We start from the raw sequence: 57,671 nt of genomic DNA, 5'->3' as shown, positions 1-57,671 counted from the left end.
GCGCAGAACGCCGGCAATGCGGCCGTCGCTTCGCAAAACGCTCGCGATGAGGCGTTGCAGGCACGGGAAGTGGTGGGTGGGTCTATCCGGCACATCGAAAGCATGTCCGATGAAATCGGCGTTGCCGCCAGCGCCGTGGGCGAACTGGCCAATCAGGTGGCTTCCATCGATCAGGTATTGGCGGTGATTCGCGGCATCTCCGAGCAGACCAATTTGCTGGCGCTGAACGCCGCCATCGAGGCGGCGCGGGCCGGTGACATGGGGCGTGGATTCGCCGTGGTGGCCGATGAAGTGCGGACCCTGGCGCGACGCACGCAAACGTCCACCGACGAGATTCAGCAGATGATCGGCAGCCTCAAGCAAGGCGCGGAGAATGCGGTGTCGTCGATGCATTCCGGGCAGGCCGCGACCGGCACCGGGGTTGAGTCGAGCCAGCGCACCGGGGCGTCGTTGACGGCGATTACCGGGCAGGTCGAGCGTATCAGCGACATGAACCACCAAGTGGCGACGGCGACGGAAGAGCAGTCGGCGGTGACTGAAGAAATCAACCGCAACGTGCAGGGCATCTCCGATCTGGCGCGGGCGACAGCGGGGGAGGTCAGGGCTTGTCGGGAGGACTGCCAGACGCTGCAGCGGCTGGCGGATGATCTGGCGCGGCAGATGGGTGGGTTCAAACTCAGTTGATGTGTTGACTGTGGTGACGCCTTCGCGGGCAAGCCCGCTCCCACAGGGTTTGTGTGTTGAACACAGGTTTTGTGAACAACAGGGATTCCTGTGGGAGCTGGCTTGCCAGCGAATGGATGTCAGCTACAGCACAAGGCCGGGATCAGAACCACTCATCCTGCATGCCCAGGCACACATCATCCTGAGCCTCAAGGATCGTCAGTTCATGATGGCAAGACGGCACTTCCCAGGTCAGGAAGTAGCGCGCCGCCTGAAGCTTGCCTTTATAGAAGCTCACATCCGCCGCGTTGCCCTTGGCCAGTCCTTCCTCGGCGCGGATCGCCTGTTCCAGCCAGCGCCAGCCAATCACCGTATGCCCGAACACTTTCAGGTACAGCGCCGAGTTCGCCAGGCTGCTGTTGACCTTGCCCTGGGCCAGATCGGTCAGCAGGCCGATGGTCACGGCCTGCAGGCGCGCCACCAGTTTCTCCAGTGGCTCGCGCAGAGCGGTCAGGGATTCAAACGCGTGTGCACGTTTGCCGGTGTCGGCGATCAGGCGGATCAGTTGCTTGAGCCCTGCACCGCCGTTCTGCGCCAGTTTGCGCCCCAGCAAGTCCAGTGACTGGATGCCGTGGGTGCCTTCGTGGATCGGGTTCAGGCGGTTGTCGCGGTAGTACTGCTCCACCGGGTATTCGCGGGTGTAGCCGTGGCCGCCGAGGATCTGGATCGCCAGTTCGTTGGCCTTCAGGCAAAACTCCGACGGCCAGGACTTGACGATGGGCGTCAGCAAATCCAGCAGTTCATGGGCTTGCTTGCGCTCGGCTTCGGTCTCCAGTGTGGTGGTGTCGTCGAACAGTCGAGCGGCGTACAGTCCGAGGTCGAACGAGCCTTCGACGTAAGCCTTCTGGGTCAGCAGCATGCGTTTGACATCGGCGTGCTGAATGATCGCCACCGGCGCGGTATTCGGGTCCTTGCTGTCCGGCACCCGACCTTGTGGTCGTTCGCGGGCGTACTCCAGCGAGTACAGGTAGCCGGCGTAACCAAGCATCACCGCGCCCATGCCGACACCGATCCGTGCCTCGTTCATCATCTGGAACATGTAGCTCAAGCCATGGTGCGGCTTGCCCACCAGATAGCCGACACACTCGCCGTTATCACCGAAGTTCAGCGCGGTAGAGGTGGTACCGCGCCAGCCCATCTTGTGGAACAGCCCGGCGAGCAATACGTCGTTACGCTGACCGAGGCTGCCGTCATCGTTGACCAGGAACTTGGGCACGATAAACAGCGAAATGCCTTTCACCCCGGCCGGCGCGTCCGGCAGTTTGGCCAACACCATGTGCACGATGTTTTCCGACAGCGGATGATCGCCGCCGGAGATGAAGATCTTGTTGCCCTTGAGCCGATACGTGCCGTCAGACGCCGGTTCGGCGCGGGTACGAATATCCGACAGCGATGAGCCGGCATGGGGTTCGGTCAGGGCCATGGTGCCGAAGAAGCGGCCGTCGATCATCGGTTGCAGGAAGCGGCGCTTCTGCTCCTCGGTGCCGAAGCTTTCGATCAGGTTCGCCGCGCCCATGGTCAGGAAGGGGTACGAGGTCGACGCCGCGTTGGCCGACTGGAAATGCGCGAAGCAGGCCTGGGACAGCAGTGTCGGAAGCTGCATGCCGCCGGCTTCAAAACTGCGCGCCGCATTGAGGAAGCCGGCTTCAAGAAAGGCATCCACCGCCGGTTTCACTTCCGGAATCAGAATCGCCTTCCCGTCCTCGTAGCGCGGCTCGTTCTCGTCACCCTTGCGGTTATGCGGGGCGAAGAACTTCTCGGCGATGTTGCGGGCGGTGCCAAGTGCGGCATCGAAGGTTTCGCGGTTGTGCTCGGCGAAACGCTCACGCTGGGTCAGGCCCTCGGCATCGAGGACTTCATACAGCTCGAAAGCCAGATTGCGGGAACTGAGCAACGTCTCGGACATGGCGACCTACCTTTTATTGGGATGGGCCGAGTCTAGGCGTGGGAATAAAGACTGAACAGGATGATTGATGAGCGTGATGGTTGAGCCGAGCACTGACTTAGCAGGCCCCAAAAAATAACTGTGGGAGCGAGCCTGCTCGCGAAAGCGGTGGGTCAGGCAACATTGATGTCGACTGACACTCCGTCTTCGCGAGCAGGCTCGCTCCCACAGGGGTATTGCGTACCGGGTAGCCATTGCGGCTGCCCGGTTCATCGGTATTAGCCGATGGTCATCAGGCTGGCGTTACCGCCCGCCGCAGCGGTGTTGACGCTCAATGCCCGCTCAATCACCAAACGCTCCAGCGCAATGTTGGTTTCACCTTGCGACAGACCCTGCACGCCAACGATGGCGCCGGCACGCTTGGCCACTTGTTGGCAGACCGCACGCAACTGATCGGAATGGCCATGATGCAGGACTGCATCAAACACCACTTCATCCTTGTTCCAGTCGGAAACCAGCTTGATGCGCGCCTGAATGTCCTTCGGCAAGCGTGCGAACAAGGCCTTGGTCAGTTCAGCTTCCGGCCATACCGCCGAACCGCCTACCGCCAATACCGCCGCCAGTTGCGTCAGCAGATCGCCTTCGACTTCCGCCAGGCACAGCACGTGTTCACGCGGCAGGATCGCATAGCTGTTGCGCTCGCCGGTCGGGCCGGCCAGTAGGCGGGTGATGCCGCTTTGCGATTGGGCGGCGAACTGCGCGCACAGGGCGCTCAGGTCGGCAAACTTGTTGCTGTCGGCCCAGGCTTTCAGGGCGGTCAGCGGTTTGCTCATGGCTTCACGCAAGCGAGCGTCCGGTGCTGCGATGGCGTCGCCACGGGCGAAGGATTGTTCAATCGCATCGGTAGGACGCGTCGACAACAAGCGGTACAGGTACAGCGGGCCACCGGCTTTCGGACCGGTACCCGACAAGCCTTCGCCGCCGAACGGCTGGACGCCCACCACGGCACCGACGATGTTGCGGTTGACGTAGACGTTACCGGCGTTGACGTTATCGATCACCTTGGCGATGGTCTCGTCGATGCGGGTGTGCACGCCCAGGGTCAGGCCGTAGCCGGAGGCGTTGATCTGAGCGATCAGCTGATCGATGTCTTTGCGCTTGTAGCGAACCACGTGCAGTACCGGGCCGAAGATCTCCCGTTGCAGTTCGTCGAAGCTTTCCAGTTCGATCAGCGTTGGCATCACGAAGGTGCCGCGTTTGATTTCTTCGGCGTCGGCGATGGCCACCTGGTACACGCTGCGACCTTTGTCGCGCATGGCCTGGATGTGCTTCTCGATGCCGGCCTTGGCTTCGGCGTCGATTACCGGGCCGATGTCCACGGACAGGCGCTCGGGGTTGCCGAGGCGGCTTTCAGCCATGGCGCCCTTGAGCATTTCGATGACGCGGTCGGCGGAGTCTTCCTGCAGGCACAGAACCCGCAGGGCCGAGCAACGCTGGCCGGCGCTGTCGAAGGCCGACGAAACCACGTCGATCACCACTTGTTCGGTCAGTGCCGAAGAGTCGACGATCATCGCGTTCTGGCCACCGGTTTCGGCGATCAGCGGAATCGGACGCCCCTGGTTGTCGAGGCGGCCGGCGATGTTGCGTTGCAGCAGGCGAGCGACTTCGGTGGAACCGGTGAACATCACGCCCTTGACGCGATCATCGCCCACCAGGCCGGCACCGACGGTTTCGCCGCGGCCCGGCAGCAGTTGCAGAACGCCTTCCGGAATCCCGGCTTCGAGCAGCAAACGCACGGCTTGAGCGGCGACCAGCGGGGTTTGTTCCGCAGGCTTGGCCAATACCGGGTTGCCGGCCGCCAGTGCAGCGGCGACCTGGCCGCTGAAGATCGCCAGCGGGAAGTTCCACGGGCTGATGCACACAACCGGGCCCAGAGGACGGTGCGCGTCGTTGGTGAAATCGTTACGCGCCTGCACCGCGTAGTAACGCAGGAAATCCACGGCTTCACGCACTTCGGCGATGGCGTTGGCGAAGGTCTTGCCGGCTTCGCGAGCCAGCAGGCCCATCAGCGGCTGAATCTCGCCTTCCATCAAGTCGGCGGCACGTTCCAGGATCGCGGCGCGCTCGGCGGGCGGGGTGGCCTGCCAGATCGGCGCGGCGTTCAGCGCGCACTGGATGGCGTTGTCGACGTCTTCGACGGTGGCTTCCTGTACGTGGCCGACCACGTCACGCAGATCGGACGGGTTCAGCACCGGCGCAGGGGTTTCAGTGCTGGAGGCGCAACCGAGCATTGGCGCGGCTTTCCAGTTGTTATGCGCGGTCGCCAGCAGGGCGCAGGACAGGGAGGCCAGGCGATGTTCGTTGGCCATGTCGATGCCGCTGGAGTTGGCGCGCTCGGAGCCGTACAGGTCGCGTGGCAGCGGAATGCGCGGGTGCGGCAGACCGAAGCCGCCTTCCAGCGTCGCCATCTGCTCGATGCTGGCCACTGGATCGGCCACCAGCTCCTGAATCGAAATCGACTGGTCGGCGATGCGGTTGACGAACGAAGTGTTCGCGCCGTTTTCCAGCAGACGACGTACCAGGTACGCCAGCAGGGTTTCGTGAGTACCAACCGGAGCGTACACGCGGCACGGACGGTTCAGCTTGCCTTCGGAAACCTTGCCCACGACCTGTTCGTACAGCGGTTCACCCATGCCGTGCAGGCACTGGAACTCGTACTGGCCCGGGTAATAGTTCTGACCGGCGATGTGATAAATGGCCGACAGGGTGTGGGCGTTGTGCGTGGCGAACTGCGGGTAGATGACTTCCGGCACCGACAGCAGTTTGCGTGCGCAAGCGATGTAGGACACGTCGGTGTACACCTTGCGGGTGTAGACCGGATAGCCTTCCAGGCCTTCGACCTGGGCGCGCTTGATTTCGCTGTCCCAGTACGCGCCTTTTACCAGGCGGATCATCAGGCGATGACGGCTGCGGCGAGCCAGGTCGATCACGTAGTCGATCACGTACGGGCAACGCTTCTGATAAGCCTGGATCACGAAGCCGATGCCGTTCCAGCCGGTCAGTTGCGGCTCGAAGCACAGGCGCTCGAGCAGATCCAGCGACAGCTCGAGGCGGTCGGCTTCTTCGGCGTCGATGTTCAGGCCGATGTCATATTGCTTGGCCAACAGGGTCAGCGACAGCAGGCGCGGGTACAGCTCGTCCATCACGCGCTCGTATTGCGCGCGGCTGTAGCGTGGGTGCAAGGCCGACAGCTTGATCGAGATGCCCGGGCCTTCATAAATCCCGCGACCGTGGGACGCTTTGCCGATCGAGTGGATGGCTTGTTCGTACGAGGCCAGGTACTTCTGGGCGTCGTGTTCGGTCAGCGCGGCTTCACCGAGCATGTCGTAGGAGTAACGGAAACCCTTGGCTTCGAACTTGCTGGCGTTGGCCAGGGCTTCGGCGATGGTTTCACCGGTGACGAACTGCTCGCCCATCAGGCGCATCGCCATGTCGACGCCCTTGCGGATCATCGGCTCGCCGCTCTTGCCGATGATGCGGCTCAGGGACGAGGTCAGGCCTGTTTCGTTATGGGTAGAGACCAGTTTGCCGGTCAGCAACAGACCCCAGGTCGCGGCGTTGACGAACAGCGAAGGGCTGTTGCCCAGGTGTGGCTGCCAGTTGCCGGTGCTGATCTTGTCGCGGATCAGTGCGTCACGGGTGCCTTTGTCCGGGATGCGCAGCAGCGCTTCGGCCAGGCACATCAGCGCCACGCCTTCCTGGGACGACAGGGAAAATTCCTGCAGCAGGCCTTGAACAATGCCGGCACGACCGCCAGCGCTCTTCTGATTGCGCAGTTTTTCGGCAATCGAGGCGGCGAGTTTGTTGGTGGCTTCGGCCATCGGTGCCGGCAGGCGGGCCTGCTCGATCAGCATCGGCACCACTTCCGGTTCCGGACGACGGTAAGCAGCAGTGATCGAGGCGCGCAGCACCGATTGCGGCAGGATGCTTTCGGCGAACTCGAGGAAGCACTGGTGCGCGTGGTCGACATGGACTTCGCCCGTGTCGTCAGCGTCCTTGCTGGTCAAACCGTTCAGCTCGGTCAGGGTTGCACCACCCTCGAGTTTCTCCAGGTAATTGAAAATTGCCTGCTTGATCAGCCAGTGTGGCGTGCGATCAATCGAGGTCGCGGCAGCCTTGAGGCGTTCGCGGGTCGGGTCATCAAGTTTGACCCCAAGGGTGGTGGTAGCCATGTTTTTATCCTCATGTTTGCCACGACTGCGTGGCATCAGCTGGCGGCAAGATTAGCCGTGCGCCGAGAGAGGTGCAACCGGGTGCAACCCTTTTTTGTCGGAATTTTAAACACCTCGTCAGGAAATCAATTCTGGTACGAGCGTGCTGCGCCTGCTTGGTGCTTTTGCTTCTATCGCGTCGTATCTACTGCGCTAAAAGGGAGCAAAAAGGCCTGCTTTTGCTGAAAATCCGATTAGGTGCAACTAATTCTCCAGAAATGGGTTGCACCTTATTTGCTTTGTTGAATAGCATTCGCGCCCCAAGGTGCAACCAGTCATAAAAGACAGGTGCACCGGCTGATGGCTTTCCTGGGGAAACATCAGTCATAAATGCGCGGGATCCCGGATCGTCTGTCAAACGTCGTCGTTTGCGAGCGGTTCACCAGCCGCCGCTACATAAAAACAAAGCCAGGGCGTAACTTAATGAGCGTAAGCAATCCAACCCTGATCACGTTCGTGATCTACATCGCAGCCATGGTGCTGATCGGCTTCATGGCCTATCGCTCCACCAACAACCTTTCTGACTACATTCTCGGCGGTCGTAGCCTCGGCAGCGTCGTCACTGCATTGTCCGCGGGCGCATCCGACATGAGCGGCTGGTTGTTGATGGGCCTGCCGGGCGCCATCTACATGTCCGGCCTGTCCGAAAGCTGGATCGCCATCGGCCTGATCATCGGTGCCTACCTGAACTGGCTGTTCGTCGCCGGCCGTCTGCGCGTGCAGACCGAGCACAACGGCGATGCCCTGACGCTGCCGGACTACTTCGCCAGCCGTTTCGAAGATAAAAGCGGGCTGCTGCGGATCATCTCGGCGGTCGTGATCCTGGTGTTCTTCACCATCTACTGCGCGTCCGGCATCGTGGCCGGCGCCCGTCTGTTCGAAAGCACCTTCGGCATGTCCTACGAGACTGCGCTGTGGGCCGGTGCTGCGGCGACGATTGCCTACACCTTCGTGGGCGGTTTCCTGGCGGTGAGCTGGACGGACACCGTACAAGCCACCCTGATGATTTTTGCCCTGCTGCTGACGCCGATCATCGTGCTGCTGGCTACCGGCGGCGTCGATACCACGTTCCTGGCCATCGAAGCGCAAGATCCAAGCAACTTCGACATGCTCAAGGGCACGACCTTCATCGGCATCATCTCGCTGATGGGCTGGGGCCTGGGTTACTTCGGTCAGCCGCACATCCTGGCGCGTTTCATGGCCGCGGATTCGGTCAAATCGATTGCCAACGCCCGTCGCATCTCCATGACCTGGATGATCCTGTGCCTGGGCGGCACCGTTGCGGTAGGTTTCTTCGGTATCGCTTACTTCTCGGCTCACCCTGACGTGGCCGGTGCCGTCACCGAAAACCACGAGCGCGTGTTCATCGAACTGGCGAAAATCCTGTTCAACCCTTGGGTGGCCGGTGTCCTGCTGTCGGCGATCCTGGCGGCCGTGATGAGCACCCTGAGCTGCCAGCTGCTGGTGTGCTCCAGCGCCCTGACCGAAGACTTCTACAAGACCTTCCTGCGTAAAAGCGCTTCCCAGGTTGAACTGGTCTGGGTCGGCCGTGCCATGGTGCTGCTGGTTGCCCTGATCGCGATCGGCCTGGCGGCCAACCCGAGCAACCGCGTACTGGGCCTGGTGAGCTATGCCTGGGCCGGTTTCGGTGCTGCATTCGGCCCGGTCGTACTGATCTCGGTGATCTGGAAAGACATGACCCGCAACGGCGCACTGGCCGGTATCCTGGTCGGCGCGATCACCGTGATCGTCTGGAAACACTTCGAACTGCTGGGCCTTTACGAAATCATCCCTGGTTTCATCTTCGCCAGCCTGGCGATCTACATTGTCAGCAAGCTGGGTAACCCGACTAGCGGCATGCTTTCGCGCTTCGCTGCTGCCGAGGCAGATTTCCGTCTGAACAAGTGATAAGCGATGGGGAGCGCGCTTCCCATCTCTGATAAAAGAACGGCTCGCAGCCTAAAGGTGCGAGCCGTTTTTTTTGTTCGGGCATTGTCCCGCACTTCTTTTTTGTCGCCTTTTTCTTTACCGCTCGTGGGATATTTCCTGTTTTGCTCGAGCGTCTTGAATTCTCTCTGTGTGCACGTACTTTGCGTTAGCCCGCCTCATGCCCGAGTCGGGGTAACTCATCCTTGACAGTGGCGGGCTTCCCACGGTTGGGAGGTGATCAGAGAGGGATATCAAGACATGGCTATCGGTCCAGGCGACAAAACCAGTGCACCCGTGAAGAAGTCCATCGCAGAGCAACTGGCCTGGATTGATCGAGCCGCCCAGGCCGAGCGCGCCGCCAAGGCGCAGCCTCACATCGATATCAACTGTACGCTGATGCCGTGCCCCGCCAGCCAGGCGGAGCTTTTCGTCGTGCCCGTGCGTTATGCCCTGGCCGAGGAAAAGGCCGAAAACCCCTGCTGCGCCCCCGGCGTGTCCACCCAGGGCCGGCCCATGGCGGTGCGACGCCTGCGTGCCGGGTTTGTTTATCTGTGGCAGGACCAGGGTCCGCTCAAGCGCTATGGCGTCTCGCGCTCTGGCCAGTTCGCGGAACAGGCACTGGACGAGGATGAAACCCTGCTGCTCAAGGCTCCCCTGTCGGGGTTGGCGTTGGAAAAAATCCATGATGCCTGGATGCTCTACAGCGAATTCCCGTTGAACCCCGAGCACTGCAAGGCGCTGAGTGACAGCAGCGCCAAGCGCCATGAACACATGCGCCATATCGCCCTGCGTACCGTGGCCAACGAACTGCAAGCCAAACATTGCCCGCCGCTGGAACAAGCCGCCGAGGTCATGGCTGAACTGCTCCCCGACACCTTCGCCCGTGCCCTGAAAGCGGACCTGAAGCGGGGCGTCGAGGACACCGACGCGCTGGGCGACGCCGTGCTGAAGGACCCGACCCCAGGCAACATCAAGGCTTACACCGACGCCATGCACCGCGCCCGTGAGCGCAAACGCATCCTCGCTGAGCATCCCGATGCCAGCGACCAGCGGCCCGGCGAGTGGAGCGCCGAGCCGTGGGAGGGGCAGGGCACTCAGGATTGGCTGGACGGCGCCACGGCACAAACCGAGGGGCTGTTCGCCGTCTTCGCCTGTCTCGACGACGACCTGGGTGTGCTGCGTGACATCAATCACGAACAGGAATGGCTGGAGGCGAACCACGAAAAATGGCTGGGCGAGAATAATCTGCGCCTGAGCATCGGCGGGTTCGTGCGCAGCCTGATCAGCGAGGACGGCGCCGAACTGGCCGGGTCCATCAGCTACCGCTACAAGGCGCATGAGATCAACCTCACGCCCGCACAGGGCCAGGTCATGCTCGACACCCAGCATCGGCTGGATGAGGAGCTCAAGGCCGAAACCCAGGCCCGTCGATACGGCGGGCAGCCCACCCGGGCCCAGGCCGCCGAACGCGACGCCCGGATTGCGGGCATCGTCGCCCCGGTGCGGGCCTTTATTCCGGAGGACCTGTACACCGAAGCAGAATTCGTCGTCCGCGAATACCGCGCCGAAAAGCACGCCAACCTCAATAACCATCTCTTCAGTGCCAAGGTCGGCAAATACATCGACCTCGAGGCGATGAACACCTGGTTCACCCAGACCGCCGCGGCGCACTACCAACATCTGGAGCAACGTCACACCGCGCTGTTTGCCGATCGGGGCCTGTACCTCAAGCGCTCACACAGCGGCACCTGGTTTGTGGACTACGACGACCTGGAGACGCGTCGCTGGCTGACCGAACTGGCCACCGGCTGCCTGACCGCCCAGTGCATTCGCGCCCAGGGGGCCGAACAATACGCCGACTACATCCGCGCCCCTGACGGCGGCGCCCTGAAGCAACTGTTCAACGCCTGGACACCCTCCATCGATGCGGCCGTTAACAGCGCTTCCCGCCTGAGCGAGCTGATGGCCGCACTGGCCTCCGACAACCTCAGCGCGACCCATCAGGCACTGGCGCCGTTGAGTGAGCCGACCCTGCGCGACATTGCCTACATGGCGCGGGACGTCGGCAGCCAATGGAGCGTGCTGGTCAACCGGTTGGCGGCGGCGCTGTTGCTGCTCAAGGGTGACAGCGGCCTCGGCCGTTCCTGGATGGGCATTTTTGTCGCCGCGCGCCTGGGCAACGACACGCGCTTGCAGTTTGTCACCGAGGCGGGGCGGCAAGTGGCGAAGCTGATGGGGCAACAGGCCGAAGCGCTGGGCGACTGGGCCAGGGCGACCGGCAAGGCCATTGGCGCGGGGCAGGTGGGGCGGATCATTCAATCGCCGGTGGTGGCCAACAGCGGTGGGGTGGTGCCGTTGGCGGCGTTGTTGTTGAACGTGGTCAATGCGAATAACTATTTGAGTCAGGCCGGGGTGTTGGAGGGGATGGACAGCCGGCGGGTCAATGACACGATTTCGGCGACGTTGTATGCGGGGGCGGCGTTGGTGGCGGTGGTTGATAGTCAAGTACGGAAGGGGTTGGGGCGGGATCGATTTCACTTCTATGGCTCAGCGGCACCCACACTGACTCTGTTTGGTGGGGTGATGGGTCTGTTATCTCTCGGTGCAGCATTCGCAGAGTTCAACTCTCTGAAAATTCAATTGGAGAACGCCCAAAACCGAATTGACCCATGGCTGGATATGCGCCAAACCGTGGTTGGTGGACAAATAGCGACCTTCGGCACCCAGGCGCTGTTAGGGGTTGGTTACACCGCTCGTGCCCTGGCAGGTTCAATTACCGTCGATGTCGCCATCTTGCGTTACACGCTGTACATGGGGCCGTTGAACTGGCTGATTCTCATATTGGGCGTATTGCACCTGATCACCAGCGTCCTGCAGAAAACCCCGCTGCAAAACTTCCTGAACCACTGCTGCTGGTCGAAAGCGCGAGCTAACAATTTGCAGCCTATCCCGCCCAAGGCCCAGCAGGATGAGCTCGACCGGCTGTATTTCATCCTGTATGCGCCGCGGGTCAGCATGCAAAGCAACTTGAAGTCCAACCATGGCAATGGCCCATCCCGCCTCGAGTATTTCAGTTCCATCAATAGCCTGACCCTCGATTTGCCAGGTGCGGAGCCCGACAGTGTCTACCTGGAACTGAGCATGGTCGGTGACCCGGTGGACAGCCTGAACTCCCGTGAACAGATCAAAACCGGCCGGCGCGATCATTTCAAGCCACTGCGTCCCTGGCGCGATCTGACGCCGCACTGGCTGGCCAGCAGCGCCTGCCAGTGGATACCGTTCAAGGAAGGCCAGGGCCTGCGCCTGAGCGGCCCGTTCAACACACTGAGCAATGTCCTGAGCTCCCAACCCGCCACGGTTTCCCTGCGTGTGCGCTATCGCACGCCACTGACCGCCATGCTCGGCGCCCAACACTTCATCGGCGGCGAGCGGGGGCTGGCCTTCACCCTGAATGATTCAACGGGCGTGACGGCCCTGTGGGGGGACCCGACGCCGGAACTGGACCGGGTACCGAACTACCCGCTCGGCGAGGGCCACCCCGGTGCGATTTACCTGCAACCCAAGGGCAAACGATGAGCACGCCCCCGGCAGGTACCACGAAAAAGCGGCTGCTTTCGCGCAATGACTACCTGGCGCCATTGCCCATCCCCACAGGTAGAAAACCCACCGATGTGCTTAACGTCATCTGGCGCAAGAACGAGGTGTTTCTGGATGTAGGCAACTACAGTATCGGCTCGGCGGTGATGGTGATGTGGCCTTCGGTGATGCTGTTTTTAGCCATGTCGTTCTTCACGCGAAATCTCGACCCTGATTTAAGCCAAGGTATTTTGATCCTGGGGGCGGTTATTTTGGGCATTCCGATATTGATCTTGATCCATGGCCTCTTCCGCGAAGTCCCGCTCCCCGTGCGCTTCAATCGCCAACGCCGAGAGGTCTGCGTCCCACGCGACGATGGCGAGTACTGGATCGTCCCGTGGGAATCCGTGACCGCCGCCGCCACCCAGCAGTCGTCGGTCAGTCAGGCTGGTCGAGCCACGATGGGTTTGTTGATCATCGGTTTCGAAAATCCGGACCCGCAGGCCCGGGAAGACAACAAGCACTATTCATTGGGCTTCAACTGCGGCGGCGGGACCACGGCGATGGCGTTGTGGGAGTGCATGCGCAGCTATATGGAAATTGGTCCGGAAGCTGCGCCTGAGGCCGCAGCACTTAACTCTGGTGCCAACCTGCGCTACTACATCGATTACCTGAACGATAAAGCCAAAGAGCGCGGCTGGTTTTTAACACTGCTGTGGGAAGGAGTATTCGGCGTATTTATCTTCAATGCTCCACTCGCCACCTACCTGCAAAGGAAAAAGCTGTACCCGCCGCCAGACCTGCCCTATCCCGACATCATCGAATGGTCAAAACCTTTGCCTCCCGAACAATGGGCCAAACGCTCCCCGGAACTGGAGGCCGCCATCGCCGAACGCGAGGCGGAACTGGTCGCGCAGGCGGAGCGGGAGTTGGCGTGATGGCGCATACCCGAGGCCTGCGTGTGCGTTATCGCACGCCATTGACCGCCATGCTCGGTGCCCAACACTTCATCGGCGGCGAGCGGGGACTGGCCTTCACCCTGAATGACTCAACGGGCGTGACAGCCCTATGGGCGGACCCGACGCCGGAACTGGATCGGGTGCCGAACTACCCGCTCGGCGAGGGCCATCCCGGTGCGATTTACCTGCAACCCAAGGGCAAACGATGAGTACGCCGCCGACAGGTACCACGAAAAAACGGCTGTTTTCGCACAATGACTACCTGGCGCCATTGCCTATACCCACCGGAGAAAAACCGCAGGACGTGCTCAATACCATTTGGCGCAAGAACGAGGTGTTTTTGGATATAGGCAACTACAGCATCGGCTCTGCGGTGATGGTGATGTGGCCGATGGTGATGCTGTTCCTGGGGTTGGCCTATTTCTTCGAGGATCCAGATGCGCTGGTGTTGGGGGCCTGCATCATGGTCATCCCGATTTTTTTGTTGATCCAAGGCCTCTTCCGAGAAGTCCCTCTTCCCGTGCGCTTCAACCGCCAGCGCCGAGAAGTCTGTGTCCCGCGCGACGATGGCGAATACTGGATTGTCCCGTGGGAAACCGTGACCGCCGCCGCCACCCAGCAGTCGTCGGTCAGTCAGGCCGGTCGAGCCACCATGGGTTTGTTGATCATTGGTTTTGAAAACCCGGACCCGCAGGCCAGGGAGGAAAAGAAGCACTATTCATTGGGCTTCAACTGCGGCGGCGGGACTACGGCGATGGCGTTGTGGGAGTGCGTTCGCAGTTACATGGAGGTCGGTCCGCAGGCGGTTCCTGAAAGTCGTGTCGGCATCGCTCCCTACGAAGAAACACAAATTGGTTCGATCATCACCGACTTGCGCAAGGGCAATCTGCTAGGCGTTTTTTGGGGCGTTTTCTGCATCACGATTTTGGGCACTTACTTGGCGGAGAAACTTCAGAACTTGAAACTTTCTTATCCGCCCGACCTGCCCTATCCCGACATCATCGAATGGTCAAAACCCTTGCCTCCCGAACAATGGGCCAAACGCTCCCCGGAACTGGAGGCCGCCATCGCCCAGCGCGAGGCGGAACTGGCCGCGCAGACGGAGCGGGAGTTGGCGTGACGGCGAATATCCAGGGCCTGCGCCTGAACGGCCCGTTCAACACTCTGAACAATGTCCTGAGCTCCCAACCCGCCACGGTTTCCCTGCGTGTGCGCTATCGCACGCCATTGACCGCCATGCTCGGCGCCCAACACTTCATCGGCGGCGAGCGAGGGCTGGCCTTTATCCTGAATCACTCAACGGCCGTGACCGCCCTATGGGCGGACCCGACGCCTGAACTGGATCGGGTACCGAACTACCCGCTCGGCGAAGGCCGCCCCGGCGCAATTTACCTGCAACCCAAGGACAAGCGATGAGTACGCCCCCGGCAGGCAGCACGAAAAAGCGGCTGTTTTCGCGCAATGACTATCTGGCGCCGTTGCCCATCCCCACCGGAGAAAAACCGCTGGACGTGCTCAACATCGTCTGGCGCAAGAACGAGGTGTTTTTGGATGTTGGCAGCTACAGCATCGGCTCTGCGGTGATGGTGATGTGGCCCACGCTGATGGTGTTTTTAGCCATGTCCTTCTTCACGCGAAATCTCGACTCTGATTTCAGCCAGGATGTTTTGATCCTGGGGGCGATCATTTTGGGTATTCCAGTACTGATCTTGATCCAAGGCCTCTTCCGCGAAGTCCCTCTACCCGTGCGCTTCAACCGCCAACGTCGAGAAGTCTGCGTCCCGCGCGACGATGGCGAGTACTGGATCGTCCCGTGGGAAACCGTGACCGCCGCCGCCACCCAGCAGTCGTCGGTCAGTCAGGCCGGTCGAGCCACCATGGGTTTGTTGATCATTGGCTTCGAAAACCCTGACCCGCAGGCCAGGGAGGACAACAAGCACTATTCATTGGGCTTCAACTGCGGCGGCGGGACTACGGCGATGGCGTTGTGGGAGTGCATGCGCAGCTATATGGAGATCGGGCCGGAGGCTGTCGAGGATCAGACGGCACGTTTCGACTGGTCTAAAGGGATATGGGCGACCTATCTGGACGATCTTGTAAAAGCCGCGAAATTGCGAGGCTGGCCTGTAACCCTCTTGTGGGAAGGTTTCTGCGGGATCTTCATTTTCAACACGCTGCTGATCGACGTGCTGGAACGCTGGAAACTGAATCCGCCCCCCGACCTGCCCTATCCCGACATCATCGAATGGTCAAAACCCTTGCCTCCCGAGCAGTGGGCCAAACGCTCCCCGGAACTGGAGGCCGCCATCGTCGAACGCGAGGCGGAACTGGCCGCGCAGACGGAGCGGGAGTTGGCGTGACGGCGCCTGCCCATGGCTGCCGCGACCTGATCAAAAACAGCCCGCTCGGCGTGGACCGCCCCGGCGCAATTGACCTGTAACCCAAGGACAATCGATGGGCACGCCCCCCGGCAGGCGCCACGAACAAACGCATATTTTCGCGCAATGACTACCTGGCAGTCTCACATCTCTTTAGTGGATGGGGGCCGCTGCGAAATTTCCGGGCAAGGTCTTCGGACATTTCCTTCAAAACGTAACGGTTTCCGTGAACTGTTGGCGCGTAGGTTTCATGGGTAGTCTTTGGCGGTCACTGACCATTCAGTGATGGGGTGTAGGAACCCTTCAAGACCAGTTGAAACGCTTTGGCGTCGACACCTGATTTGCGGCCACTAACGTGCGTCCGTAAGATCTGTTGCGGCGGCTGTGCGCGGGCACGCTTCGGCGTGGTCGAGTTCCCTGGTCTCGATATTCCTACCCCGCGTATGGCTGCCACCCAAGCCCGTAGGAAGGCCGATGGTAGCCCCGCTTCTACCAGAGGTTAAAAAATGAAACCCATACATCCCGATCCCCCCTACGAAAAACCGACCGCCCATCCCGACAACCGTTTCATGGCATTGACCAGCAACTGCAGCGACATGCCCACCCTGTTCGTCGACACCCATGCGCCGCTCGATGTCTTGTATGACGCGGCCAACCACCGCATTCGCGCCGTCACCCAGGTGCTTGAAAACCTGTCCATGCGCGGTTCGATCGAGTGCGAGTCTTTCATCCTCAGTGACTTCGCCTTGCTCTGCGCCATTTCGTTGCGCGATGGCTGCGATGTGCTGGATGTGGTTGGGCGGCGGTTGCGGGCTCGGCCATCGCTGTAGCGCAGAGGGCGGTTGGGTTGGCCGCTCTGTCGCCAACCCCTGACTTGCCGGCCGGTAAAAGGTAAACTTCCCGGCCTTCGCAGGAGCAGCCATGAATTATCGTCACGCCTTCCATGCCGGCAATCACGCCGATGTGTTCAAACACCTGACCTTGACCCGCCTCATCGCCCTGATGTCGCGCAAGGAGCAGCCGTTTGCCTATCTCGACACCCACGCCGGCATTGGCCTGTATGACCTCCAGGGCGATCAGGCCAGTCGTACCGGTGAGTACCTGGAGGGCATCGCGCGTTTGTGGGATCAGCCGGATCTGCCGCTCCTGACCGCCGATTACATGCAGGTGCTGCACGAAATGAACCCGGACGGCCAGTTGCGCTATTACCCGGGCTCGCCGGAGTTGGCGCGGCGCCTGACCCGTCCTCAGGATCGCGTGCTGCTCAATGAGAAGCACCCGGAAGACGGTGTGCTGCTCAAGGACAACATGGCCGGCGATCGTCGGGTCAAGGTGCACTTGGGCGAGGGCTGGCATGTGCCGCGTGCCTTGCTGCCGGTGCCGGAGAAGCGCGCGGTGATGTTGATCGACCCGCCGTTCGAAAAGCTCGACGAGATGCAGCGCTGTGCCGCGTCCTTGAAAGAGGCGATTGGCCGGATGCGGCAAACCGTGGCGGCGATCTGGTACCCGGTGAAGGATCAGCGTGCGTTACGCCGCTTCTATCAGGACCTGGCCGGTACGGGCGCGCCGAAGTTGCTGCGGGTGGAGTTGCTGGTGCATCCGCTGGATACGCCGAACAGCCTGAACGGTTCCGGGTTGGCGATTGCCAATCCGCCGTGGGGGCTGGAGGAAGAGTTGCGTGAGCTGCTGCCGTGGTTGTCCGAGAAGCTCGGGCAGACCCAGGGCGGGTGGCGCATGGATTGGCTGATTGCCGAGAGTTGATTCTGTACCTGTAGGAGCGAGCTTGCTCCGGACGGCGTTCCGACGATGGGCGCAAAGGCAACGCGTTAAATCAGAAAGTACGCGTTATCGTTAACGACCATCGCGAGCAGGCTCGCTCCTACAGGTTTGTTGGCCGATTAAATCGGGCAGGTCACGCCGGTACCGCCAATCCCGCAATAGCCTTCAGGGTTTTTCGCCAGGTATTGCTGGTGATACGCCTCGGCGTAGTAGAAGGTCGGGGCTTCATCGATTTCAGTGGTGATGATGCCTTTGCCGGCCTTGGTCAGTTCGGCCTGGAACACTTGCGCGCTTTTCTTCGCCGCTTCCAGTTGCTCGGGTTTGGTGGCGTAGATCACCGAGCGGTACTGGGTGCCGATGTCGTTGCCCTGGCGCATGCCCTGGGTCGGGTTGTGCAGTTCCCAGAACATCTTCAACAGCTCTTCGTAGCTGACTTTTTCCGGCTCGTAGACCACGAGCACGACTTCGCTGTGGCCGGTCAGGCCCGAGCAGACTTCTTCATACGTCGGGTTCGGCGTGAAACCGCCGGCATAGCCCACGGCGGTGCTGTACACGCCTTCGCGCTGCCAGAACCGACGCTCCGCGCCCCAGAAGCAGCCCAGGCCGAAGATGGCGAACTCGACGTTGCCGGGGAACGGACCCAGCAGCGGGTTGTGGTTGACGAAGTGTTCGTCCGGCACCTTGATCGGGGTTTCGCGGCCGGGCAGAGCTTGTTCTTTAGTAGGGAGCACGTTTTTGTTCACCAGGATTTCCGAGCGCAGAACCATTATCAGTCCTCTCAGTCAGGTTGAGATGTAGTCAGACCGCCAGTGTGCCCAATACCGTCCAGTTACGCACTAACCCTGTGGGTGCGAGATTGCTCGCGCCTACAGGTCCATGGGGCCGCAGCTCAGGCGATCGGGCCGCGCGGGTAGCGTTGGAGCTTTTCGATCAGCTCGGAGCCCGGGATCGGTTTGTCGAACAGGTAGCCCTGGCCAACGTCGCAGCGATGGCGACGCAGGAAGGCCAGTTGCTGGGCGGTTTCGATGCCTTCAGCCACGACCTTGAGTTTCAGGTTATGGGCCATGGCGATCACCGCGGAGGTGATTTCCATGTCGTCCTGGTTGTCCGGGATTTCGTGAATGAAGCTTCGATCGATCTTAATGATGTCGATGGGGAATTTTTTCAAGTAACTAAGCGACGAATAACCGGTGCCGAAGTCGTCCATGGCCAGGGTCAGGCCCAGGCGCTTGAGCTGGTCGAGTTGCAGGTGGGTGTCTTCGGTGGCCTCCAGCAACAGGCCTTCGGTCAGTTCCAGTTCCAGCAAGTTGGCGGGCAGCGCTTCTTCCTTGAGGATGTTGGCGATGGAGGCCACCAGGTCCGGGTCGGAGAACTGTTTGGGCGACAGGTTGATCGCCACCTGAAGGTTGCCCATGCCCGCGGCGGTCAGCTCTTTGCTCTTGCGACAGGCCTGGCGCGCGATCCATTTGCCGATGGGAATGATCAGGCCGGTTTCCTCGGCCACGCTGATGAACTGGTCCGGACGGATCATGCCTTTTTCCGGATGATTCCAGCGCAGCAGCGCTTCCATCCCCAGCAGGCGACCGCTGCGCAGGCACAGCTTGGGCTGGTAGAACACGTCGAGTTCGTTCTGGGTCAGGGCGCGGCGCAGGTTGTTTTCAACGAACAGCTTGTAGCTGGCCTCGGCGTTCAGGGCTTCGGTGAACACTTGCACCTGGTGTTTGCCGTTGGCCTTGGCCTTGTGCAGCGCCAGGCCGGCGTTACGCATCAGGGTCTGCGGGTCGCGTCCGTGCAGTGGCGCGCAGGCCAGGCCTACGGAGCCGGTCACGCTGATCAACTGGTTGTCGACGAACATTGGTTTGTCGAGGGTTGCCAGCAGTTGATTGGCCACTTGTTGGCCTGTCGCCAGGTCGCTGTTGTCCAGCAACACGGCGAATTCGTTACTGGCAAAACGCGCCAGGCTGCCACTCGGGATAAGGCTGTTGCGCAGGCGTCGGGCCAGGCTGATCAGCAGTTTGTCGCCGGTCTGGTGACCGAGGCTGTCGTTGATCCGCTTGAAGTTATCGATGTCCACCAGCAACAGGCTGATGGGGGTGTCGGCATCGCGGGCGAAGCGTTCGTCGAGGTTGCGGATGAACGCCGGGCGATTGCCCAGGTTGGTCAGGTTGTCGGTGTAGGCCAGGCGCTCGATGCGTTGCTGGGCGAGCTTGGTCTGGGTGATGTCTTCGTAAATGCCGATGTAATGGGTCAGCTCGCGATTGTCGCCGTAGACCTTGGAAATCGACAGCTGGCCCCAGTACGGTTCGAGGTTTTTGCGCCGGCTCTTGAACTCGCCTTGCCAGCTGTTGCTCTTGGCCAGCGCCGAGGGCGCGTCGAACAGCAGTTCGCTGAGGTTTTCCAGGGCTGGCAGTTCCGACAGTCGCTGGCCATGGACTTCTTCGGTGCTGTACTGGGTGATCGCGGTGAAGCTCGGGTTGACGTACTCCACCACCCCATCGCAATTGACCAGCAAAAAGGCGTTGGCACTTTGCTCGACCGCCCGCTGGAACAGGTGCAGGGCGCTGGTGGCGGTGCGCCGGTTGTGATTGCTGATGACCTGGGCGAACTGATCGGCCAGTTCGCCGGCAAAGGCGATTTCGTCCGACTGCCAGACGCGGGTGGCACCGGATTGCTCCAGGCACAGTACGCCGACCACTTGGCCATCGACCCGAATGCTGGCGTCGAGCATCGCGTTGACATTGCGCGGGAGCAGGCTTTCGGCCATGTCCCGGGTGCGCGGGTCGCGAATGGCGTTGTGGGCGTCGATGGCGCGGCCGGTTTGCAAGGCTTCAAGGTAGTCGGGGAAATGGCTGGCGTCGATGGGCGCCGGCAGCAGGTATTCCCCGCTGGTGCGGTGATAGGCCGAGATGGGCACCAGCATCGAGCCTTCGAGGTTCCACAGGCTGGCGCAGTCGATTTCGTAGACATCACAGGCGCTGCGCGTAATCAGCTCGGCGGCTTCCTGCAGTGAATTGTTGCTGCTGTAGCGCTGGCGGGTCAGCAGCAGGATCAGGTCCTGCTGGGCGCGCGCCCGTTCCAGATGCTGCAGTTGTTCCTGCTGGGCGCGCTGGTTGAGTTCCAGGGCAATTTGCAGGCGCGAGTTCTGGTTTTCCAGATCCAGTGCCGGCAGCAAGGGGTCGTCTTCGAACAGGCCGTCGATCACCAGCAGGTAACCGCGCAGCAGGTGTCGATTGTGTTGCTTGTAGGGTTCGCCCATTTCCAGCAGGTTCAGCGAGCCGGTGGCGGTGTGCAGGGTGTAGCGGATCAGGTAGTGCGAGTGTTCGCTCAGTTGGTGCTGGATCGCATCATGCAATTGATAGCGCGCTTCCGGCTCCATCAGGCTGGCGTAGGGCGAGCCGACCAGAGCGCACAGCTCCATGGCCGGCAGGCCGAACTGGCGTTCGCAATTGGGATCAAGAAACAGCAGCGCCCAGCTTGCTTCATTCAGCCGTTCGAAACGCAGCATGCCGAGCCGCGAGGGCACAGGCAACTGCGTCACTACCTCGGCCACCATACGGCTGGCGGCATCGGGTTGGCTTTTCATGGAGGGAAACTCGCTTCGAATTTGCTGAATGCGCCGGGCTCTCGCCCCTTTACTGTTGCCTGCCGCAAGGTTGCATCATTGCGATACCGACTGACAAGAGACATGAAGGCCAAGTGCTATAAGAATATGTCCTTCGAAGTGAAGATTTCTTCAATCGGCGTCAGGATTAAAGGTGTTGGCAGAAAAGATCGCAACCTTTGGCCGTTTTATATGGAAATGGCGGACCTCTCTGAGAGTGCCACGGACTGCGATCTTTTGCTCCTAACGCAACGAAATACGGGTCGCCTGTAGAAGGTTGCCATCCCGATCGTGATAGCGCACATGAATGTGCTGCGTATCGACGATCACGTGTGCGAAGTTGTCCTGGCTGATCACTTTGCCGGTCAGTTGCTGGCGATAGTCCCCCGCAGCGGTTCGGGCCAAGGGCTGGTCGAGGATGAAGGTTTCGGCTTTGGCGTAGGGCAGCATTTTGCTGTTGCACAGCGGTGAGGAGACGATGGTGTGGAGTTCGAAGTCAGGGTCTTCACTGTGGGTCAGGCGGCTGGTCAGGGAGCCGTGGACGTCACCGGAAACGAAGACGACATTCTTGATGCGGTGAGTACGAATCGTCTCCAGCAGTCGTAGCCGTTGCTCGGGAAAGGCTTTCCAGGTGTCATCGCCCAAGCGCTTGCAGTCAGGGTAGAGCATCACGCTGGTGACCACGAATTTGACCCGCGCCGGGCTGTGGATCAGCCATTTGCACAATGCGTATTCCTGCTCGACATCCAGGATGCGGCGGTCGGCTGCCGAAAGATTGCGCCGTGTTCTGCTGTCGGTGACAAACCATTCGATATCGCCTTCTGTGAACTGATACCAATATTTGTCCAATTTTTTGTTTATTTTCCCGCTCGCGGAAAGTTCGTGCGCAGGGCTGTGGCTGGCTTGATATAACTCGTAGGCCTTTGTTGCGTTGGCATATAAGTGGTCGTCGGATTTGTTCTTGTTGGCTGGCCAGTTGTCCTCGATTTCATGATCATCGAGGATCATATAAGTTGGCAGGCTGGACATTAACTTTGTGATGTTCGGTTGCGAGAATGCCACCCTGTACTTGTGAAGGATTTCCCCGAGTTCCCGGTCGGGGGCGAGGAAGTTCAGATCATCGACGTAAATCTGATCACCTGTCATTAACATGGCGCTGACGGGCGGCTCGGCCTGTTCCACCACATTGGATATCGAGGCAAAAATCCTGTCGCCCACATGAGGCGCGGAGGCAATGCCCGCGGTGATGCGCAGATAGCGGCAAGACCCCACAATGTAGGCTCTGGGCAGGGTCTGCTGGCTGGAGCGAGTGCGAAAGCGGTGGATCTGAAGCGGCCATTGCAGCGGCAGCTCCTGAACCGTCTCCAGGGTGTGCACCGGGTTCATCGGGCTGAACCAGCCGGCCTGGTATTCATGGTCGGTGTCGGCAGCCAGATCGTTGAGCGCGATGACTTCGGACATGTCGCGCAGGCTGTCGAGTTTTGCGAAAGTGCCTTTTGACCAGCGTTCTTCACCGCGTCGCCGATAGCGAATGCCGGCAAATACCAGGGCGCCCTTATGTTTATCTCCGCGCAAGAATATACGGACATCATTAGTTGTCGTATGGCCAATAATCGGGCCCACTGTTGGTTGGAACATATTCGATTCCATTCGGCGTTCTGCCATTCGGTCAGGTGAAGTTATTTCGGGGGTGTGCAATAACGGTGTAACTAAGACTAATTATTGAACCCTGAAAAATATCGAGCCGAAATGGATTTGAGTTGTGGGCGATATCAGCCACAAATGTAGGAAGGCATTCTTTTCGATTAAAAATCGCAGGCAAAAAAAGCCCCGCCAAATTGGCGGGGTTGAGGTACGAGCGTGGCGCTCGGAAAACGGAACGCGACAGGCCCTCCGGTGAAGGAGGGCCGGCCGGTGTTACAGCAGGATGGTGCGGATGTCCGCCAGCAGGTCGCTCAGACGCTTGGTGAAGCGTGCAGCAGCGGCGCCGTTGATCACGCGGTGATCGTAGGACAGCGACAGTGGCAGCATCAGTTTCGGCTGGAAGGCTTTGCCGTCCCAGACTGGCTGGATGGTTGCCTTGGAAACACCGAGGATCGCCACTTCCGGCGCGTTGACGATCGGCGTGAAGCCGGTGCCGCCAATGTGGCCGAGGCTGGAAATGGTGAAGCAGGCGCCTTGCATGTCGTCAGCGGTAAGCTTCTTGTCGCGGGCCTTGGCAGCCAGCGCAGCCGCTTCGGCCGCAAGCTGCAGCAGGCTCTTCTGGTCGACGTTCTTGATGACCGGTACCAGCAGGCCTTCTGGCGTGTCGACCGCGAAGCCGATGTTCACGTACTTCTTGCGGATGATCGCCTTGCCGCTTGGAGCCAGCGAACTGTTGAAGTCCGGCAGTTCCTTGAGCAGGTGGGCGCAGGACTTGAGCAGCAGCGGCAGGATGGTCAGCTTGACGCCAGCCTTCTCTGCAACGGCTTTTTGAGCGATACGGAACGCTTCCAGCTCAGTGATATCAGCCGAATCGAACTGAGTCACGTGCGGGATGTTCAGCCAGCTGCGATGCAGGCTCGACGCGCCGATTTGCATCAGGCGGGTCATCGGCACTTCTTCGGTTTCACCGAAGCGGCTGAAGTCCACGACCGGAATCGGCGGGATGCCCGCGCCACCGGTTGCGCCGGCAGCAGCGGCCGGTGCTTCCTTGGCCTTCTGCATCATGGCTTTGACGTAGACCTGCACGTCTTCCTTGAGGATGCGACCGTGTGGACCGCTGGCACCCACGGCGCTCAGCTCGACACCGAATTCGCGGGCCAGTTGGCGCACGGCAGGGCCGGCGTGAACCTTGGCGCCTGGCTTGGCTGGAGCAGCGGCCGGGGCAGCTACCGGTGCGGCCGCAGCAGGAGCAGCAGCGGCGGCTGGAGCTGGAGCGCTCGGCGCAGCGGCGGCCGGTGCCGGAGCAGCAGCCGGGGCGGCACCTTTGACTTTCAGCTTCAGGATCAGGTCGCCGGTGCCGACTTCGTCGTCCAGCTTGATCGAAACGCTTTCCACCACGCCAGCGGCAGGCGACGGGATTTCCATGCTCGCCTTGTCGGATTCCAGGGTGATCAGCGACTGGTCGGCTTCAACGCTGTCGCCGGCCTTGACCAGGACTTCGATGATCTTGGCCTTGCCCGACGAACCGATGTCCGGAACGTGGATGTCCTGAACGCTGTCGGCCACCGGTGCGGCCGGAGCAGCAGCGGCTGGCGCTGGAGCAGCGGCGGCAGGTGCGGCAGCCTGGGCCGGAGCGGCCGCAGCCGGCGCCGCAGCACCCGCCACTTCCAGGTCCAGAATCAGGTCGCCGGTGCCGACTTCGTCGTTGAGCTTGACGCTGATGGCTTTGACCACGCCAGCGGCAGGCGACGGGATTTCCATGCTGGCCTTGTCGGATTCCAGGGTGATCAGCGACTGATCAGCCTCGACGGTGTCGCCGACCTTGACCTGGATCTCGATGATCTGGGCCTTGCCCGACGAACCGATGTCCGGCACGTGCACTTGCTGAACCGAAGCAGCAGCAGGTGCAGCGGCAGGCGCGGCCGGTGCTGGAGCAGCGGCAGGAGCCGGTGCAGCAGGCGCTTTTGCAGCAGGCGCAGCGGCAGCCGCAGGGGCCGCCGCAGCGGCACCTTCGACTTCCAGCTCCAGCAACTCGTCGCCTTCTTTCAGGCGATCGCCCAGCTTCACTTTCAGGCTCTTGATGATGCCGGCCTTGGGAGCAGGGACTTCCATGCTCGCCTTGTCCGATTCCAGCGTCAGGATGCTCTGATCGGCTTCGATACGATCGCCGACCTTCACAAACAGTTCAATTACTTCACCTTCACCGCTGCCGATGTCAGGTACGCGAATGAGTTCGCTCACAGAATCTCTCCTCAGCAGTCCAGTGGGTTGCGTTTTTCCGGGTTGATACCGAACTTGGCGATAGCCTCGGCCACCACTTTAGGTTCGATGTCACCACGGTCAGCCAGGGCTTCCAGGGCTGCCAACACCACGAAATGACGGTCGACTTCGAAGAAATGACGCAGTTTCTTGCGGCTGTCGCTGCGGCCGAAACCGTCGGTGCCCAGGACTTTGAATTCCTTGGACGGTACCCACTGACGGATCTGCTCGGCGAACAGTTTCATGTAGTCGGTAGAGGCGATGACCGGACCTTTGCGGCCGTTCAGGCACTCTTCCACGTAGCTCAGCTTAGGCTTCTGGCCAGGGTGCAGACGGTTGCTGCGCTCAACGGCCAGGCCGTCGCGACGCAGTTCGTTGAAGCTGGTAACGCTCCACACATCGGCGCCGACGTTGAACTCTTCACGCAGGATCTTCGCGGCTTCGCGGACTTCACGCAGGATGGTGCCGGAGCCCATCAGCTGAACGTGGTGCGCCGCTTCGCGGTTGTCTTCCTCGAGCAGGTACATGCCCTTGACGATGCCTTCCTCGACACCGGCCGGCATGGCTGGCTGCTGGTAGGATTCGTTCATCACGGTGATGTAGTAGAAGATGTCCTGTTGTTCTTCGGTCATCTTCTTCATGCCGTCCTGGATGATCACCGCCAGCTCGTAGCCGTAGGTCGGATCAAAGGTGCGGCAGTTCGGGATGGTGGCAGCCAGGATGTGGCTGTGACCGTCTTCGTGTTGCAGGCCTTCGCCGTTGAGCGTGGTGCGGCCGGCGGTGCCGCCGATCAGGAAGCCACGGGTACGGCTGTCGCCAGCGGCCCAGGCCAGGTCGCCGATGCGCTGGAAGCCGAACATCGAATAGAAGATGTAGAACGGCAGCATTGGCTGGTTGTGGTTGGAGTACGAAGTACCGGCAGCGATGAAGGAGCTCATGGCGCCCGCTTCGTTGATGCCTTCTTCGAGGATCTGGCCCTTCTTGTCTTCCTTGTAGAACATCACCTGGTCTTTATCGACTGGCTCGTAGAGCTGGCCGACGGAGGAGTAGATGCCCAACTGACGGAACATGCCTTCCATACCGAAGGTACGGGCTTCGTCCGGGATGATCGGGACGATGCGCGGGCCGATTTCCTTGTCCTTGACCAGTTGCGCCAGGATGCGCACGAAGGCCATGGTGGTGGAGATTTCACGGTCGCCCGAGCCGTCGAGGATCGCCTTGAGGGTATCGAGGGACGGGGTCGGTACGCTGAAGCTCTGTGCGCGGCGCTGTGGTACGAAACCGCCCAGTGCAGTACGGCGCTCGCTCAGGTAGCGGGCTTCGGCGCTGTTTGGCTCCGGCCGGAAGAACGGCAGGTTTTCCAGTTCTTCGTCCTTGACCGGAATGTCGAAGCGGTCGCGGAACAACTTCAGGCTGTCGACATCGACTTTCTTGGTGTTGTGCGCGGTGTTTTTCGCTTCGCCGGCACCGGTGCCATAACCCTTGATGGTCTTGGCCAGGATGACGGTCGGTTGTTCTTTGTGGTTGACCGCTTCGTGGTATGCCGCGTAGACCTTGTACGGGTCGTGGCCGCCACGGTTGAGCTTCCAGATCTCGTCGTCGGACAGGTCTGCAACCATCGCCTTGAGTTCTGGGGAGTTGAAGAAGTGTTCACGCACGAACGCGCCGTCTTTGGCTTTGTAGTTCTGGTACTCGCCGTCGATGACTTCGTCCATGCGACGTTGCAGGATGCCGTCGACGTCCTTGGCCAGCAGTGGGTCCCAGAAACGGCCCCAGATGACTTTGGTCACGTTCCACTGAGCACCGCGGAACACGCCTTCGAGTTCCTGGATGATCTTGCCGTTGCCGCGAACCGGGCCGTCGAGGCGCTGCAGGTTGCAGTTGATGACAAAGATCAGGTTGTCGAGCTTCTCGCGGCCAGCCAGCGAGATCGCGCCCAGGGATTCCGGCTCGTCGCACTCGCCGTCGCCCAGGAAGCACCAGATTTTTTGCTTGCCGGCAGGAATGAAGCCACGGGCTTCCAGGTACTTCATGAAACGTGCCTGGTAGATCGCCTGGATCGGGCCCAGACCCATGGACACGGTCGGGAACTGCCAGAAGTCAGGCATCAGCCAAGGGTGCGGGTAGGACGACAGGCCCTGACCGTCGACTTCCTGGCGGAAATTGTTCATCTGGTCTTCGGTGATGCGGCCTTCCATGAACGCACGGGCGTAAACGCCTGGGGAAGTGTGGCCCTGGAAGTAGATCAGGTCGCCGCCGTGTTCGTCGGTCGGGGCCTGGAAGAAGTAGTTGAAGCCGATGTCATACAGGGTCGCACTGGAAGCGAAGCTGGAGATGTGACCGCCGAGGTCAGAATCTTTCAGGTTCGTACGCATTACCATCGCCATCGCGTTCCAGCGTACCAGCGAGCGAATGCGGCGTTCCATGAACAGGTCGCCAGGCATGCGTGCTTCGTGGGTAACGGGGATCGTGTTGCGGTAAGGCGTGGTGATGGCGTAAGGCAACTGCGAACCGCTGCGGGTCGCGAGTTCACCCATACGGGTCATCAGATAGTGAGCACGGTCTTCGCCTTCTTTGTCGAGAACCGATTCCAGGGCGTCCAGCCATTCCTGGGTTTCGACGGGATCGAGGTCTTGCATGGCTTGCTCCAGGGCGGAAAGGCTACCAGAATCGGTTGCCTGAGTTAGCGACTGGCCTTGTGGGCAGACGTTATGAATTCTTGGATTGCCGATAGGTTGTTCCGGCGGCGTGTAGTTTTACTACAAATCATCCGGCATTTCAGCCTTGTTAATGTATATACGAGTAGTAAAACTACAGATAAGCGGCTTGTGGCCCCCGGCTGCGTTGTGAGAATAATCGTCAAGGTTGGTCTTTTGCCAACCGAAAAAGGTGAAAGCTTGATGCTGGCTGCCAAGAAAAAAGAATTTTCAGCTATTTCTAACTTTTGTTCGACAGTACTCCAGGTAGTGTGTTTGCCTGACTCACTACATGCAGCCCAATACACGCCGATCAAGGATAGACCATGAGCCTCCCTTCGCTCGCCGAACTGCCCGCCATTCTGCTGCCGTTTGTCACCCGTGCAGAGCAGTCGTTCCGTACCGCCGTCAGTGCTTTGGACGATGACCATGGCCTGTCCACCTGGACGCCTGAACGCTGGGCGCAATTTGCCCGCGTGACCGCCGCCAGCGATTTCGTGATTGAACAGAGTGTTCGTGACCCTTTGATGTTGCTGGACCTGGTGCGCTCCGGCGAACTGGATCGCCGCTTTGCTCCCGGCGAGTTATGTGCGCAGATTGCCGCGGCGGTGAGCGCCGCCGAGACCGATGATCAGCTCGGTCGCGCGTTGCGCCGTCAACGTGCGCGTCATCAGGTACGGATTATCTGGCGTGACCTGACCCGCCAGGCCGATCTGGTGCAGACCTGCCGCGACCTTTCCGACATGGCCGATGCCAGTATCGACCAGGCCTATCAGTGGCTGTACGCGCGTCATTGCCAGCAGTTCGGCGTGCCGACCGGTCGACGCAGTGGCCAGCCGCAGCAAATGGTTGTCCTGGGCATGGGCAAGCTCGGTGCGGTGGAACTCAATCTGTCGTCGGACATCGACCTGATTTTCGCTTACCCCGAGGGCGGCGAAACCGTTGGTGTGAAACGTCCGCTGGATAACCAGGAATTTTTCATCCGTCTTGGCCAGCGCCTGATCAAGGCGCTGGACCCGATGACCGTCGACGGCTTTGTGTTCCGTGTCGACATGCGCCTGCGGCCTTACGGTTCGGCGGGCGCCCTGGTCCTGAGTTTCAACGCGCTGGAGCAGTACTATCAGGATCAGGGCCGCGACTGGGAACGCTACGCGATGATCAAGTCGCGGGTGGTGGCCGGCGATCAAGTGGCCGGTGCGCAACTGCAAGAGCTGCTGCGCCCCTTCGTTTACCGACGCTATCTGGACTTTTCGGCCATCGAAGCGCTGCGTACCATGAAGCAGCTGATCCAGCAGGAAGTGCGGCGCAAGGGCATGGCCGACAACATCAAGCTGGGCTCGGGCGGCATCCGGGAAGTCGAGTTCATCGCCCAGGCTTTCCAGTTGATTCACGGTGGCCGCGACTTGAGCCTGCAGCAGCGTCCACTATTAAAGGTACTGAACACGCTGGAGGGGCAGGGTTATCTGCCGCCGGCGGTGATCAGCGAGCTGCGTGAAGGGTACGAATTCCTCCGTTACACCGAGCATGCGATCCAGACGATTGCCGACCGCCAGACGCAGATGCTGCCCGATGGCGAACAGGATCAGGCGCGCATTGCCTTTATGTTGGGTTTCGCCGATTGGGCGGCTTTTCATGAGCAACTGATGTACTGGCGCGGCCGCATTGCCTGGCACTTCGCCCAGGTGATCGCCGATCCCGACGAAGACGATGCTGAAAGTGAAGTGGTGGTCGGTGGTGAGTGGCTGCCGCTTTGGGAAGAGGCTCAGGATGAAGAGGCGGCCTGTCGCCAGTTGCAGGAGGGCGGTTTCACTGACGCGCCCAAGGCGCTGAAAGCCCTGGCCAGCCTGCGTGGCAGCCCGCAGTTGCGCGCCATGCAGCGTCTGGGGCGCGAGCGCCTCGATGCGTTTATCCCGCGCTTGCTGGCTCAAGCGGTAGAGCACGCCAACCCGGACCTGGTGCTGGAACGGGTGCTGCCACTGGTGGAAGCCGTGGCCCGCCGTTCGGCGTATCTGGTGCTGCTGACCGAAAACCCCGGTGCCTTGCGACGCCTGCTGACCTTATGCGCGGCGAGCCCGTGGATCGCCGAACAGATCACCCGCTTCCCGTTGCTGCTCGACGAACTGCTCAACGAAGGCCGGCTGTTCAAGCCGCCCCTGGCGCCGGAACTGGCCGCCGAATTGCGCGAGCGCCTGACGCGGATTCCCGAGGACGACCTCGAACAGCAAATGGAGGCCTTGCGTCATTTCAAGCTGGCGCACCGCTTGCGGGTTGCCGCGTCGGAAATCGCCGGCAGCCTGCCGCTGATGAAAGTCAGTGATTACCTGACCTGGCTCGCCGAAGCGATTCTGGAGCAAGTGCTGGCCCTGGCCTGGCGCCAGACCGTGGCCAAGTACGGTACGCCGCTGCGCAGCGACGGGACCCTGTGCGATCCTGGCTTCATCATTGTCGGTTATGGAAAGGTCGGCGGCCTGGAATTGGGGCATGGTTCGGACCTGGATCTGGTGTTCATCCACGATGGCGATCCGCAAGCGGAAACCGACGGGCCGAAGCCTATCGATGGCGCGCAATTCTTTACCCGCCTGGGGCAGCGGATCATTCACTTGCTGACGGCCCAGACCAACTCCGGTCAGCTCTATGAAGTGGATATGCGCCTGCGACCGTCCGGTGCGGCAGGGTTGCTGGTGAGTTCGCTGGGGGCCTTTGCCCGCTATCAGGAAAATGAAGCCTGGACCTGGGAGCATCAGGCATTGGTTCGGGCTCGGGTGCTCGTGGGCAGTGAGGATGTTGGTCGGGCGTTTGAACAGGTTCGCGCGTCGATCCTGGGCAAGGCGCGTGATTTGCCGACCTTGCGCCAGGAGGTCAGCGAGATGCGCGCCAAGATGCGCGACAACCTCGGCAGCAAGAGCACTGCCGCCGGCACCGGGGCAAATGCCTTCGAGGCCACGGCGCCGTTCGATCTCAAGCAGGACGCCGGAGGTATCGTCGATATTGAATTTATGGTGCAATACGCGGCCCTGGCGTGGTCTGAAACACATCCACCCTTGCTGCGCTGGACGGACAATATCCGCATTCTGGAAGAGCTGGAGCACGAAGGCCTGATGCCCGCCGAAGATGCCAGCCTGTTGCGTGAAGCCTATAAAGCTTACCGCTCCGCCGCCCACCGGCAGGCCTTGCAGAAGGACCCGGGGGTGATTCCCGGCGACCAGTTCGCGGACGAACGGCGACAGGTCATGCGAATCTGGCATGAGTTGGGGCTAAGCTGAGGCGGGATATTTGATGCACCCGATACCCCTGTGGGAGCGAGCTTGCTCGCGATGAACTTGAGAGCGCCGCGGGGTGCCGACTTGTCGCGTTATCGTTAACGCCCATCGCGAGCAGGCTCGCTCCTACAGTGGATTTGCGTTGTTCTGTAGAATTTTCGAGGCGGGGAGGCATAAGCCTCCCCGGATCGTTTTTGGAAACCACATGAAAATTCTGATCGTTGGGCCCAGTTGGGTCGGTGACATGGTGATGGCGCAGACACTGTTTCAGTGTCTCAAACAGCGCCACCCGCAATGCGAAATCGACGTGCTGGCCCCCGAGTGGAGCCGGCCGATTCTTGAGCGCATGCCCGAAGTCCGCCAGGCCTTGAGCTTTCCGCTCGGTCACGGCGCGCTGGAGCTGGCGACGCGTCGGCGTATCGGGAAGTCCCTGGCCGACCAGTACGACCAGGCGATCCTGTTGCCCAATTCCCTGAAGTCGGCGCTGGTGCCGTTCTTTGCCGGCATTCCCAAGCGCACCGGTTGGCGCGGTGAGTTCCGTTACGGCCTGCTCAATGACGTGCGCACGCTGGATAAGGAACGTTACCCGCTGATGATCGAGCGCTTCATGGCCCTGGCGTACGAGCCGGGTGTTGAATTGCCCAAGCCTTACCCACGGCCGAGCCTGCGGATCGACCCGGTGACCCGCGAAGCGGCACTGGCCAAGTTCGGTCTGGCCCTCGATCGTCCGGTGCTGGCGCTGTGCCCCGGCGCCGAGTTTGGCGAATCCAAACGCTGGCCGTCCGAGCACTATGCCAAGGTCGCCGAAGCGAAGATCCGCGAGGGCTGGCAAGTCTGGCTGTTCGGTTCGAAAAACGATCACGCCGTGGGCGAGGACATTCGTTCGCGCCTGATTCCCGGTTTGCGCGAAGAATCGGTGAACCTCAGTGGTGGCACTTCGCTGGCCGAGGCGATCGATCTGCTGTCCTGCGCCGATTCGGTAGTCTCCAACGACTCCGGCCTGATGCACGTCGCCGCCGCCCTCAATCGTCCCCTGGTGGCGGTCTACGGTTCGACGTCGCCGGGTTTCACGCCGCCGCTGGCCGAGCATGTCGAGATCGTGCGCCTGGGCATCGAATGCAGTCCCTGCTTCGACCGCACCTGCCGTTTCGGTCATTACAACTGCCTGCGCCAGCTCATGCCGCAAGCGGTGAACGAAGCCTTGCAGCGTTTGCAGGGCACTGTGGTCGAGGTCCAATAGCTTGCGGGTACTGCTGATCAAGACTTCATCGCTGGGCGACGTGATTCATGCGTTACCGGCATTGACCGATGCTGCGCGGGCGATTCCCGGCATCAAGTTCGACTGGGTGGTGGAAGAGGGGTTTGCCGAGATCCCGACCTGGCACCCGGCGGTGGGCAAGGTGATTCCGGTGGCGATCCGTCGCTGGCGCAAGAACATCTGGCAAACCATCAAGAGCGGGGAGTGGAAGCGCTTCAAGCAAAGCGTTCGTGCGACTAAATACGATCTGGTCATCGATGCCCAGGGCCTGCTGAAAAGCGCCTGGCTGACCCGTTACGTCAAGGCGCCGGTGGCCGGCCTCGATAAAAGCTCGGCCCGCGAGCCGATCGCTGCGCGTTTCTATGATCGGCGCCTGGCGGTTGCCCGTGGCCAGCACGCGGTGGAGCGGGTCCGTCAGTTATTCGCCATCGCCCTCGGCTACGACCTGCCCAAGGGCCTGGGCGATTATGGTCTGAGCGTCGAGCGCCTGGTGGAATTGCCACGCAAGAATCCCTACGTGCTGTTTCTGCACGGCACCACCTGGGACACCAAGCACTGGCCCGAAGCCTACTGGCGCGAGCTGGCCGAGCGTGTCGGGTATCTGGGTGTCGGGGTGAAGTTGCCGTGGGGCAATGCCGTCGAAAAGGCCCGCGCCGAGCGCATCGCCAAAGACATGAAGCACGTCGAAGTGCTGCCCAGGCTGAATCTGGCCGGCGTTGGCAAAGTGTTGGCCGGCGCGCAAGGCTGCGTGGCAGTGGACACCGGCCTGGGTCATCTGGCCGCTGCACTGGATGTGCCGACGCTGTCGCTGTTCGGCCCGACCAATCCGGGCCTGACCGGGGCCTATGGCAAGTCGCAGATTCACCTGGCCAGCGACTTCCCTTGCGCGCCGTGCCTGCAAAAGAAATGCACCTACCAACCGACGGCCGAAGATGCCCGTCGGTTCGACCTGAAACGCGAGTGGCCGCTGTGCTTCACGCGTCTGAATCCTGAGCGTGTCGCGAGCCGACTGAGCACGTTGTTACTGGCTGAGGAGCTGCGCTGATGCAATTGGCATTTGTCCTGTACAAATATTTCCCCTTTGGCGGCTTGCAGCGTGACTTCATGCGCATTGCCCTGGAGTGCCAGAAGCGCGGCCACCAGATTCGCGTCTACACGCTGATCTGGGAGGGGGACGTGCCGCCGGGCTTTGAAGTGCTGGTCGCACCGGTCAAGGCGTTCTTCAACCACCGGCGCAACGAAAAACTCAGCGCGTGGATGGAGGCGGACCTGGCCAAGCGTCCGGTCGACCGCTTGATCGGCTTCAACAAAATGCCGGGCCTGGACGTCTACTACGCCGCCGATGGCTGCTTCGAAGACAAAGCGCAGAACCTGCGTAATTCGCTGTACCGGCGCTGGGGGCGGTACCGTCACTTCGCCGAGTACGAACGCGCGGTGTTCGCCAGGGATTCCAGGACCGAAATCCTGATGATTTCCGAAGTGCAGCAGCCGTTGTTCATCAAGCATTACGACACGCCGCTCAAGCGTTTCCATCTGCTGCCTCCCGGCATTGCCCAGGACCGTCGTCGCCCGGCGAATGCGGACGAAATCCGCGCCGGCTTCCGCGCCGAATTCAGCTTGAAGGATGATGAGCTGCTGTTGGTCCAGATCGGCTCGGGATTCAAGACCAAAGGCGTGGATCGCAGCCTCAAGGCCCTGGCCGCATTGCCTGCCGATCTGAAGAAACGTACCCGGCTGTTTGTAATTGGCCAGGACGACCCCAAGTTATTCCAGATGCAGAGCGCCACGTTGGGGCTCGGCGATAACGTCACGTTCCTCAAGGGTCGCAGCGATATTCCGCGTTTTCTGCTGGGTGCCGATGTGTTGATCCACCCGGCCTACAACGAAAACACCGGCACTGTGCTGCTTGAAGCGCTGGTGGCCGGGTTGCCGGTGCTGGTGAGTGCGGTGTGCGGTTACGCCCATTACATTGCCGAGGCCGATGCCGGCCTGGTGCTGGACGAACCCTTCGAGCAGGCGCAGTTGACGCAGTATTTGACGGGCATGTTGAACGACGCTCAAGCACGGGCGGCCTGGAGCCGCAACGGTGTGGCCTTCGCCGAGACGGCCGACCTCTATAGCATGCCGCAGCACGCGGCCGATGTGATTCTGGCGGAGCACGCTGAATGAAGTTGATGCTGGCTGAACCGTTCAAGAGCCTCTGGGCCGGACGCGACCCGTTCGCGGAAGTCGAGGGGCTTCAGGGCGAGGTGTACCGCGAGCTCGAAGCTCGCCGCACCCTGCGCACTGAAGTGGACGGCAACGGGTTTTTCGTGAAGATTCACCGTGGCATCGGCTGGGGTGAGATCTTCAAGAACCTGCTCACCGCCAAGTTGCCGGTGCTCGGCGCGGGCCAGGAGTGGAAAGCCATCCAGCGCCTGCAGGAAGTCGGCGTGCCGACCATGACCGCCGTGGCTTACGGCGAAAAGGGCAGCAACCCGGCGGATCAGCATTCGTTCATCGTCACCGAAGAGCTGGCACCGACCGTCAGCCTCGAAGATTTCAGCATCGATTGGGTCAGGCAACCGCCCGAGCCAAGGCTCAAGCGTGCGCTGATCGCCGAAGTGGCGCGCATGACCGGCATGATGCACCGTGCCGGGGTCAACCATCGCGACTGCTACATCTGCCACTTCCTGCTGCACACCGACAAACCGGTCACCGCAGACGACTTCAAGCTCTCGGTGATCGATCTGCACCGCGCCCAGACCCGCCCGGCGATCACCCGGCGCTGGCGCAACAAGGATCTGGCGGCGCTGTACTTTTCGGCGCTGGATATCGGATTGACCCGGCGCGACAAGTTGCGTTTCCTCAAGAGTTACTTCCAGCAGCCACTGCGCCGGATCCTCGCCGAAGAAGCGTCGCTGCTGGCCTGGCTCGAAGGCAAGGCCAAAAAACTCTACGACCGCAAACAGCGCTACGGGGATGCGCTCTGATGTCGGGCTGGACACTGGAACCGGCATACAGCGATCTGGCAGACGACTTCGGCAGTCTGGAGGCAGTGTTTGCGCTTGAGGGCGAACGCCTGACACGTGATCTGCTGTCCGAGGTCATCCGCGTGCAGCGCAATGGCGTCAATTATTACGTCAAACGCTATGTCGGGGCAGGCAAAGGCCTGCGCCGCTACCTCGGCAAGCCGAGGGTGAAAATGGAATGGCAGAACCTCAAGCGCTTCGCCAAATGGGGCATTCCCACCGCCGAGGTGGTCGCGTGGGGCCTGGAGCGACGCGGCGCGGCTTACGATCGAGGGGCGATGATCACCCGCGAGCTGCCGCATACCGAAGACTTGTCGGTGCTGGCCGGCCGGCACGACCTGAAACTGGCCGACCGGGCGTGGGTCGACACGGTCAGCCGCCAGTTGGCCGGCTACACCCGGACCATGCACGATCACCGCTTTACCCATAACGATTTGAAATGGCGCAACCTGCTGATCGACGATCAGGCCAGGCTGTTCCTGATCGATTGCCCCAACGGTGATTTTTGGCGCGGTTTCTGGCTCAAGTACCGCATTACCAAGGATCTGGCGTGTCTCGACAAGGTTGCCAAGTATCACTTGTCGGCTACCCAGCGCCTGCGCTTTTACTTGCAATACCGTCAACGGACCCGGCTCAATGCGGCCGACAAAAAACGGATTCGGCACGTGGTGAGATTTTTCGAGGGGCGTGAATGACTGATTTCCTGGCGGCTGAAGACCGTGCGCTGCTTGAGCGCCACGGTCTCGGCACATTCGAGGCCCTCTGGACCCGGCAGTTGGATGCCGTGGACGAGCCCAACTCCGTTCCTGGCGGCTGGAGCAGCGTTTTTCGACTGAACCTGGAAGGTCATGGTTTTTACCTCAAGCGCCAGAGCAACTACCTGATGCGCACTTTGCATGCACCTTTTGGCGAGCCCAGTTTTGCCCGCGAATTTCGCAACATCAGCCGCTACGAAAAGCTCGGTATTCCGGCGTTGGAAGCGGTGTTCTACGGTCAGCGCAAAGTCGATGGCGAAGTCCGGGCCATTTTGCTGACGCGCGCGCTGGATGGCTGGGATGACCTGGATTCGCTGTTGCAGCGCTGGTCGGACCTGAGCGAGGCGCAGCATTCGGCCATCTTGCGGGCCTGCGGGCAATTGGCGCGGCTAGTGCACAGCCGGCGCCAGGTGCACGGCTGTTTTTATCCCAAGCACATATTTCTGCGCGCCACCGGTGACGGCTATCAGGCCCAGTTGATCGACCTGGAAAAGACCCGGCTCTTGCTGTTTGGTCAGCGTGACCGGATCAAGGATCTGGAGCCGTTGCTGCGTCGGGCGTCTGTGTGGGGTGCGGCGCAAGTTCGCGAGCTGTTGGCCGCGTACCTGGATCAAGCGCAGGACAGTTCGCTGGTCGATAGCTGGGCAGAGCGGCTGACCGCGCGCCGCGACCACAAGGAGCAACGCTGATGCGTTTGTCCGAGCTGAAAAACGCTGGCCGCAGCCCGAGCCTGCCGCTCAGCCTCTCGTTGGCCGATGCCGCCGGGCCGGCCGATTTGCAGTTGCTGAGCCTGTTACGGGTTTTACCGGGGCAGCGTTATGTGGGCGCCGGTATCTGGCGCGGACGCCCGGTATTGGCCAAGCTGTTGGTGGGCAGCAAGGCGGCGCGGCATTTTCAGCGAGAGCTGGCTGGCGTTCGTTTACTCGCCGAACAAGGGCTGACCACGCCACTGTTGTTGGCCGATGGCCTCAAGGATGGCGAGGGCGGTTGGCTGCTGTTCGATTTTCTTGAGGGCGCCGAAAGCCTCGATGATGCCTGGAAGCGGGTTGAACACCTGCCAATGCTGGCCGATGAGCAATCAGCCGTCCTCGCAGAAGCCCTGGGCGCGATCGGGCAAATGCACCGCAAGGGCCTTTGGCAGGAAGACTTGCACCTGGACAACCTCTTGCGCCAGGGCAATCGCCTCTATTTGATCGATGGCGCCGGGATCCGCAGCGAAACGCCTGGCCAGCCATTGTCGCGCCAGAAAGTCCTGGAAAACCTCGGGGTGTTTTTTGCCCAGTTGCCCAAGTCGATGGAGCCGTACATCGAGGAGTTGCTGGTCTATTACCTGCTGAGCAACGGCGAGCACGCCTTGCCCATGGAGGCCTTGCAGAAACAGATCGACAAGGTCCGCAGCTGGCGCCTCAAAGACTTCCTGATCAAGGTCGGTCGCGATTGCACGCTGTTCAGTGTCCGGCGTGGCGCATTCGGTTTGCAGGCCATTCGCCGCGAGGAAGAGGCGGCGATGCTGCCGGTTCTGGCGCACGCCGATGCCTTGCTCGATCAGGGCCATCTGTACAAGACTGGCGGCGCGGCGAGCGTCGGTAAGGTCGAGGCGGGCGGTCGTACACTGGTCATCAAGCGCTATAACATCAAGGGTTTCGCCCATTGGCTCAAACGCTTCTGGCGCCCGAGCCGTGCCTGGCATTCCTGGCGCGAAGGCAATCGCCTGGCGTTCCTTGGCATCGCTACGCCCAAACCCCTGGCGTTGCTGGAGAAGCGTTTTTTCTGGCTGCGCAGTCGTGCCTATCTGGTCACCGAGTATCTGCCGGGGCCGGACATCATCGAGCGTTTTGCGCCTTACGTTGAAAATGGCGACGCTCCAGAGGCCGAACTGTTGGCGCTGGATCACCTGTTCGCCGAATTGATTCGAGCGCGCATCAGTCATGGCGATTTCAAGGGGCACAACCTGTTCTGGCAACAGGATCGCTGGGCGCTGATCGACCTGGACTCGATGTGTCAGCACGGCTCGCTCGGCAGCTTCGCGCCGGCGTATGCGCGGGATCGGGCGAGGTTCATGCGTAACTGGCCGCAAAGCAGCGCCCTCTATCGAGTCATCGATGAGCGTTTGCCCAAAGACATCATCAGCGCTGACTGAATCGCCTTCGTAAGCAAGTTGAGGAGGCCTGAACAGCCAGCAATAAATCGGGACAAGTCCCTGGGAATTGTCCTACGCGATCTTGAGAAGCCATGAACTGTGGCCAGAATTACCACGGTGCTAGTTTGCCTGACGTTCTCGGAGGGCAGACTTTGACAATGAAAATGGCGGTTGCATGGGGTGCCATCGCACTGATGCTGGTGGGTTGCGGCACCGTCACAACGGTGCTGCAGGATGATGCAGACGCGGCTCGGGGGCTTCGAAGGCAAAAAACCTATTGCCAGTCCATTCCTCGGGTCTACAGCGGGTTGGCCTACGATTTTTGTGTATTGAATGCGCCGCCCGATCCCACGGGTATCCTCGTTCCATTCATTCTGCTGGACCTTGCCCTGTCGGGGGTACTGGACACCGTTGTGTTGCCGTACACGATTTACCAGCAAGGCATGGAGGGCAATGTCCGCATTTACTGGCGGCCTGCAAGCGGATAATCAGTGATGCGGTCACCGCTGTGAGTGCTTGCCGCTGCTTTTAAGCTATAATCCCGCCCTTTAGCTGTCTCTCGCCGCTTGCGAGGGCGCATTATTTTTTGAGGCGCGTTGCGCCTGCATGCAGACTAAAGAGGCTAGACCCCTGTGGCATTGACGATTCTTGGCCTGTCCGGCGCCCTTAGCCATGATCCTTCCGCAGCCTTGTACATCGACGGCAAGCTGGTCGCGGCGGCTGAAGAAGAGCGCTTTGTGCGCGATAAACATGCAAAGAACCGCATGCCCTACGAATCGGCGAAGTTCTGCCTGGAACAAGCCGGCATCAAGCCTTCCGACGTTGACGTGGTAGCGATTCCGTTCGCGCCCATCAGCCTGTTCGGCAAGGCGCGCTGGCATTACGCCAAGCGTTACTGGTACGCCCCGGACCGCGCCCTCGACGCGATCCTGATGGGCAACCGTCGCTACAAGCGCTATCGCAACAAGATCGTCTGGTGCCTGGAACAGCTGGGCTTCGATCCGAAGAAAATCAAGATCGAGCCGGTCGAGCACCACTTGGCCCACGCTTCCAGCGCTTACCATTGCTCCGGTTTCAAAGAGAAAACCGCGATTCTGGGGATCGATGGCAAGGGCGAATACGCCACGACCTTCTTCGGTTACGGTGAAAACGGCAAGATCCACAAGATCAAGGAGTTCTTCGATCCTGACTCCCTCGGCGGCCTGTACGGCGCGATCACCGAGTTCCTCGGTTTCGAGATGCTGGACGGTGAGTTCAAGGTCATGGGCATGGCGCCGTACGGCGATGCCAGCAAGTATGATTTCTCGCGCCTGGCCTCGTTCGAAAACGGCGAACTGGTGATCAACACCGACTATGCCAACGTCATCGGTCTGCGCCGCTATAAAGAGAAGGGCAAGGGTTTCTACTTCTCGCCGAAGCTGATCGAGTGGCTGGGTCCGAAGCGCGAAGGCGACATCGCCGACGAGCCTTACATCCACTACGCCGCGAGCATGCAAGCGCTGTTCGAAAAAATCTCGCTGCAGATGATCGACTACTACCTGGGTGACGTGCTCAAGCAGACCGGCAAGCTGGCCTTCGCTGGCGGCTGCGCACTGAACGTCAAGCTGAACCAGAAAATCATCGCCCGCGACGATATCAAGGAGCTGTTCGTGCAGCCGGCGTCCGGCGATGCCGGCACCGCGGTCGGCGCCGCAGCCTATGTGTCCCACGCCCGTGGCGTGCCGGTCGAGAAGATGGAGCACGTCTACCTCGGCCCGTCGTACAGCAACGAAGATGTGATCGCCGCGTGCGCCCGTCACGAGAACAAGCCGAAATGGCGCAAGCTCGACAACATGCCGGAGCAGATCGCCAAAATCATGGTCGATGGCAACCCGGTGGCGTGGTTCCAGGGTCGCATGGAGTTCGGTCCGCGTGCCTTGGGCGGTCGTTCGATCATCGGTTGCCCGAGCGTGCCTGGTGTGGCGGATCGCATCAACCACCAGATCAAGTTCCGCGAGCGCTGGAGGCCTTTCTGCCCGTCGATGCTCGACACCGTGGCACCGCAAATGATCAAGATCGATCACCCGGCGCCGTTCATGACCTTCACCTTCGAAGTGGCTGAAGAGTGGAAAACCCGCGTGCCGGAAGTCGTCCATGAAGACGGCACTTCCCGTGCCCAGGTGCTCAAGCGCGAATACAACCCGCGCTATTACGACATGATGAAGGCGCTGGAAGTCCTGACGGGTAACGGCGTGTCGCTGAACACCTCGCTCAACCGTCGCGGCGAACCGATGATCTGCTCGCCGACGGATGCCTTGAACATGTTCTTCGGTTCCGATCTACAGTACTTGATCATGGAAGACATTCTGGTGGTCAAAGAGGGCGCTGAAGGGTACGGCCTTGACTGAAACACTGATCAGTATCGTGATCCCTGCTTACAACTACGCCCGTACCCTGCCACGCGCAGTGGAGTCGGTACTGGCGCAGCTGGATGAGGCTGCCGCGGATTTGTTGGTCATCGATGATGGTTCGACCGATGAAACGCCACAGGTCTTGGAGAAGCTTCTCCGCGACCACCCGGGGCGCTTTCGTGCCTTGCGCAAAGCCAACGGTGGCGCGTCTTCGGTTCGCAACCGCGGGATCGAGGAGACCAGCGGTCACTATCTGATTTTTCTCGATGCAGACGATGAAATGGCTCCCGGGGCGCTGGCTGCATTGACTCAACACATCGCCAGTAACCCGCAAAGCCGGATGGTCATTGGTGGGCACTGGTCGGTGTTCGCTGATGGCAAACGCAGCCTGCATGTTGTGAGGCCTTTACCGGATACGGCTCGGCAGCGGGTGCAAGGCTATCTGCTGTACAAGAGCATATCGGTTTCCAATGGCGCCTGTGCGATGCATCGGGATGTTTTCGTCGCGGGAAATTATCCCGAACACTTGCGAAACGTTGAAGACATTCCAGTGTTCGCCCAAGTGTTCGCTCGCTACCCCTGCAGTGTGCTGAATCAGCCTTTGGCGCTCATTCACAAGCATGACGACAGCATGCGCAACGATCTGACCCAAAGCCTTGCCGCGGGTACGGAAATGATCAACGACGTTTTTTCCAGTCAGCGTATGCCTGAAGACTTGCATGACTTGCGCCAAGCGTTTCTGGCGCAGCGTTACCTGTCATTGTTTCGCGATTGCTACTCCCGGCGCGAATATAAGCTGGCCAGGAAATTCTACTTTCAGGCTCTGCGCTCCGACTGGCGAACGTTCGCTCGCTGGTCCTACACCCGCAAGGCTTTACGTCTGCTGTTTCGATGAATGGGCGGCGGTGATGATACAGTGCGCACCGTTTTTTTTATTTGTCTCATTTGGTCGCATTGCCAATGATCGGGCGAAGTGATGGGGTTGATCGCCTGACATCATTACTTCTGCGGGCGTTGGATTGACGGCGTACTTTGCTCGTGTTGTGAGGGGTTGGGTGATGGGCAGGGATGGTAGAGCGGGGGCTTATGTCGCCCGGATTGTTGATAAATACCCGGTTCGACTGGCGTTCTGGAGCAGTTTGCTGTTGTCCCTGATTGCGGTGATGGGCACTGCGACGGTGGGGCGTGATGCCGCGTTATACATCGATATTGCCCAGCAAGTTTCGGAGCACGGGCCGAGTGTGGCCTGGAAGCATTTCGACTGGCCGTGGTTTTCGTTTTTGCTGGCCGGTACCCACCTCGTCCTGCGCTTGCCATTGGAGTTGAGCGCCTATCTGTGGTGCGGTCTGTTTCTCGCCGGCACCTGCGCATTGATGGTCGATTGTGTTCGTCGGCGCTCCCCGGATACCGCTCGTTGGGCCTGCCTGGTGGTCCTGGCGATGCCTGCGGTCAATAGCTTTCGAAATGACATCATCCGCGAATACGGTTTCTGGTTTTTCTGCACGCTGGCGCTCTGGCTCGCGCTTCGATGGCAGGACCGTGGCGGTTGGCTGCGTGCGGCGCTCATTCACCTGGCCATTGTGGCGGGACTTTTCTTTCGTCTTGAGGCGGTGCTGTTGTTCCTTGCGCTGGGTCTGTGGCAGCTGCCGAATCTATGGTCGCCCACGCATCGCTCGCGGTTCATGCAGTTCGCTCTTTTGCCTGTGATCGGGTTGTTCGCTGCCTTGGTGTCAGGTGCGTTTTTGGCTCCGCGCCTGATGCTCTATCTGGAGATGATCACCCCTCGTAACGTGTTCGCGTCATTCCAGATGTTGTCTGAGCAGTTTGGCAATTCGCTGGTCAACAAGTACTCGCGGGACGAAGCGGGGCGAATTATTTTCTTTGGCATTCTGGCGTCCCTGTCGATCAGCTTTGTGAAGCTGATGGGGCCTTTTGCTGTTCCTTTCGTGCTGCGACGCAATTGGGGTGCTTTGAGCGCCTATTGGCGTGACTATCGTCCGTTTGCCTGGGCGGCCTTGCTGTACGCGGTGGTGTTGGTTCTGTTCTTTATCAAGGAGCAGTTCATGAACACGCGCTATGTGAGCTTCTTGAATTTGCTGTTTGTGCCCGTGTTGGCGATGGGCTTGTCGGCTTTTGCCCGTCAATTTCCTCGCGGGTGCAAAGCGCTGGTGGTGCTGGGGCTTTTGGTGATGCTGTCCAACGTCCTTTCCTTCGGTGCCGGTAAAACCCATTACATCGAGGCGGGACACTGGATGGCTGCCCATACCGAGTCTGGTGAATCAGCCTACTTTGAGGATGGGCGCATCAGCTATTACGCTGGGCGTGGTTACGTTCTCCCGCTGCTGACGCGTGAGGAGGCGATGTCTGCGCAGCATGCCGGGGAGTACCGGTACTTTCTCATTGATGCGAAGGAAGGCGAGCCATGGCTGAGTGCATGGCTGGCGGAGCACAATCTGCGGATCTTGGCCCATTTCGCCAATCGAAAGGGCGCCACGGTGTTGGTTATAGGCCGGTAAGGCTTAACCGATCAACAGGCGCAGGCGCTTGATGAGTGGAGCCTGCTGCTGGCTTGGCAGGGCCTGGCGGTAGCCTTCAAGAAAGGTGGTGCCAGCGTCTTGGCCCAGCAGCCACTGCCGGTCTTCCTTGTAGCGCAGCAGGTGAGCAAAGTTGCGCAGGCGTTTGCTGTTGCTCATGGCGCGTTTCTGGCAGTGCAAGTCAGCGATATCGATCAGGCCCAGCGTTTTCTCCGGGGTCAGAACCACATTGCCAAAGTGCAGCGATCGAAAGTACACGCCCTTTTCATGCAGTAGGGCGATGAAGCCTCCGAGCTGGAACCTCAATGCATCAGCCTCTTCGGTGCTATTGTGCAGTTGACGAACTGTCATGCCTTCCAGGGGGCTGTAATACACGCAGTCTCGTTGAATGCTGGGGATGCGGTACACCGCAACAACTGTCGGGCAGAGAATGCCGCGTTGCTTCAAGGCCCGAGTGTTGTCTGCGAAGCGTTGAGCATAAGGAAAGAGCAGTGCCGAACTGAGCAATCGCTTGCGACGGAACAGTTTGAGCATCTTTCCGTCAGTCAGCCTGAGTACCTTGTCGCCGGAACCATCAGCTTCCAGTACGTGTGCACCTTTGCGCAGTGCCTCGTAGGTGCTGTGATCAATCGCTTGCATGCCTGACTCCCAATCATTAGGCGGTTATCTTAACCGACTTGGTCGGGAGGTGGCTTCCTGTCATGTTTATTGGGGCCGTTGGGGCGTGTGATATCATCGGCACCTTACTGATTTGTGCGGATTACCATGAGCAATCCTGAACCGAAAGCCCAGTCCACGCTGGCGATCTATTTCCGTCTTTTGACTTACGTTCGGCCTTATGTCGGCATGTTCATGCTGAGTATCGTGGGCTTTTTGATCTTCGCATCGACCCAGCCGATGCTCGCTTATATCCTCAAGTATTTCGTTGACGGCCTGGCCAATCCCGAGATCAGCCTGTTTCCGGGCAATCCTTATCTGGGTAAGTTGCAGTTGCTGGAAAGTGTGCCGCTGATGATTATCGCGATCGCGATCTGGCAGGGGATTGGTTCATATCTGGGAAACTTCTTTCTCGCGCGGGTTTCCCTTGGGCTTGTGCATGATCTACGGGTGGTTCTGTTCAACAAGTTGCTGGACCTGCCCAATGGTTACTTTGACAAGAACAACTCCGGCCACCTGATTTCCCGCATCACCTTTAACGTGACGATGGTGACCGGTGCTGCGACCGATGCGATCAAGGTGGTTATTCGCGAAGGCATGACCGTGATTTTTCTGTTCTGCACCCTGTTGTGGATGAACTGGAAGCTCACGCTTGTCATGGTGGCCATCTTGCCGGTGATCGGCATGATGGTGAACAGCACCAGCCGCAAATTCCGCAAGCAAAGCAAAAAGATCCAGTTGTCGATGGGCAATGTCACCCACGTTGCATCCGAGACTATCCATGGTTATCGCGTGGTGCGCAGCTTCGGTGGCGAAACCTATGAAAAGAAGCGCTTTTTAGAGGCCAGCCAGAGCAATACCGACAAGCAACTGACGATGACCAAGACAGGCGCGGTTTACACGCCGGTGCTCCAGCTGGTGACCTATAGCGCCATGGCCGTGGTCATGTTCCTGGTGTTGTACCTGCGTGGCGATTCGTCTCCTGGCGAGCTGGTGGCCTACATCACCATGGCGGGTTTGCTGCCCAAGCCAATTCGCCAGCTTTCGGAAGTCAGCTCGACCATCCAGAAAGGTGTGGCGGGTGCCGAGAGTATTTTCGAGCAACTGGACGAGCCTGCAGAGGTTGATCAGGGCACCGTTGAGCCAGATCGTCTCGAGGGGCGTCTGGAAGTGCGCAATCTCAGCTTCAGTTACCCCGACAGCGACAAACAGGTTCTGGATGACATCAGTTTCACTATCGAGCCTGGTCAGATGGTCGCGTTGGTCGGGCGTTCAGGCAGTGGCAAATCCACCCTGGCCGGTCTGATTCCACGCTTTTATCAGCACGAACAGGGCCAGATTTTGCTCGATAATGTGCAGGTCGAGGATTTCACGCTACGCAGCCTGCGTCGGCAAATTGCCTTGGTGACCCAGCAAGTCACCTTGTTCAACGACACTGTTGCCAACAATATCGCCTACGGTGATCTGGCAGGTACGCCGCTTGAAGAGGTCAAGAAAGCGGCGACTGAGGCCTATGCCGACGAGTTCATCGCCAAGATGCCGCAAGGCTACGAAACGATGGTCGGTGAGAATGGTGTCTTGCTGTCCGGCGGTCAACGTCAACGCATCGCCATTGCTCGAGCGCTGCTCAAGGACGCACCGTTGTTGATCCTGGACGAGGCGACTTCGGCTCTGGATACCGAGTCCGAGCGACATATCCAGGCAGCCCTGGATCACGTGGTCAAGAACCGCACGACGCTGGTGATCGCTCACCGCTTGAGCACCATCGAAAGGTCTGATCTGATTCTGGTCATGGATAGCGGTCGAATCGTTGAGCGCGGTACGCATGCGCAGCTCTTGGAACTCAATGGCTATTACTCCCGCCTGCATTCCAAAGAGTTCCAGGAAGGAGATGAACCACAACCGACACATGTGATCGGCATATGCTGACGATTTTCCGCGGCTGGCGCGAGCGTGGCTGGACCGAAATCGACCGTGAAACCTATGAGCAGGCGTGGCAGCGTTTTGGCGGCAGTTTCGCCACCCACCCGGTGGTGGTTGAGCGTTTGTCCGGGTTCGTTGGCGTCGAGCTGCGTTATCTGGGTTGGTTAGTCGACGGTGCAGTCGTGGCAGCTGTTGCCTCTTGGGGGCGTCATGTGGCCTTGTCCAAGGAAGTGCTCAAGCGAGAGGGTAAGCGCGGGCTGCTCGACATGGGGAACGCAGAGATCATTCTGCCGATCGCCCCGGACGTTGTAGTGCCAGTGCGTCAGCGAATGGCTTATGTCTCGCAGCTCAATGCCGCACAGATCAGCACATTGCGTGCGCAACCTGAGGGGCTCGCCCTGGCGCGAGCGCCGGAGGACTACTCGAAGAAGTTTCGCTACAACCAGCGTCGAGAACAACGCCTCCTGGAAGAGGCCGGTGGCGCATTGATCCCGATGGCCGAGCTGACGCCTCAGGAGCAGGCGGCAGCGTACAGCGACCTGTTTGAGCGTCGCTGGGGATTTGCCGTTCCCGGCAAGGCAGGTTTGATAGAGGTCTTCACTTTACTGCGTGAGTTCATGACCGGCTCGGTGGTGATGCTGGACTCGGCACCTGTTGCCATTCAGATTCTTTATCGCGTCGAAGCGCCGCAGTGGGTTTCGCTGGAGTACATCAACGGCGGTGTGGACCCCCAGAGTCGTGAGTTCAGCCCCGGCAGTGTGCTGAGCTTCGTCAATACCCAGCAGGCCTGGGCGGATGCCCAGGCACTGGGCAAGACTCTACGGTATTCATTCGGTCGTGCAGACCGCGAGTATAAGGATCGCTGGTGTCATACTGTGCCGGTCTATCAGGTTTGAACTCATGAACACCCGCAAGCAACGGCTTCTTAAGGCACATCGACGCAACAAACGCCTGTTCCTCGTCGTTTTCCTGCTGTCGCTGGTGGTCATCGGTTTCTCGCTAAAATGGTGGTTGGTGCCGCTCCTGCTCGTCCTGGCTTGGGTGGCGCACGAGGCATGGTTTGCCGATCATCTGTTTTATCGGGCCAGTGACGATTATCAGTACGAATTCCCGCCAGGTACGCCGTGTCAGACGGTGAGCGTGGACAACGGCGTTGTGCGTTTGGGCGAGCCGTTGGCCGAGGGTGAGACGCTCATTCTCGAACTTGAGTTGAAGAGCTCCTGGCTGGGGCGCTGGCTTGATCCGTACATCGAGGTCGGTGATGACCGCCAGGACTTCGAGCGTGGCGTCAAAGGGCGGCGTTTCCTCAACGTTTCAGGGCAAGGCGATGCGCTTGGGGAGAACTGGCTGACGATCAGGGGGCGTTATTGCTCCATGGCTGCCAAGGGCAAGCTGTGGGTCATGGTCAATCCCGATTACACTCGCCAGCGCGTGATGGTCATGGCGCCGCACGCCGACGACGCTGAGCTGGCGGCATTCGGTCTTTACAGTCGCGCCGAAGAGGTCAGCATCGTCACGCTGACCCAGGGTGAGATCGAAGCCGATACCTATCAGCGCCTGGGCCTGAGCCCGGCTCAAGCCGCGCGATTGAAAGGTCGTCTGCGTAGTTGGGACAGTCAGGCCATCCCCCTTTGGGGCGGGGTGCCCGTCAATCATTGTCTGCAGTTGGGTTATTACTGCCTGCAATTGCCCTTGATGGCCCAGGACCCGGCCAAGGCTTTTGGCTCGCGCGAGTCCGGCGACAGTGACGTGCGAAGTATGCGTCGGCACAACTCGTTGCGTTTGCCCGCCGATGTTGACGGTGCGCCGACCTGGCAAAACCTGGTTGCCGACCTGAAATCATTGCTGGAGCACTTTCGCCCGGAGGTGATCGTGACGCCCCATCCTGAACTGGACCCTCATGGTGATCATGTTGCCTCCACTCGCGCTGTTCTTGAGGCAGTCGCTGCCAGCGCCTGGAAGCCGAAGACTTTGCTGATGTACGCCAACCACCTGCATGACAATGATCGCTGGCCAATGGGGCCTGCCGGGGCTGGCATCGCTTTGCCTCCCGCCGTCGAGCCGCTGCCCGCCGACAGGCTGTGGAGTCCGCTGCTGTCCCGGGATGTGCAATTGGACAAGGCGATGGCCCTGGCGATGGAGCATGACCTGCAAGGGGCGCCGGTATTCAAACGGCAATTGCGACGCTGGATTCAGCAGGTTTTGGCGTGCCGGCGCTGGCCAGTCACGGGCAGTAACGAGTTTTTCCGCAAGGCCGTCCGGCGCCATGAATTGTTCTGGGTACGCGACGTTTCAGAATGAAGCGGACGGCGCTTGCCCCTGTGTTAATATCGCGCCCCTGTTCATTTTGTATGTGGGTTGCTCCATGAAGTTGTCCATGCCGCGATTCGATCAAGCCCCTGTCTTGGTGGTCGGCGATGTCATGCTCGACCGTTACTGGCATGGTGGCACCTCACGGATTTCCCCTGAGGCACCCGTACCGGTCGTCAAGGTCGAGAACATCGAGGACCGCCCGGGCGGTGCCGCCAACGTTGCGTTGAACATTGCCGCACTCGGCGCGCCGGCCTCGCTGGTTGGCGTGACGGGCGACGATGAAGCCGCCGACAGCCTGGTCAATAGCCTCAAGGGCGCAGGTGTACGGGCGCTGTTCCAGCGTATCGCGCACCAGCCGACCATCGTCAAGCTGCGGGTCATGAGCCGTCATCAGCAGTTGCTGCGTATCGATTTCGAAGAACCGTTCGCCACCGACGCCATGGCGCTGGCGGTGCAAGTCGACGAATTGCTCGAAGGCATCAAGGTGCTGGTGCTGTCCGACTACGGCAAAGGCGCGCTGAAGAATCATCAGGTGCTGATCCAGGCGGCCCGTGCCCGTGGCATTCCGGTGCTGGCTGATCCCAAGGGCAAGGATTTCTCGATTTACCGGGGTGCGAGCCTGATCACGCCGAACCTCAGCGAGTTCGAAACCATCGTCGGTGGCTGCGCCGATGAGCACGAGCTGGTGAGCAAGGGCGCGAAGCTGATGCACGATCTCGAGCTCGGCGCCTTGCTGGTGACCCGTGGCGAGCATGGCATGACCCTGCTGCGTCCGGATCATCCGGCGTTGCACCTGCCGGCCCGTGCCCGTGAGGTGTTTGACGTTACCGGTGCTGGCGACACAGTGATTTCCACCCTGGCGGCGGCCATTGCTGCCGGTGAGGAGTTACCCCATGCGGTTGCCCTGGCCAACCTGGCCGCGGGCATCGTGGTCGGCAAGCTGGGTACGGCGGCCATTAGCGCACCGGAACTGCGCCGCGCCATTCAGCGTGAAGAAGGTTCCGAGCGTGGTGTGCTGGGTCTCGAGCAGTTGTTGCTCGCCGTTGACGACGCCCGTGCGCACAACGAGAAAATCGTGTTCACCAACGGCTGCTTCGACATCCTGCATGCCGGTCATGTGACGTATCTGGAACAGGCGCGGGCCCAGGGTGATCGTCTGATCGTCGCGGTCAACGACGACGCATCGGTGAGTCGCCTGAAGGGGCCGGGTCGTCCGATCAACAGTGTTGACCGACGCATGGCGGTGCTGGCGGGGCTGGGTGCTGTTGACTGGGTGATCAGTTTCCCGGAAGGCACGCCGGAAAACCTGCTGCGCGAGGTCAAACCTGATGTGCTGGTCAAGGGTGGGGACTACGGGATTGACCAAGTGGTCGGCGCGGACATCGTGACGGCTTACGGCGGCACCGTGAAAGTGCTGGGGCTGGTGGAAAACAGCTCGACAACGGCGATTGTCGAGAAAATTCGCAGCCGTTGATTCGTGATTTTTTCAGATTATGTACTGCGCGTCAGCGGGTTCTGCCACAAGGATTTAACGGTCCGGCAGGTGTTTTCTGGTTTGAACCTGATGCGCTTGCCTGCAATTGACGCGTGGTAAATAGCTATATGAGAGTCATGCTCCTGGTAATGGACGAACAGCGAGTCATCCTGGACCGGTTGTACGAAATCGTTCAACGACACTGCGATGAATGCATCGTCTATCGTCTGAGCAAACAACAGCAGATGAACCTGGGGCCGTTCCTTGCTTCTGTCGAGTATCAAAACTTCGACCGGGTGGTGATTTTCTCCAGGGTCAAGCGCCTCACCCGACAACTCAGGGTGTTGAAGTGTATTCGAGGTTTGGTCTTTCTTGAGCACGACGCTTATCAGAACTACATGCCCGCCAGCAAATACCGCCATGTGTACTCACGTCTGTACAGTCGTTTGCCGAGCTGCCGTGCGCTGGTATCGGGAGCGGTCGTTGCGCGTCAAATGCAGGCAGAGAATATTGACGCAGTGTTCGTTTCAAAAGGCTATGACGAACAGATGCTGCGTAATACCGGCATTGAAAGAGACATCCCCATCGGCTTTCTGGGAAGCCTGAAAAGTACTGAGTACGCTCAGCGCAAGGCGCTACTGGAGTCGCTTTCAAAGCGTACTGGCATGCTCGTGACCCGAACCAAGTCAGGTGCCGAGTACCTGGAAACGCTCAATCGCATCAAGATTTTTGTCAGCGCCGACATCGGCATGAATGAATTCATGATCAAGAATTTTGAAGCGATGGCCTGTGGTTGCGTGCTGCTGGCCTGGAGTCAGGGGGAAGAGGACGAGTTGCTCGGCTTTGAGGATATGCACAACACGGTGTTTTATCGCGGCGAAGATGAGGCTGTGGAGAAGATCAAGTTGCTGCAGAGCGACCCATTACTCGCGCAACGTATTGCTCGCAACGGACAAGAGTTTGCGCAAAGCCGCTACTCGTTTGCCCGTGTGGGTCAAACCCTGGCTGCCGAAATCCAGCGTGAAATGCGCGAATGGACACCGCCTTCTGCATTCACTCGCCTATGGGTAAAGCTACGCTACAGGATGAAGGTTCAGGGATAAATGACGCAGCTTCAAACGCCTGAAGCCGGTAAGGAAATGATGCTGGACGCACTGCCCGGTGGTCATCAAATTGTTGCCGATGGCATGCCGCAGCCGCTCAAGGATTGCCTGGGCCGAGCGGCCCGCGTTGTGCTGATCGCCAACAATCCGGCCATTACTGCGACGGACTTTCAGGCGCTGGACATCGGTGCCGATGACATCGTGGTCAGCTTCAATAACTGCATTCCGGCACCGCTGCTATCTGCGCAAAGCGTCAATGTGTTCGTTCATGGGTTCAATGCACCGGACGCGTACTTTTTCGGCCTTCCTTATGGGCCTCAGGTGCAGCGGCTTTTCGAACAGTCGGGTGAGCGTTGTTTCACAATGCTGGTGGGGTGTACTGGGCAGATCTGTCCCTTGCCGCGAGTGGCCCTCTACTGGGAGCGTATTCCATTGCCTGCGCTGTGGAACTACCCGGTGGACCGACCGGGAGGAAAACGTTATGTCGGCCCTTCCACCGGCTTCAATGCCCTGGTGTTGTTCGATTGGTTACGCGGTCATGCCGGTTATACCTATCAGCTCATGACATTGGGTTTTTCCAATGAAGCAGGAAAACTCTGGGGCGGTCATGCCTGGGCTTATGAGCGGGATTGGCTGGAAAAGTCGAACGTCACCGTCGTTCCATTGCAGCGTCGCCCCTGGTGGCAAGTACTGCTTCGTCGCAAATGAAAGTCGCATCGTATACGGTCGCAGGTGGGGGGCTGAAAAGCGGGCTCACATTAATTTTCAAAGGTGTTGGTGAGTGTTGAACATTGCAGTCGCATTTTTCGGTATTCCAAGAAACTCGCAAATCTGTTTTCCCTCCATTGAAGAAAATGTCCTTGCGCAGCTTCCTCCGGACAGCAACGTAAAGTGCTTTTACCACCTCTACAAAATTGACGAAGTGCAAAACTCGCGCTCAGGTGAGCGGGGTGAGTTGAAGGCCGATAATTATCAGGTCTTCGAATCCATGACGGGCCTGCTGGCTTCAACGGACGGCGTATTGGATCGTTGGGATTTTGATCGAGTCAAAACGCTTGGCGACACCTGGGCTGATGACTTTGCGTCACTGCGCAACCTGATCTATCAACTGAATTCGCTGCACGCTGTCACCACGATGATGGAGTCGTTCAATCCTGATTTCGTCGTATTTGTGCGACCGGACACTTTCTATCACACCCCGCTTCCCGCTTATGTGTTCAAGCACCCCGAAGCCAGGCGACGCAACATCTACATTCCGGATTGGCAGTGGTGGGGTGGGTTGAATGATCGTTTCGCCATTTGTGGGCGTGATACTTACGTTGCCTATGGCAAGAGGATTGAGCGCATCTTCGATTTCTGTACGGCGACCGGGCGCAAGCTGCATTCAGAGCGCCTGCTCAAATTCGTACTGCAGCAGGCAGGTGCCAAGGTCTGTACGGTGGATACCACGGCTTCGCGCGTGCGGATCAATGGTGCGTTTGCTGAAGAGTCGTTCTCTCCCAAGCGCAACATGGGCAAGCGTGAAAATCGCTATTTCCATTTTTTTGCACGGCTACGCACTTTCAGGGATAAGCAGCGCTAGAACTGGATTCAGTCCATCAGAGATGCGTTTGATTGCATTTCTGTAGTTGTTTTCCCCTTACTTGTTCAGGCTTCCCTTTACCAGCCGGATCAGTCCCATAGCCTTGGCACTCATCTGCTTGAGCCCTTGTCGCTGATTTTTGGGTGTGCAAAGCCCTTGCTGTGTGAGCCAGTCCTTCCAGCGGATGCGTTCTTCGCGAACAATCCAGCCTTCCTGGGTCGCAAAACTCTCTGCCAGGTAGAGCCCGCGAGTACTGGCCGGAATCAGCGAGCCGCGTTTAAGCGTAAACAGCTCGGGAACCGGGACGCCATCTTCAAGCGGCATCAGGTACAAATCGGGACGCTTGCGATCGAGTCGGGCGACCAGTTGATCGCCTTCCAGCCGTTCATCAACATGAAACAAACTCAAGGATTTGGCTTCCTTGGGCACGTCCAGGCGCAAGTCGTAGATCAATTGCAGCGACGCCGTCGGCAGATGCACGTAGGCGCGTGGGCGTTCGATCAACTGCAGGTTGGCGCAACGCACCGGCCGAGCCGAGCCGGACAGCGGCGTCAGGCGAAACGGCAAGGCCTCGCGGTAGTGCAGGGCCGACGAGTAGGGCGCCGGCAGCCAGGTGTCGTTGAAGCGTCCGCCGAGCCAGCCTTCCGGGGTTTCCAGCAGGCATTCTTCGGCAATCTCCTGGATGGCCGTGTGCAACGGCAGGTTCAGCTCGTGGGCCGGGACATAGCCGGAGATCAGCTTGAGCACCACGTCGCCACGATCCTGGCGGCGTTGACGCACCAGCACCCAGTAATCGCGATTCTGCCAATGCAGCGTCAGGCGTACCGAAACGCCGAGATTGGCCAGTTCAAGTGAAAACCGCTCCGTGTCGGCGACCGTCACCGGACGGCGACGCTGCAGGATCTGGGAGAAATTCAGCGGCCTCCCGACACTCTGATAGCTCAGGCCTTCGGGAGTCGCTTCGACGTATAACGGCAGGGTCTTGAAGTTGCTCGGGTTCTTTCTTATGAGCGTACGCGGCATGTCGGCTCCTGCTTAAGGCCGCGTGGGCGGCGTCAGTTGCTACGTAGGACCTGGGCAACGGTCGCGACGTTGTGGGCGAGGTGCAGCGGATTGATGGTCCCGACAATAGCACTGGCAACACCCGGATGTTCAAACAACAATTCGAAACTGGCGCGCACCGGGTCCACGCCCGGGCTCAGGCATGCGTGACCGCTGGCGAGGGCTTTTTTGACCAGAATGGCTTTGCCGTGAGCAGCAGCATAGTCAATGACAGCCTTTTCGGTTTGCTCGTTCAGATTGTAGGTGACCATCGCGCAATCACCTTGCTCCAGGGCCTTCAAGCCGCCGTCGACGGTTTTGCCGGAAAAGCCGAACCCGCGAATTTTCCCCTCGGCCTTGAGTTCGGCGAGGGTCGCATAGACTTCGCAGTCATTGAGGATCGCCAGGTCGTTGCCATCGGAATGCACCAGCACCAGGTCGATAAAATCCGTTTCCAGACGCTGCAGGCTGCGTTCTACCGAGAATCGGGTATGCGCGGCGCTGAAGTCATGCCGCGACAGGCCGTCGGCGAATTCTTCACCGACCTTGCTGACAATCACCCAATCCTGACGCTGACCGCGCAGTAAAGGGCCGAGGCGCTCCTCGCTGCGACCGTAGGCCGGAGCGGTGTCGATCAGGTTAATGCCCAGGTCGCGGGTCAGCTTGAGCAGCATGCGCGCTTCGTCGTCGTCAGGGATCTGAAAGCCATTGGGGTATTTCACCCCTTGATCGCGGCCGAGTTTCACCGTACCCAGGCCCAGCGGCGACACCAGCAGGCCGGTGCTGCCCAGGGGACGATGCAAGTCATGCAGGGTGGGTTGGCTCATGGCAGCAGTTGCTCCCACGCCGGGACGCCCATCGGCGGCTTTGGCAATTCGGGGAGTGGCGCCACCGGGCCCGGTTGAATGCCATCGCGGGCAAGGCTCGCAATCACCCGGTCGGCGAAGTCCGGCGCCAACGCCAGTTTGGTTGGCCAGCCCACCAGCAGCCGGCCCTCCTCGGCGAGAAACGCGTTGTCAGGGCGAGTCAGGCCCGATTGCAGCGGCTCGGCGCGATCCACGCGCAAGGTGGCCCATTGCACGGTGCTCAGGTCGATCCATGGCAGCAACTGGGCGAGTTCTTTCTGCGCAGTGGCGATTTGCTCCGCAGGCTCACGGTTGACGCCTTCGGTTTCGGCGATATCGCCGCCCAGATACCAGACCCATTGGCCATCGGCGGCCGGGTGCGTGGTGACGGTAAGGCGCGGTTTGGTGCCGCCGCCCAGGCAGTGGGCGTACAGCGGTTTGAGGCTCGGGCCCTTGGCGATGATCATGTGCAGCGGCCGCCGCTGCATGGCAGGCTGGCTCAGGCCCAGCGCTTCGAGCAGCGCAGCCGTTCCGCCGCCGGCGCTCAAGACGATGCGTTGGGCGCGGATCTCGCGCTCGTCCACCTTCAGGCCGACCAGCACGCCAGCTTCAAGCAGCGGCTCGATCTTCTGGCCGGCGAGCAACCCGTCACCCGCCAGATCGGCCAGGCGCCGGATCAGGCTCGGCACATCGACCACCAGTTCCGCCAGGCGATAGACTTTGCCCTTGAAGCGCTTGTCCTGAAGGGCGGGCGGCAGTTGATCGCCCTTGACCTGATCGACGCGACCACGCACGGCTTTACTGGCGAAAAAACTGGTGAGGTTGCCGGCGATCGTGCCCGGAGACCACAGGTAGTGCGCTTCGGACAGCAGGCGCACGCCGGACAGGTCCAGTTCGCCGTCACCGGCCAGGGCCTCACGCCAGCGGCGCGGCATGTCGGCGATGGCTTCCGAGGCGCCGGTCAGGGCGCCATGCAATGCGTATTTGGCGCCGCCGTGGATGATGCCCTGGGACTTCAGGCTTTGCCCGCCACCGAGACTGGCGCTTTCCACCAGCACGGTCGAAAACCCCTGGCGGCGCAGGCGCGCATTCAGCCAGAGGCCGGCGACACCAGCGCCGACAATCAGAACGTCGGTGGAAATAACGGATGGCATGCAGCGACCTCAGTGTTCAAGACGAGGGCGCAGTATACAGGCTCAAAGATTGGAGGGGCTGATGCACCCACAGTGGATTGTGCGCGGATCTTAATGCCCGGCAGTCCTGGAGAAGAGCTGGATGACAACAACGCCCAACACGATCAACGCCATCCCCAGCATCGCCGGCACATCCAGCTTCTGCCCGTAGATAAACAGCGCTGCCACGCTGACCATCACGATCCCCATGCCGGCCCAGACCGCGTAAGCCACGCCCACCGGCACGCTGCGCACCACCAGCGTCAGCATCCAGAAGGCAATCCCGTAACCGACAATCACCAGCAGCAGCGGCAGTGGGGTGCTGAAGCCTTTGACCGCTTTCATCGAAACAGTGGCAATCACTTCGGCGCAGATGGCAATGGCCAGGTAGTAGTAAGCGGTCATGGGTCAATCCTCGTATGAAGTGTTGCTTTCTGAGGTGGCATTCTAGGGATTCGTCAGATGCGGTAAAGTCATTACCTATCTGTTAATAAGATGGGTTTGGGCATGAGCATGCAATGGAACCTGGAGCAGCTGCGTTTGTTTGTCAGCGTGGCGGAGCAACGTTCGTTTTCGGCCGTGGCACGGAATCAGCGCAAGGCGCAGTCGGCGGTCAGCAGTTCGATCGCGCTGCTGGAGGAAGACCTGGGCGTCAGCCTGTTCGATCGCAGCAGTGGCCGACAGCCGAAACTCACCGAAGCCGGCAACACCTTGCTGGAAGAAGCGCGGGAAGTGCTGCGTCAATGTGAGCGCCTCAATGGCCGGGCGCTGGCGATGATGCGTGGACAGGAGGCGCGTCTGCGCCTGGCTCAGGATGAGGCCATGCCTTACCAGCCGGTCATCGAAAGCTTCGAAGCGCTGGCTGAGCGCTTTCCCAGCCTGGAGGTGCAATTGACCAGTGCGGCCCAGGGTGAGGTGGCGCGCAAACTGGTGGAGCGTCGTGCCGATCTGGGTTTGTTGTTCTTTCACGACCAGATCCCCGAAGCGCTGGAACGCCGAGTGCTTGGCAGCGTGGAAATGGTCACCGTGTGCGGCGTCGACCACCCGCTGGCGAAGCAGGCCCAGGTTGATCGCCAGGCGCTGGCCCGGCATCGCCAGCTGCTGATGTCGACCCAGTCCAGTCTCTATCCCGGCAGCGAGCCGGCCAGCCCGCAAGTCTGGCGGGCCGACAGCTTTTACGTGATGGCGGAATGGCTGGTGCGTGGCCTCGGCTGGGCCTGGCTGCCGCGCCACGTGGTGCAGTACCCGACCTATCAGGGGCAAATGGTCGAGTTGAGCAGCGAGTGGACCCCGCCGGCGTTGGTGGTGGAACTGGTCTGGCGCCGCGATGAACCCCTCGGTCCGGCGGCTCGCTGGCTGGCGGAACGTTTTGCCGTGCACTTGCAGGCGATCGGCGAAAAAACCGATAAACTCCGCCGCCATGAATAGAACTCTGTATACCGCGCTGTTTTATCTGGGGCTGCCATTGGTAGCGATTCGGCTGTGGCTGCGGGCGCGCAAGGCGCCGGCCTATGCCAAGCGCATTGGCGAGCGTTTCTCCTGTGGGATGCCGGTGATGCAACCGGGTGGCCTCTGGGTGCACGCGGTATCGGTGGGCGAAAGCATTGCCGCCGCGCCGATGATTCGCGCGCTGCTGCAACGTTATCCCCACCTGCCGATCACCGTCACTTGCATGACCCCGACCGGCTCGGAGCGCATCCAGGCGATGTTTGCCAATGAGCCGCGCATCCAGCACTGCTATTTGCCGTACGACTTGCCGTGCGCCGCCCGGCGCTTCCTTGATCGGGTCCAGCCAAGGCTGGCGGTGATCATGGAGACAGAACTGTGGCCCAACCATATCCATGAATGCGCCAGGCGCGGGATTCCCGTGGCGTTGGCCAATGCGCGCCTGTCCGAACGCTCGGCGAAAGGCTATGGCCGCTTTACCAAGCTGACCGGGCCGATGCTCGCCGAAATGAGCCTGTTCGCGGTGCAGACCGAAGCCGAGGCCCAGCGCTTCCGCGATCTGGGGGCTAGGGCGCAAACCGTTGAAGTCACTGGATCAATCAAGTTCGACCTGACCATCGACCCGCAGCTGTTGCAGCGAGCCGCCGAACTGCGTGGCCAATGGCAGGCGCAGGAACGCCCGGTGTGGATCGCGGCCAGTACCCACGAGGGCGAAGACGAGGTGGTGTTGGCGGCCCATCGTCAGTTGCTGGCGAGCCATCCCGATGCCTTGCTGATTCTGGTGCCGCGCCATCCCGAGCGTTTCAATGCGGTGTTCGAGTTGAGCCGACAGCAGGGCTTTGCCACGGTCCGTCGTTCCACGGGCGAGCCGGTCACTGCTTCGACGTCGGTGTTGCTGGGCGACACCATGGGCGAATTGCTGTTTCTCTATGCCTTGGCCGACAGTGCCTTCGTCGGTGGCAGCCTGGTGCCCAATGGCGGGCACAACCTGCTGGAACCGGCGGCGCTGGCCAAGCCAGTGTTGAGCGGTCCACATCTGTTCAACTTCCTCGAAATCGCCGCGCAGT

At 60.2% G+C, this 57,671-nt stretch carries 44 protein-coding genes (2 of these 44 running past the window's edge); 32 read left to right on the top strand and 12 right to left on the bottom strand.

Going from position 1 to position 57,671, the window contains the following annotated elements; genetic code table 11:
* Positions 1-684: the 3' portion of a methyl-accepting chemotaxis protein gene (locus ACX3YF_RS05135; protein ID WP_458952138.1), read on the top strand. Its footprint begins 162 nt before the window's first position; the window shows 684 of its 846 coding nt (coding positions 163-846); its start codon lies off the left edge, out of view; it ends in the stop codon at positions 682-684.
* Positions 685-826: 142 nt separating this feature from the next.
* On the opposite strand, the gene ACX3YF_RS05130 is transcribed toward ACX3YF_RS05135, so the two are convergent.
* Complete coding sequence (locus ACX3YF_RS05130; protein ID WP_454837725.1) at positions 827-2,629, bottom strand: acyl-CoA dehydrogenase; 1,803 nt, start codon at positions 2,627-2,629, stop codon at positions 827-829.
* A 257-nt stretch (positions 2,630-2,886) separates the two neighbouring features.
* On the bottom strand, positions 2,887-6,840 hold the full coding sequence (putA, locus tag ACX3YF_RS05125) for a trifunctional transcriptional regulator/proline dehydrogenase/L-glutamate gamma-semialdehyde dehydrogenase (RefSeq protein WP_130205047.1): 3,954 nt from the start codon (positions 6,838-6,840) through the stop codon (positions 2,887-2,889).
* A gap of 462 nt (positions 6,841-7,302) precedes the next feature.
* On the opposite strand from putA, the gene putP reads away from it, so the two are divergent.
* From putP to ACX3YF_RS05080, 9 genes are all read left to right on the top strand, one after another.
* Positions 7,303-8,787, top strand: a complete 1,485-nt coding sequence (gene putP / locus ACX3YF_RS05120) for a sodium/proline symporter PutP (protein ID WP_130205045.1) — start codon at positions 7,303-7,305, stop codon at positions 8,785-8,787.
* A gap of 279 nt (positions 8,788-9,066) precedes the next feature.
* Complete coding sequence (locus ACX3YF_RS05115) at positions 9,067-12,384, top strand: toxin VasX (protein ID WP_458973484.1); 3,318 nt, start codon at positions 9,067-9,069, stop codon at positions 12,382-12,384.
* Positions 12,381-13,322, top strand: a complete 942-nt coding sequence (locus ACX3YF_RS05110) for a hypothetical protein (RefSeq protein WP_458973483.1) — start codon at positions 12,381-12,383, stop codon at positions 13,320-13,322. The genes ACX3YF_RS05115 and ACX3YF_RS05110 overlap by 4 nt, the downstream gene beginning before the upstream one ends.
* Positions 13,322-13,552: a hypothetical protein gene (locus ACX3YF_RS05105; protein WP_196586913.1), complete on the top strand. Its 231-nt coding sequence runs from the start codon at positions 13,322-13,324 to the stop codon at positions 13,550-13,552. The genes ACX3YF_RS05110 and ACX3YF_RS05105 overlap by 1 nt, the downstream gene beginning before the upstream one ends.
* Entirely contained in the window at positions 13,549-14,463 is a 915-nt protein-coding gene (locus tag ACX3YF_RS05100; protein WP_458973482.1) for a hypothetical protein, read from the top strand. The genes ACX3YF_RS05105 and ACX3YF_RS05100 overlap by 4 nt, the downstream gene beginning before the upstream one ends.
* Positions 14,460-14,759: a hypothetical protein gene (locus tag ACX3YF_RS05095; RefSeq protein ID WP_458973481.1), complete on the top strand. Its 300-nt coding sequence runs from the start codon at positions 14,460-14,462 to the stop codon at positions 14,757-14,759. Before ACX3YF_RS05100 ends, ACX3YF_RS05095 begins: the two co-directional genes overlap by 4 nt.
* The gene (locus tag ACX3YF_RS05090; RefSeq protein ID WP_458973480.1) at positions 14,756-15,703 is read left to right on the top strand and encodes a hypothetical protein; all 948 of its coding nucleotides are present in this window, start codon (positions 14,756-14,758) and stop codon (positions 15,701-15,703) included. Before ACX3YF_RS05095 ends, ACX3YF_RS05090 begins: the two co-directional genes overlap by 4 nt.
* 524 nt (positions 15,704-16,227) lie before the next feature.
* Entirely contained in the window at positions 16,228-16,551 is a 324-nt protein-coding gene (locus ACX3YF_RS05085; RefSeq protein ID WP_458973479.1) for a hypothetical protein, read from the top strand.
* Between the two features lie 91 nt (positions 16,552-16,642).
* Positions 16,643-17,482, top strand: a complete 840-nt coding sequence (locus ACX3YF_RS05080; protein ID WP_103403368.1) for a 23S rRNA (adenine(2030)-N(6))-methyltransferase RlmJ — start codon at positions 16,643-16,645, stop codon at positions 17,480-17,482.
* Positions 17,483-17,619: 137 nt separating this feature from the next.
* On the opposite strand, the gene msrA is transcribed toward ACX3YF_RS05080, so the two are convergent.
* The 5 genes from msrA to aceE all read right to left on the bottom strand — a co-directional run bounded on the left by msrA (position 17,620) and on the right by aceE (position 27,643).
* Entirely contained in the window at positions 17,620-18,267 is a 648-nt protein-coding gene (gene msrA, locus ACX3YF_RS05075) for a peptide-methionine (S)-S-oxide reductase MsrA (RefSeq protein ID WP_130205033.1), read from the bottom strand.
* A 122-nt stretch (positions 18,268-18,389) separates the two neighbouring features.
* A complete protein-coding gene (locus ACX3YF_RS05070) occupies positions 18,390-21,083 on the bottom strand; it encodes a putative bifunctional diguanylate cyclase/phosphodiesterase (protein WP_130205031.1) in 2,694 nt (897 codons plus the stop codon).
* Between the two features lie 261 nt (positions 21,084-21,344).
* The gene (locus ACX3YF_RS05065; protein ID WP_458973478.1) at positions 21,345-22,739 is read right to left on the bottom strand and encodes an alkaline phosphatase D family protein; all 1,395 of its coding nucleotides are present in this window, start codon (positions 22,737-22,739) and stop codon (positions 21,345-21,347) included.
* A gap of 279 nt (positions 22,740-23,018) precedes the next feature.
* Positions 23,019-24,986 carry a dihydrolipoyllysine-residue acetyltransferase gene (aceF, locus tag ACX3YF_RS05060; protein WP_448645696.1) on the bottom strand — a complete coding sequence of 656 codons (1,968 nt, stop codon included), beginning with the start codon at positions 24,984-24,986 and terminating at the stop codon, positions 23,019-23,021.
* 11 nt (positions 24,987-24,997) lie between these two features.
* A complete protein-coding gene (gene aceE / locus ACX3YF_RS05055; RefSeq protein ID WP_047536585.1) occupies positions 24,998-27,643 on the bottom strand; it encodes a pyruvate dehydrogenase (acetyl-transferring), homodimeric type in 2,646 nt (881 codons plus the stop codon).
* Positions 27,644-27,715: 72 nt separating this feature from the next.
* Here aceE and ACX3YF_RS05050 point away from each other — a divergent pair, with 72 nt between their 5' ends.
* From ACX3YF_RS05050 to ACX3YF_RS04990, 13 genes are all read left to right on the top strand, one after another.
* Positions 27,716-28,030 carry a hypothetical protein gene (locus ACX3YF_RS05050; RefSeq protein ID WP_130205025.1) on the top strand — a complete coding sequence of 105 codons (315 nt, stop codon included), beginning with the start codon at positions 27,716-27,718 and terminating at the stop codon, positions 28,028-28,030.
* Positions 28,027-30,963 (top strand): bifunctional [glutamate--ammonia ligase]-adenylyl-L-tyrosine phosphorylase/[glutamate--ammonia-ligase] adenylyltransferase, encoded by a 2,937-nt coding sequence (gene glnE / locus ACX3YF_RS05045; protein WP_130205023.1) that lies wholly within the window; start codon positions 28,027-28,029, stop codon positions 30,961-30,963. Before ACX3YF_RS05050 ends, glnE begins: the two co-directional genes overlap by 4 nt.
* A gap of 202 nt (positions 30,964-31,165) precedes the next feature.
* Entirely contained in the window at positions 31,166-32,200 is a 1,035-nt protein-coding gene (gene waaF / locus ACX3YF_RS05040) for a lipopolysaccharide heptosyltransferase II (RefSeq protein WP_047536589.1), read from the top strand.
* A 1-nt stretch (position 32,201) separates the two neighbouring features.
* Positions 32,202-33,263: a lipopolysaccharide heptosyltransferase I gene (gene waaC, locus ACX3YF_RS05035; protein WP_103403361.1), complete on the top strand. Its 1,062-nt coding sequence runs from the start codon at positions 32,202-32,204 to the stop codon at positions 33,261-33,263.
* Positions 33,263-34,387 carry a glycosyltransferase family 4 protein gene (locus tag ACX3YF_RS05030; protein ID WP_130205019.1) on the top strand — a complete coding sequence of 375 codons (1,125 nt, stop codon included), beginning with the start codon at positions 33,263-33,265 and terminating at the stop codon, positions 34,385-34,387. The genes waaC and ACX3YF_RS05030 overlap by 1 nt, the downstream gene beginning before the upstream one ends.
* A complete protein-coding gene (rfaP, locus tag ACX3YF_RS05025; RefSeq protein ID WP_458973477.1) occupies positions 34,384-35,190 on the top strand; it encodes a lipopolysaccharide core heptose(I) kinase RfaP in 807 nt (268 codons plus the stop codon). Before ACX3YF_RS05030 ends, rfaP begins: the two co-directional genes overlap by 4 nt.
* Positions 35,190-35,924 (top strand): lipopolysaccharide kinase InaA family protein, encoded by a 735-nt coding sequence (locus tag ACX3YF_RS05020; RefSeq protein WP_130205015.1) that lies wholly within the window; start codon positions 35,190-35,192, stop codon positions 35,922-35,924. The genes rfaP and ACX3YF_RS05020 overlap by 1 nt, the downstream gene beginning before the upstream one ends.
* Entirely contained in the window at positions 35,921-36,673 is a 753-nt protein-coding gene (locus tag ACX3YF_RS05015; RefSeq protein ID WP_448645697.1) for a lipopolysaccharide kinase InaA family protein, read from the top strand. Before ACX3YF_RS05020 ends, ACX3YF_RS05015 begins: the two co-directional genes overlap by 4 nt.
* The gene (locus tag ACX3YF_RS05010; RefSeq protein WP_458973476.1) at positions 36,673-38,124 is read left to right on the top strand and encodes a lipopolysaccharide kinase InaA family protein; all 1,452 of its coding nucleotides are present in this window, start codon (positions 36,673-36,675) and stop codon (positions 38,122-38,124) included. The genes ACX3YF_RS05015 and ACX3YF_RS05010 overlap by 1 nt, the downstream gene beginning before the upstream one ends.
* A gap of 152 nt (positions 38,125-38,276) precedes the next feature.
* Positions 38,277-38,612 carry a YceK/YidQ family lipoprotein gene (locus ACX3YF_RS05005; protein WP_189340292.1) on the top strand — a complete coding sequence of 112 codons (336 nt, stop codon included), beginning with the start codon at positions 38,277-38,279 and terminating at the stop codon, positions 38,610-38,612.
* Between the two features lie 144 nt (positions 38,613-38,756).
* Positions 38,757-40,511 (top strand): carbamoyltransferase family protein, encoded by a 1,755-nt coding sequence (locus ACX3YF_RS05000; protein ID WP_130205007.1) that lies wholly within the window; start codon positions 38,757-38,759, stop codon positions 40,509-40,511.
* Positions 40,504-41,409 carry a glycosyltransferase family 2 protein gene (locus tag ACX3YF_RS04995; protein ID WP_130205005.1) on the top strand — a complete coding sequence of 302 codons (906 nt, stop codon included), beginning with the start codon at positions 40,504-40,506 and terminating at the stop codon, positions 41,407-41,409. Before ACX3YF_RS05000 ends, ACX3YF_RS04995 begins: the two co-directional genes overlap by 8 nt.
* Before the next feature lie 163 nt (positions 41,410-41,572).
* Entirely contained in the window at positions 41,573-43,030 is a 1,458-nt protein-coding gene (locus ACX3YF_RS04990; protein ID WP_448645699.1) for a hypothetical protein, read from the top strand.
* Between the two features lie 3 nt (positions 43,031-43,033).
* On the opposite strand, the gene ACX3YF_RS04985 is transcribed toward ACX3YF_RS04990, so the two are convergent.
* Complete coding sequence (locus ACX3YF_RS04985) at positions 43,034-43,687, bottom strand: BUD32 family EKC/KEOPS complex subunit (RefSeq protein WP_458973475.1); 654 nt, start codon at positions 43,685-43,687, stop codon at positions 43,034-43,036.
* 126 nt (positions 43,688-43,813) lie between these two features.
* On the opposite strand from ACX3YF_RS04985, the gene msbA reads away from it, so the two are divergent.
* From msbA to ACX3YF_RS04950, 7 genes are all read left to right on the top strand, one after another.
* Positions 43,814-45,634: a lipid A export permease/ATP-binding protein MsbA gene (msbA, locus tag ACX3YF_RS04980; protein ID WP_130205002.1), complete on the top strand. Its 1,821-nt coding sequence runs from the start codon at positions 43,814-43,816 to the stop codon at positions 45,632-45,634.
* A complete protein-coding gene (locus tag ACX3YF_RS04975) occupies positions 45,628-46,524 on the top strand; it encodes a GNAT family N-acetyltransferase (protein ID WP_130205000.1) in 897 nt (298 codons plus the stop codon). The genes msbA and ACX3YF_RS04975 overlap by 7 nt, the downstream gene beginning before the upstream one ends.
* A 4-nt stretch (positions 46,525-46,528) precedes the next feature.
* Positions 46,529-47,929, top strand: coding sequence for a PIG-L deacetylase family protein (locus ACX3YF_RS04970; protein ID WP_458973474.1), 1,401 nt, complete (start codon positions 46,529-46,531; stop codon positions 47,927-47,929).
* Between the two features lie 64 nt (positions 47,930-47,993).
* A complete protein-coding gene (gene hldE / locus ACX3YF_RS04965; RefSeq protein ID WP_448645701.1) occupies positions 47,994-49,415 on the top strand; it encodes a bifunctional D-glycero-beta-D-manno-heptose-7-phosphate kinase/D-glycero-beta-D-manno-heptose 1-phosphate adenylyltransferase HldE in 1,422 nt (473 codons plus the stop codon).
* A gap of 128 nt (positions 49,416-49,543) precedes the next feature.
* Entirely contained in the window at positions 49,544-50,518 is a 975-nt protein-coding gene (locus ACX3YF_RS04960; protein ID WP_448645702.1) for a glycosyltransferase, read from the top strand.
* Positions 50,519-51,226, top strand: coding sequence for a hypothetical protein (locus ACX3YF_RS04955; protein WP_448645703.1), 708 nt, complete (start codon positions 50,519-50,521; stop codon positions 51,224-51,226).
* 73 nt (positions 51,227-51,299) lie between these two features.
* Positions 51,300-52,100 carry a hypothetical protein gene (locus ACX3YF_RS04950; RefSeq protein ID WP_448645704.1) on the top strand — a complete coding sequence of 267 codons (801 nt, stop codon included), beginning with the start codon at positions 51,300-51,302 and terminating at the stop codon, positions 52,098-52,100.
* A gap of 57 nt (positions 52,101-52,157) precedes the next feature.
* Here the strand turns inward: ACX3YF_RS04950 and ACX3YF_RS04945 are convergent, their stop codons facing one another.
* The 4 genes from ACX3YF_RS04945 to ACX3YF_RS04930 form a co-directional block, all read right to left on the bottom strand.
* A complete protein-coding gene (locus ACX3YF_RS04945; RefSeq protein WP_130204990.1) occupies positions 52,158-53,123 on the bottom strand; it encodes a metal ABC transporter ATPase in 966 nt (321 codons plus the stop codon).
* Between the two features lie 32 nt (positions 53,124-53,155).
* A complete protein-coding gene (locus ACX3YF_RS04940) occupies positions 53,156-53,968 on the bottom strand; it encodes an aldo/keto reductase (protein WP_047536622.1) in 813 nt (270 codons plus the stop codon).
* A complete protein-coding gene (locus ACX3YF_RS04935) occupies positions 53,965-55,140 on the bottom strand; it encodes an NAD(P)/FAD-dependent oxidoreductase (RefSeq protein ID WP_130204988.1) in 1,176 nt (391 codons plus the stop codon). The genes ACX3YF_RS04940 and ACX3YF_RS04935 overlap by 4 nt, the downstream gene beginning before the upstream one ends.
* Before the next feature lie 90 nt (positions 55,141-55,230).
* Complete coding sequence (locus ACX3YF_RS04930) at positions 55,231-55,563, bottom strand: DMT family transporter (RefSeq protein WP_130204986.1); 333 nt, start codon at positions 55,561-55,563, stop codon at positions 55,231-55,233.
* Positions 55,564-55,665: 102 nt separating this feature from the next.
* Here ACX3YF_RS04930 and ACX3YF_RS04925 point away from each other — a divergent pair, with 102 nt between their 5' ends.
* Both ACX3YF_RS04925 and waaA read left to right on the top strand, forming a co-directional pair.
* Positions 55,666-56,586, top strand: a complete 921-nt coding sequence (locus ACX3YF_RS04925; RefSeq protein ID WP_130204984.1) for a LysR family transcriptional regulator — start codon at positions 55,666-55,668, stop codon at positions 56,584-56,586.
* Positions 56,579-57,671, top strand: the 5' portion of a protein-coding gene (waaA, locus tag ACX3YF_RS04920; RefSeq protein ID WP_458973473.1) for a lipid IV(A) 3-deoxy-D-manno-octulosonic acid transferase. The gene runs 188 nt beyond the window's last position; the window shows 1,093 of its 1,281 coding nt (coding positions 1-1,093); it begins with the start codon at positions 56,579-56,581; its stop codon lies off the right edge, out of view. Before ACX3YF_RS04925 ends, waaA begins: the two co-directional genes overlap by 8 nt.

It is taken from the genome of Pseudomonas fluorescens group sp. PF-69, from assembly GCF_054481235.1.
Note: the sequence above shows the minus strand (reverse complement) of the source record. Positions and strands in the feature narration are given on the sequence as shown.

What these genes read in the sequence shown, in the direction of transcription:
- ACX3YF_RS05070 (WP_130205031.1), bottom strand. Translation starts at nt 21,083, where the DNA reads ATGAAAAGCCAACCCGATGCCGCCAGCCGTATGGTGGCCGAGGTAGTG.
- ACX3YF_RS05085 (WP_458973479.1), top strand. Translation starts at nt 16,228, where the DNA reads ATGAAACCCATACATCCCGATCCCCCCTACGAAAAACCGACCGCCCAT.
- ACX3YF_RS05110 (WP_458973483.1), top strand. Translation starts at nt 12,381, where the DNA reads ATGAGCACGCCCCCGGCAGGTACCACGAAAAAGCGGCTGCTTTCGCGC.
- ACX3YF_RS05015 (WP_448645697.1), top strand. Translation starts at nt 35,921, where the DNA reads ATGACTGATTTCCTGGCGGCTGAAGACCGTGCGCTGCTTGAGCGCCAC.
- msbA (WP_130205002.1), top strand. Translation starts at nt 43,814, where the DNA reads ATGAGCAATCCTGAACCGAAAGCCCAGTCCACGCTGGCGATCTATTTC.
- putP (WP_130205045.1), top strand. Translation starts at nt 7,303, where the DNA reads ATGAGCGTAAGCAATCCAACCCTGATCACGTTCGTGATCTACATCGCA.
- putA (WP_130205047.1), bottom strand. Translation starts at nt 6,840, where the DNA reads ATGGCTACCACCACCCTTGGGGTCAAACTTGATGACCCGACCCGCGAA.
- msrA (WP_130205033.1), bottom strand. Translation starts at nt 18,267, where the DNA reads ATGGTTCTGCGCTCGGAAATCCTGGTGAACAAAAACGTGCTCCCTACT.
- ACX3YF_RS04945 (WP_130204990.1), bottom strand. Translation starts at nt 53,123, where the DNA reads ATGCCGCGTACGCTCATAAGAAAGAACCCGAGCAACTTCAAGACCCTG.
- glnE (WP_130205023.1), top strand. Translation starts at nt 28,027, where the DNA reads ATGAGCCTCCCTTCGCTCGCCGAACTGCCCGCCATTCTGCTGCCGTTT.
- ACX3YF_RS05130 (WP_454837725.1), bottom strand. Translation starts at nt 2,629, where the DNA reads ATGTCCGAGACGTTGCTCAGTTCCCGCAATCTGGCTTTCGAGCTGTAT.
- ACX3YF_RS05100 (WP_458973482.1), top strand. Translation starts at nt 13,549, where the DNA reads ATGAGTACGCCGCCGACAGGTACCACGAAAAAACGGCTGTTTTCGCAC.
- ACX3YF_RS04960 (WP_448645702.1), top strand. Translation starts at nt 49,544, where the DNA reads ATGAGAGTCATGCTCCTGGTAATGGACGAACAGCGAGTCATCCTGGAC.
- ACX3YF_RS05105 (WP_196586913.1), top strand. Translation starts at nt 13,322, where the DNA reads ATGGCGCATACCCGAGGCCTGCGTGTGCGTTATCGCACGCCATTGACC.
- ACX3YF_RS05010 (WP_458973476.1), top strand. Translation starts at nt 36,673, where the DNA reads ATGCGTTTGTCCGAGCTGAAAAACGCTGGCCGCAGCCCGAGCCTGCCG.
- aceE (WP_047536585.1), bottom strand. Translation starts at nt 27,643, where the DNA reads ATGCAAGACCTCGATCCCGTCGAAACCCAGGAATGGCTGGACGCCCTG.
- ACX3YF_RS04955 (WP_448645703.1), top strand. Translation starts at nt 50,519, where the DNA reads ATGACGCAGCTTCAAACGCCTGAAGCCGGTAAGGAAATGATGCTGGAC.
- ACX3YF_RS04930 (WP_130204986.1), bottom strand. Translation starts at nt 55,563, where the DNA reads ATGACCGCTTACTACTACCTGGCCATTGCCATCTGCGCCGAAGTGATT.
- ACX3YF_RS05020 (WP_130205015.1), top strand. Translation starts at nt 35,190, where the DNA reads ATGTCGGGCTGGACACTGGAACCGGCATACAGCGATCTGGCAGACGAC.
- ACX3YF_RS04970 (WP_458973474.1), top strand. Translation starts at nt 46,529, where the DNA reads ATGAACACCCGCAAGCAACGGCTTCTTAAGGCACATCGACGCAACAAA.
- ACX3YF_RS04985 (WP_458973475.1), bottom strand. Translation starts at nt 43,687, where the DNA reads ATGCAAGCGATTGATCACAGCACCTACGAGGCACTGCGCAAAGGTGCA.
- ACX3YF_RS04940 (WP_047536622.1), bottom strand. Translation starts at nt 53,968, where the DNA reads ATGAGCCAACCCACCCTGCATGACTTGCATCGTCCCCTGGGCAGCACC.
- ACX3YF_RS05080 (WP_103403368.1), top strand. Translation starts at nt 16,643, where the DNA reads ATGAATTATCGTCACGCCTTCCATGCCGGCAATCACGCCGATGTGTTC.
- ACX3YF_RS05090 (WP_458973480.1), top strand. Translation starts at nt 14,756, where the DNA reads ATGAGTACGCCCCCGGCAGGCAGCACGAAAAAGCGGCTGTTTTCGCGC.
- ACX3YF_RS04935 (WP_130204988.1), bottom strand. Translation starts at nt 55,140, where the DNA reads ATGCCATCCGTTATTTCCACCGACGTTCTGATTGTCGGCGCTGGTGTC.
- ACX3YF_RS05050 (WP_130205025.1), top strand. Translation starts at nt 27,716, where the DNA reads ATGAATTCTTGGATTGCCGATAGGTTGTTCCGGCGGCGTGTAGTTTTA.
- ACX3YF_RS04990 (WP_448645699.1), top strand. Translation starts at nt 41,573, where the DNA reads ATGGGCAGGGATGGTAGAGCGGGGGCTTATGTCGCCCGGATTGTTGAT.
- ACX3YF_RS04975 (WP_130205000.1), top strand. Translation starts at nt 45,628, where the DNA reads ATGCTGACGATTTTCCGCGGCTGGCGCGAGCGTGGCTGGACCGAAATC.
- hldE (WP_448645701.1), top strand. Translation starts at nt 47,994, where the DNA reads ATGAAGTTGTCCATGCCGCGATTCGATCAAGCCCCTGTCTTGGTGGTC.
- ACX3YF_RS04925 (WP_130204984.1), top strand. Translation starts at nt 55,666, where the DNA reads ATGAGCATGCAATGGAACCTGGAGCAGCTGCGTTTGTTTGTCAGCGTG.
- rfaP (WP_458973477.1), top strand. Translation starts at nt 34,384, where the DNA reads ATGAAGTTGATGCTGGCTGAACCGTTCAAGAGCCTCTGGGCCGGACGC.
- ACX3YF_RS05030 (WP_130205019.1), top strand. Translation starts at nt 33,263, where the DNA reads ATGCAATTGGCATTTGTCCTGTACAAATATTTCCCCTTTGGCGGCTTG.
- ACX3YF_RS05115 (WP_458973484.1), top strand. Translation starts at nt 9,067, where the DNA reads ATGGCTATCGGTCCAGGCGACAAAACCAGTGCACCCGTGAAGAAGTCC.
- waaF (WP_047536589.1), top strand. Translation starts at nt 31,166, where the DNA reads ATGAAAATTCTGATCGTTGGGCCCAGTTGGGTCGGTGACATGGTGATG.
- ACX3YF_RS05065 (WP_458973478.1), bottom strand. Translation starts at nt 22,739, where the DNA reads ATGTTCCAACCAACAGTGGGCCCGATTATTGGCCATACGACAACTAAT.